This window comes from Stutzerimonas stutzeri, assembly GCF_000590475.1.
In the GTDB taxonomy this organism is placed as follows: domain Bacteria; phylum Pseudomonadota; class Gammaproteobacteria; order Pseudomonadales; family Pseudomonadaceae; genus Stutzerimonas; species Stutzerimonas stutzeri_D.
In genome coordinates this window covers 976,558-1,034,228 of sequence record NZ_CP007441.1, presented here as the reverse complement: position 1 = coordinate 1,034,228, position 57,671 = coordinate 976,558, and the positions used below count along the sequence as shown (strand labels likewise).

The following is a 57,671-nucleotide window of genomic DNA, read 5'->3' as shown; positions in this document are numbered from 1 at the left end:
TTTTTGGAAATAGGACATCTTCACGCCCGGCTTGGCCGCGAGATATTCCAGCATCTGCCGAGTCAGTTCACCGAAGTTGACGTCAGTGCCGTTCAGCGCGCGGGTCGCAGCAATCGGCTCGTCGACCGGACGGCCCGGCATCATCAACGGCATCCACTCTTCCATCGTGGCACGGTCTTCGGTGTAGACCATGTTTTCGAAGGCATGATGGGTTTTCAGCGCGTCGAAGCGGCGCTTAAGGAAGTCGATGTTCTTGGCACCGCGGACGAAGCTCAGATGCGGCACGACGTTGAGGAAGTCACGGGGGCTGCCGAAACCTTCACGACCCGTCAGGTAGGCCCAGAACTGCTTGGAAACCTCGAACTGGGTATTGATGGTGACGGCTTTCTTGATATCGATCGGGCCGTCTTTATTGTCCGGTGTGTAGTTCAACTCACACAGCCCAGCGTGGCCAGTGCCGGCGTTGTTCCAGGGATTCGAGCTCTCGACGGCCCCGGACTCCTGCAGTTCGACGATTTCCAGCTTGATGTCGGGATCGAGTTCCTTGAGCAGTACTGCCAGAGTCGCACTCATGATACCGGCTCCCACCAGTACCAAATCCACGGCTTCGCTATCGTGTTGCGTCATTAACGCGTTCTCCAGAATCACAGCATTAAACTGTCACGACCGCAGTACGCGATCGTGTAGAACCACCAGCCAGGCGGCTAGAAACGGAGTAAGTTTCATACCGCTGCTCGGGCTTGTGCCCGAAGACAGCCACCTCAGGGTAGCTGTCCGCTGTCGGGAGAACGGCTTTTGGCCTCCTCCCTCTCGCTCCGCTGCTTCCCGGAGCATGGCGACAGGCCTGGCTCTACGAGACGCATGCAGCGAGAAAATCGATTGCGGCTGTCGGTTGCTCAGCCAGTCCAACGGGCAGCGCGCCTCGGTAGACGCTCCGCCGGAGCGATGAATCAGCCGCGAGCGGCCTTGATCAGTTCGATATAGGGCTCGGCCTGACGCTGGTCAGCAACCAGCGCAACGAAATCGCTCCCGTTGGCATCTTTCGCGCTCAGGTCGTATCCGGCTTCGACAAAGAATCCCAGAAAACGCTCGAAATCATCGACTCGCAAACCTCGATAAGCCTTGATCAGCTTGTGCAGCGAGGGCGGTGTTTCGTCAGCCGGCTCCGGCTCGAGAAACAACCGGATCGATTCGTCGCTGATCTCTTCGCCGATCACCTGTTTCTTGTCTTTACGCATGGTTTCTCCGGTTCGACGAGCCTTACGGGGGCGGCAGTTTACTCCGCGCGACGGTCGCACTCAACGCGCCAGCGCGCGTTGCGACCAAGGTCGTACTCGAAAATCGCCGATTTATCGAGCCTGTCCCGCCCCCGCATACGCACCGTCGAGCGCTGTGCTTATACTCGCGCTTTGCGCAACAAGGAATGTCTGGCATGAACCTTCCGCCCCTCTTCGCTGCCTGGCGTCAGGCCCTGCGTGCGGGCTACGACGCCCACGCATTGCGCGGCGACGTCATCGCCGGGCTGACCGTGGGCATCATCGCCATCCCGCTGGCGATGGCACTGGCGATTGCGGTGGGCGTTGCGCCGCAACAGGGTCTGTATACGGTGCTGATTGCCGCGCCGCTGATCGCGCTAATGGGCGGCTCCCGGTTCAACGTGTCCGGGCCGACGGCCGCGTTCGTGGTCATTTTGCTGCCGATCACCCAGCAGTTCGGCATCGGCGGGTTATTGCTCTGCACCATGCTTGCAGGGCTGATCCTGATTGCGCTCGGGTTGCTGCGCGCGGGCAAGCTGATCGCTTTCGTGCCCTATCCGGTCACCCTGGGATTTACCGCGGGCATCGGCATCGTCATCGCGACCTTGCAACTCAAGGACATGCTCGGGCTGACTATTGCCGAGCAACCTCAACACTACGTGGAGCAGCTGATTCAACTGGTTCGCGCACTACCCAGCGTGCAGCCAGGTGACGCGCTTGTGGCCATGATCTGCCTGACAGTGTTGATCGTCTGGCCGCGTCTGGTGCCAAAGGTACCTGGTCATCTGGTGGCGCTAGTCGTAGGCGCGCTTGCTGGAATGGCGCTGGAATCGTCCAATCTGGCCGTGGCCACGCTGGGCGAACGCTTCAGCTACATGGTCGATGGCGTCTCCCAACCCGGCATACCGCCGTTTCTTCCCGATTTCGCTTGGCCCTGGCTATTGCCCGGCGCGGATGGGAAACCGCTGATGCTGAGCTTCGAGCTGTTCCGTCAGTTGTTGGCCCCTGCGTTTGCCATCGCCATGCTGGGCGCTATCGAGTCGTTGCTCTGCGCCGTGGTGACCGACGGCATGACCGGCAGCAGTCATGACCCGAACGCCGAGTTGCTGGGTCAGGGTATCGGCAATCTGATCGCGCCTCTGTTCGGCGGCATCACCGCCACCGCAGCCATTGCCCGCAGCGCCACCAATGTGCGCGCAGGCGCTTTCTCACCGCTGGCGGCGATTATTCATGCGGGCGTGGTACTGGTCGCCATCCTCTGGCTGGCGCCCTTGTTCAGCTATCTGCCGATGGCAGCCCTGGGGGCGCTGCTGCTGATGGTGGCCTGGAACATGAGCGAAGCACCGCACGTACTCAGGACGCTGCGTATCGCACCTCGTAGCGATGTGCTGGTGCTGCTGACGTGCCTGATCCTTACGGTGCTGTTCGACATGGTGCTGGCGGTCGGCGTCGGCCTGCTGCTGGCCGCGGGTTTATTTATCAAGCGCATGAGCGAATTGACCGATACCACCAGCCTGCGATCCGCCCAGAACCAGCTACTGCAGGATCTGCCCGAGCACGTTGCCGCCTATGCGATTCGCGGTCCGTTGTTCTTCGGTGCTGCGGAGAAGGCATTGAGCGTACTGCGGCGCTTCAACCCGGAAGTGAAGATCGTCATCGTCGATATCAGTGGCGTGCCGACGCTGGACATGACGGCCCTGGCGGCGCTGGAGAACGTCCTGCTGGACTATCGGAAACAGGATGTCGCACTGATTCTCTGCGGCAGTAACGCCCGGATAAGGCTCAAGCTGCGTCGCGCCGGCATCCACCTGCTCGAAGGACAGCTGTATTACGTACGCGATCTCGCCCAGGCTCGGGCGAAGGCCTTGCGTCTGCTGCCAGCAAGCGCGCCGACCTCCGCCGTGAGCTGATTCGTCCAGGCCGGACCAAAGCCGGGCGGCCGGGCGCGGGGTTGCACCTAAAACCCGGTCCGGCCCGGTGGCCTTAGCCGGCGTGCTTCTGCAGGTTGGCCATCATTTCCTTCAGCGCTTCCATATTGTCGGCTGGATGCGCGGCATTCTCGAAATCGCAGATCTGCTGCCAGTTGGCCGCGACGTCTTCGGCATCGAAGCCTGCCTTCGGGTCGAAGCCCGCGCCCAAGCTACGCTCCCAGCGAACCTTCCCCATCCAGCCGCCGCCCACTTCGAACAGGCCGGACGTTTCCTGACATTGTTCGCTGGCCAGATACACCACCAGCGGGCTGACCAGTTCGGGCTTGAGCTGTTCGAAGACCTGCGGCGGGATCAGCCCTTCAGTCATGCGCGTGCCGCCAGTAGGGGCGATGGCATTGACCAGAATGTTGTTCTTACGACCTTCCAGCGCCAGGGTGCGGGTCAGGCCATAGAGGCCCAGTTTGGCCATGCCGTAGTTGGACTGGCCGAAGTTGCCGTAGATCCCGGATGTCGACGCGGTGAAGATCACCCGACCATAACCCTGCTCACGCATGTGCGGCCACGCGGCGCGGGTCACCTTGTAGGCACCTTCGACGTGCACGCGGTAGACCAGATCCCAGTCGGCGTCTTCCATCTTATGAAAGGTCTTGTCGCGAAGGATGCCGGCGTTGTTGACCACGACGTCGATACGACCGAAGGCATCGAGCGCATGCTGTACCACCTTCTCGCCCTCGGTAACCGAGTCGTGGTTGGCAACCGCAGTGCCGCCGGCCTGGCGAATTTCCTCCACGACGCGATCGGCTGCGGAACTGTTGGCACCCTCGCCCTGAGCACTGCCGCCGAGATCGTTGACCACCACCTTGGCCCCGTGGCGGGCGAACAGCAGCGCATGGGCGCGACCAAGACCACCACCAGCGCCGGTCACAATTACCACTTTGTCTTCGAAGCGGATGGCTTCACTCATTCGGGGTTCCTCCAGCAGATGGTTATTGGATGACATTACAAAGGTGCAACGAGTGTCGACGAGGCCAACCCGGGTCACAATCAAACGGGCGCGAATGAATGCCCCGGCATAACGCTGCGGGATGATGAATCAGCTTGCGCGAGAAGGGCCGAAGAGGTCGCAAAGGTTGGTCATTTATCGTCCAGTCTGCCGCAGGTCAGACGCGACGGGCCTTTCCCATTCATTTCCCGACGTTATCCACAGAGCTTCCAACAAAGACAGTGAACAACTGTGCGGCTGTTTAGTGCTCGCATCGTATTGCCAAAAAAGCCATTAACTTCATTTTTTCAGTCACTTGCATGCAGCTATGTTGCGCTGATCAAAAACCAACCAATCCCCGCAACGCTGATTCTGGCGAGGGTTACAGCGAGGCATCAAGAACTTATCCACAGATCCTTTCACAGTGATCGGGGATAAGTCGGCCGAAGGCAGCGAAACTATCGAGGCCATATCTAGAAATAAGCGTGCCCATGACCCTGGCAGGGATAATCTTCCCCAATCACAGCAGCACAGGAGCGTCCGTCATGCCCAACTTCGACTTCTTTCAAATGCTATTCGCTGACTATGCGCTGGCTGCGAGCGGCACCAGTATGAACGCAGGCCACGAGTAATGAGCCATTCGGCTTGGCCGTCATTAGGCGACGGGTTAATCTGCCGGCCAAGTGACTGACGGAGTGGACGATGTCTCTGCAATCGATTTGCGTATTCTGCGGTGCCAGCACCGGTGGCAACCCTATCTATCGGGACGCGGCCATTGCGATGGGCCAGACGCTGGCGGCAAGCGGCATCAGGCTGATCTACGGCGGCGGTGCGGTTGGTCTGATGGGCGTGGTGGCAGATGCCGCCATGGCCGCTGGGGGCGAAGTGATCGGCATCATTCCGCAAAGTCTGAAGGACTCCGAGATCGGTCATACCGGGCTGACGCGGCTGGAAGTAGTCGACGGTATGCACGCGCGCAAGGCCCGCATGGCCGAATTATCCGATGCCTTCATTGCGCTGCCGGGCGGGCTCGGCACCCTGGAAGAACTGTTCGAAGTGTGGACCTGGGCACAACTGGGCTATCACAGCAAGCCACTCGGCCTGCTGGACATCAACCAGTTCTATAGCAAGCTCAGTCACTTCCTGGACCACCTCGTCGAGGAAGGTTTCGTGAAGCCGCGGTTCCGCGGCATGCTACAGCGAAGCGAATCCCCCCTGACCCTGTTGCAGTTGTTGAGCGATTGGCAGCCCAGCGCCGACAACCGTTGGCACAACGCTTCGGCGGTATGATTGCGAGCCTCGGCCGCCGGCACCGCTCTCGGCGGCTGTATGAAAAACGAACAGATTTTTCCAGCCCAACGGGCATGGCACCTCCGGGACTTTTACCCGCACTTATCCACAACAGTCTCCACAGTAAACGGGGATAACTGTAAGCGCCGCGCCCTCGTCTAAATAAAATCTTGAATATCAAAGTGTAAGAGCTTGTGCATGAGACGACACTGTGCCTCTCAGCAAGCTCTTCGACAATTGATCAAAGCATGATCAGGTACGGAAAGCGCTAGTGCCACATGGTCTCCGACGGTCAGCTCATAGGTTATCCACAGAACGCTGCACAGATAATCGGGATAAGTACAGCCTATGCCTGAAACGAACTCCCCTCGCTCTGCCCTCTCCAACGTGCAGACTCGATCTCTTTGAAACCTTGAGGAACAACCCGATGTGCGTCCGGCCCGTTCAGGCAGTCCAACTCACCCCTTTTTCGATGGCCGCAAGATGACCGCATTTCTCGGTCTGGTGCTGGTGGCTTTCGTCTGCTTCGCGCTGGTCTTCTATATCAAGCAGCGGCAGTTCAACCATCCCGCACTGCGGATGCCCTATCAACTGAAGCGCCCCTTCCTGCAACCGAGCGAAAAGCAATTGCTGGCACTGTTACAGCAAGCGGTAGGCGAGGATTACCTCATTCTGGTCAAGGTACGGCTCGCCGAGGTAGCTGAGGTGACAGCGATTCCCCGCCGGGCGCCCTGGTACCAGGCGGTCAACCGGATCTCGGCGGCGTGCTTCGATTTTCTCCTGTGTGACCGGGAAACGCTGGAGCCTCGCTGCGCCATCGAGATGGAACAAGCATCCGAAACCAATGCATTCCTCGGCGAGCTTTGCCAGACGATCAATTTGCCACTGGTGCGCCTGACGCCGGAAACGGCACGCTCCTATGGCGATGTACGCACCGCGATAGACCAAGCCACGACAGCCCCGTCATGACCGCATCGGAGCCCTCAGCGACACTGAGCGCGCTCCTTGACCCCATCGAAGGGAATCCGACGACGGATTATCTGTCACACGCCCGCATCACCTATCCCCGAGCCGTTTCATCAGCCGCTCGTCCCGCTCGGGTACGGATGGCCAACCGCCAGAAGACCGCCGCTGTCAGCTTTTCTGGTATCTCGGCGGCAACGACGGCGTGACCAGGCCAGACGCCGGAGACGACCCCCGACCGCACCCCGGAGACATTTCTTAACGTGAAATCGACATGCTGCTGAAATCCTGGCTTTCTTCCGTTTTCGATCTGGCCTCGCGCCTGATCCGCCGCTACCCCGGTACCGTTGCACTGTTCGGCTTCTGCTCGGGCGTCGCCAGCTTCGTGCTGGTCGAGCGCCAAGCCGGCCTGGCTAAAGTCATCGCCGCCGTGATGCTGGTCAGCTGGCTCTGGCTGATGCTGGAAAACAGCCTGCGCAGCGGCCTGGAACGCATGTTCGGCTGGAAGGTGCCGCGTCCGCTGTTGCGTTACGTCACGCAGATGGTGCATCAGGAAAGTCTGTTCTTCATCATTCCGTTCTTCTTCATAACGACCACCTGGAACAGCGGCCAGTCCGTCTTTACGGTGATCCTGGGGATCGCAGCGCTGGTTTCTCTGGTCGATCCGCTGTATTACAAATGGTTGGCGCCGCGCCGCTGGATCTATCTAGCGTTCCATGCTTTGACGCTGTTCGCGGTCCTGCTGACGGCGCTGCCCATCATCTTTCACCTGTCCACTGCGCAGAGCTATCTCTACTCGCTGAGCATCGCCGTGCTATTGGCCCTGCCCAGCCTGAGGGACCTGTTTCCCGAGTGGAACTGGAAGAGCCTGATCGCGGTGCCGCTACTGGCGGTCGCCGTCGCGTTTGGCGGATGGATGGGGCGCACCTGGGTACCGCCAGCGACCCTTTGGCTCACGGACGTTGCTGTCACCATGAGCATGGACGATGCCTCGCGCGAACCGGGCAGCCGCCTGCGTCAGCTGTCCAGCAGCGAGCTGCACGCAAATGGCCTGTACGCCTTTACCGCGATCAATGCGCCGCGCGGGCTAAAAGAGCGCATTTACCACGAATGGGAATATGACGGCCGGAAAGTTGACCGCATCCCGCTGGAGATAAGCGGAGGCCGTGACGCGGGCTATCGCGCCTGGACCCATAAGCGCAACTTTCCCGACAAGGCGACGGGCCGCTGGCGCGTGCGGGTCCTGACCGAAGCCGGGCAGATGATTGGCATGCTGCGCTTCGAGGTCACCGAATGAACCGTCCCGCCCGCCACGACTCGAATTTAAACAGTCGATATCGTGGAGCTAGCCGGGGGCGGTCATGAAATGGTGGGAGATAGTGAGCCGCACCGTTGCATCGGAATTCTCTGACATACCCGACCTGGAGCATGGGGTCAGGGTGTCGGTAAGGCTGCTATTGGCCGCGCTACTGGGTGGCGTGCTTGGCTATGAGCGGGAATACAAGGGCAAGGCCGCCGGCTTGCGAACCCATATGCTGGTGGCCCTGGGCGCGGCTCTGTTCGTGCTGGTACCGCTAGAGGGCGGCATGCCGCTCGAAGATCTGTCGCGCGTGATGCAGGGTATCGTTACCGGGATTGGCTTTCTCGGTGCTGGCACTATTCTCAAGGGCAGTTCCCAGCGGGACGTCAAAGGCCTGACCACCGCAGCCGGAATCTGGTTGACCGCCGCCATTGGTGTTGCCGCCGGACTGGGCCATGAAGCCACGGCCGTGCTTACGACATGCCTCGCCATGATGATCTTTTTGCTGATGCCGCGACTGGAACAGCGCACCGCCAAAAATGCTCAGCATGATGAGCAGAAGGGCCGCGACCGCGAGCAGAACCCCTGATCGGGCGCGACACATCATTGTCAGCTACTTGCAGGAGTCGCACATGCCACGCCGCACTGCCTATCTGTTCAGCACCACCCTGACGCTAAGCCTCGTCGGCTGCGGTGATACCGCGAGCGTGCCCGTGGAGCGGGGTTACGGGCCGGATCCCGCACTTCCGGAACCCAACAAGTCGCTACTACCAACCGTCAACATCGCCAAGGCAACCGGCTGGCCTGACGGGGCGAAGCCGCAAACAGCCGCCGGCCTGCGCGTCGAAGTCTTCGCGCAGGACCTCGATCATCCGCGCTGGCTCCACGTTCTGCCCAATGGCGACGTGCTGGTGGCTGAAAGTGACGCCCCGCCCAAACCGGAGGACGGCAACGGCATTCGTGGCTGGATCATGAAAAAGGTCATGGCGCGCGCCGGCTCCGGCGGCCAGAGCGCCAATCGCATCACCCTGCTGCGTGACAAGGACGGCGACGGCACACCGGAACAGCGCTCGGTCTTCCTCGAAGGACTGAATTCCCCGTTCGGTATGGCGTTGGTCGGCGACCAGCTGTACGTCGCCAATACCGATGCCCTGGTGCGCTTTCCTTACAAGGAGGGCGCGATCCGCATCGACAGTGCGAGCGAAAAAGTGGTCGACCTGCCCGCCGGACCGATCAACCATCACTGGACCAAGAACGTGATTGCCAGCCAGGACGGATCGCGCCTGTACGTGACCAGCGGCTCGAACAGCAATGTCGCCGAAAACGGCATGGAAGCCGAAGAAAACCGCGCGGCGATCCTTGAGGTCGACCCGAAGAATAAAACCCTGCGTCTGTTCGCTTCGGGCCTGCGCAATCCCAACGGACTGGACTGGCAACCGGTTAGCGGCAAGCTCTGGACCGCGGTCAACGAACGCGACGAGATCGGCAGCGATCTGGTTCCCGACTACATGACCTCGGTGCAGGACGGTGGATTCTATGGCTGGCCCTACAGCTACTATGGCCAGCACGTCGACGAACGCGTCAAACCGCAGCGGCCCGAGCTGGTGGCCGAAGCCCTGGTGCCGGACTATGCCCTCGGCGCCCATACCGCCTCGCTGGGCTTGGCCTTTTACAAAGGTTCGTTGCTGCCGGAGCGTTATCGCAACGGCGCCTTCATCGGCCAGCATGGTTCCTGGAACCGCAAGCCTCGCAGCGGCTACAAGGTCGTCTTCGTGCCGTTCAAGGGCGGCGAGCCGAACGGTGAAGCCGAGGATATTCTGACCGGCTTCGTCAACGACAAGGAAGAGGCCATGGGCCGCCCAGTGGGTGTGGCCGTCGACAAGACCGGCGCGGTGCTGGTTGCCGACGATGTCGGCGACCGCATCTGGCGAGTGACGCCCGGCGGCAACTGAGCAGCAGGTGCGGTCAGCTGATCTGGCTGACCGCATCGCTGAACGGCGAACCAGGTCCACGCGGTCAAAGCAGCACAGGCAACCTGCGCGCCAGCCGAATTTCCTCTGGAGACAGCTCGACCCCGTACGCCAGCAACTCGACACCTGCCGCCTTGGCATCACGCAACGCGTCCGCATATAGCGAATCGATTTCGCTGGCCGGTCGCACCGCCTCTACCTCGGACAGGTTCACGCAGTACAGCTGTACCGCTCGAACCCCGTTGCGAGCCAGCGCCGCCAGCTCGCGCAGATGGCGTGCGCCTCGCGTCGTCACCGCATCGGGAAAGGCCGCGACGGCCGTGCCGCCAAAGCCGAGGGTCACGCTTTTCACTTCGACGAATGCTGGGCCATCAGCAAAATCCAGCCGAAAGTCGACCCGGCTGTTCTCGGCGCCATAGGCCACCTCGCGCTTGAGCGCAGTGAAGCCAGACAGTTCGCTGATCACACCGGCCAACAACGCCTCCTCGACCAGGCGATTGGCGCGCGCGGTATTGACGCAAGCCAGGCGGCCTTGCGGCGTCTCAACCAGCTCCCAGGTTCCTGGCAATTTGCGTTTGGGATCGCTGTTGCGCTGAAACCAGACCCGCGCGCCCTCTTCCATGCAATTGAGCATCGAGCCGGTATTGGGGCAATGAATGCACAGGTGTTCGCCGGCATCAGTGACGATATCGGCGAGGAAGCGCTTGTAACGTCGCACCAGCCGGCCCTGCTCGAGAGGCGTCGAGAAGCGCATCAGCCAACCCAGCTCTGCAGGCCACGGGCGATGCGCTCAACCGCCTGCTCCAGTTGCGGCAGATCCTGGGTATAAGCGAACCGCACATGATGCCCGGCCTGATGGCGGCCAAAATCGAGCCCCGGGGTGATGGCCACGAACTCGGTTTCCAGCATGTGCTGACAGAAGGCATAGGCGTCGCCGCCGAACGCACGGATATCGGCGTAAAGATAGAAAGCGCCCTCGGGTTCCACCGCAATGCCGAATCCCAGCTCGCGCAGGGCGGGAAGCAGAAAGTCGCGGCGACGACCGAATTCAGCCCGGCGCGCCTCGAGTATGTCCAGCGTGGCCGGCTCGAAGCAGGCCAGCGCCGCATGCTGAGCCATAGTCGGTGCGCTGATGTAAAGGTTCTGTGCCAGCTTCTCCAGCTCTGGTACCGCCGCCGGCGGCGCCACCAGCCAACCGAGGCGCCAGCCGGTCATGCCGAAATACTTGGAGAAGCTGTTAAGCACGAAAGCCTCGTCATCCACCTCCAGCACACTGGCCGCGTCGGTTCCATAAGTGAGGCCATGGTAGATCTCGTCCACCACCAGATGCCCACCGCGTGCCCTCAGCGCGGCGGATAAGCCTGCCAGCTCGTCGCGGTCGAGCAGCGTACCGGTCGGGTTGGCCGGCGAGGCGACCAGCGCACCCACGCTATCCCTGTCCCAATAGCGCTCGACCAGATCGGGCGTCAGTTGGTAGCGAACGTCAGCGCCCACCGGCACCAACTGTGCAGCGCCTTCGATCAGGCGTAGGAAATGCCGGTTGCAGGGGTAGCCGGGGTCGGCCAGCAACCAGTGCTTACCGGGATCGACCAGCAGGCTGCTGGCGAGCAACAAAGCGCCCGAACCGCCGGGAGTAATCAGCACACGTTCGGGGTCAATAGACAGTTGATAGCGCTCGGCATAGAAACCGGCAATCGCCTCGCGCAGCCGCGGCAGCCCTCGGGCCGCTGTGTAGCGTGTATGGCCGGCCGCCAGGGCAGCCTGACCGGCCGCGACGATGGGGGCAGCGGTGGTGAAGTCCGGCTCGCCGATTTCCAGGTGAATGACATCACGGCCCAGCGCCTGCAGCTCGTTGGCTCGCGCCAGCAGCGCCATGACATGAAAGGGTTCGATTGCACGGCTACGCGCGCTATATGACGAGGTCATCTGACCTTCCTGATGAGTACAAAACGTGAATTCTACCGAAGGTCCCTCTGACACCGCAGCCACCGTGATATTCGGGAGTAGCGCACCCCGATACGATCTGGTAAGTTCGCCCGCTTGCAGCCGCAGGGCCGGCACGGGCCGGCAGAGGGATTTCACTATCCTGCGCAATGGACATAGCGAGAGGCGTTCATCCATGCCCATTACCAAAACGACACCCAGCAACCAACTGATTCGCGCCTTCGTGCCCTATAAGGAATCCAAGGGTGAGGAGTACATGAGCGACGACATGCGCGCTCACTTCACCGGCATCCTCAACAAGTGGAAGCAGGAGCTGATGGAGGAAGTCGATCGCACCGTGCATCACATGCAGGACGAAGCGGCCAACTTCCCGGACCCAGCCGACCGCGCCAGCCAGGAAGAAGAATTCAGCCTGGAACTGCGCGCCCGCGACCGCGAGCGCAAGCTGATCAAGAAGATCGACGAGACGCTGCAGCTGATCGAAGACAACGAATATGGCTGGTGCGACTCTTGCGGCGTCGAGATCGGCATCCGCCGACTGGAAGCCCGCCCCACCGCCACGCTGTGCATTGATTGCAAAACGCTGGCGGAGATCAAGGAAAAGCAGATCGGTTCCTGATCCCGAACGGGGCGCTTCGGCGCCCCGCTTCATTTTCAGGCCCATCGCGCCGCGCCGTACCCCCGCCTCGCGGCTATCTACCCGAGCCGGCCGCCATGCCCCCAGCCGTTACTACCCCCTCCCCCTATGTTGGCCGCTTCGCCCCCACGCCCAGCGGCTATCTGCATTTCGGCTCGCTGATCGCAGCGCTGGCCTCGTACCTCGATGCCCGCGCAGCGGGTGGTCGCTGGTTGTTGCGCATGGAAGACCTCGACCCACCGCGGGAAATGCCCGGTGCGCAGCAGGCCATCCTTCAAGCGCTGGAAGCCTACGGATTCGAGTGGGATGGGCAGATGGTGCGCCAGAGCGAGCGGCTGGATATTTACAACGCAATGATTGAGCGTCTGTGGCAGGACGGTCATGTCTACGCTTGCGACTGCTCGCGCAAACAGCTGCAGCCCTTCGCCGGGCTTTATCCTGGCTTCTGCCGCGATGCTGAACGAGGCGTGGAGAATGCCGCCATACGTGTACGCGTGCCCGATCGCGCATACGCCTTTACCGACCGCGTGCAGGGTGAATTTCGCCAGCATCTCGGGCGCGAGGTCGGCGATTTCGTCATTCGCCGTCGCGATGGGCTGATCGCCTACCAGTTGGCCGTGGTGCTCGACGACGCCTGGCAGGGCGTAACCGACATCGTCCGTGGTGCCGACCTGCTCGACTCCACTCCGCGCCAGCTGTATCTGCAAGCACTGCTCGGCCTGCCGCAGCCACGCTACCTGCACGTGCCGCTGATCATCCAACCGGACGGCCATAAACTGGGCAAACGTTACCGTTCACCACCGCTACAGCCTGCGGAAGCCACGCCGCTGTTGCTCCGCGCGCTACGCGCCCTCGGCCAGCCGACCCCGAACGAGTTGCATGACGCGCTGCCCGGCGAAATTTTGGCCTGGGCGATTCCACGCTGGGATGCCGAGCAGATCCCGCACTGCCGCACCCTTGCCGAGGCGCAGCTGCGCTGAAAGCCGGAAGCCGGAAGCCGGAAGCCGGAAGCCGGAAGCCGGAAGCCGGAAGCGAATCAGTGTGAGCACTGGCGCTTTTTAGCTTCAAGCTTCAAGCTTTTGGCGGCTTCCTTTACCATCTCTTCCACTTACGACACGAGTTCCAGCATGTACATCTACCGACTGGTGCTGCTCCTGGTGGTGGGGATCTATCTGTTTTCCCCCGCGATCATGGACTGGTGGATCGACCCCAACGGCGCCTGGTACCGGCCCTATCTGTTGTGGCTGATCCTCATCGTGGTGACTTTCATCCTTCAGAGTCAGCGCGATGCAGACGAGCTTTAGCCTCAGCCACCTGATCCTGATTAGCGTCGCCTATCTGCTGGTGCTGTTCGGCGTGGCCTGGGTCAGCGAACGCGGGCTGATCCCCCGCTGGGTGATCCGTCATCCCTTGACCTACACCCTGTCGCTGGGTGTGTATGCCAGCGCCTGGGCGTTCTATGGCACCGTTGGTCTGGCCTATCAGTACGGCTACGGCTTCCTGGCCACCTATCTCGGCGTCTGCGGTGCCTTCCTGCTGGCGCCGGTGTTGCTTTACCCGATCCTGCGCATCACCCGCACCTATCAGCTGGCCTCGCTGGCTGATCTGTTCGCTTTCCGTTTCCGCAGCACCTGGAGCGGCGCGCTGACCACTGTCGTCATGCTGATCGGCATGCTGCCGCTGCTGGCATTGCAGATCCAGGCGGTGGCCGACGCCATCGGCATTCTCACGCTAGAGCCGCTGCAGGAGCGGGTCGCGCTGGGCTATTGCGTGATGATCATGCTGTTTACAATCCTTTTCGGTGCCCGGCATATCGCCACGCGCGAGAAGCACGAAGGACTGGTCTTCGCCATCGCCTTCGAATCGGTGGTCAAGCTGCTGACCTTCGGCGCCATCGGCCTGTATGCGCTGTATGTCGTGTTCGGCGGCCCGCATCAGCTGGAGATCTGGCTGCTGCAGAACCAGTCGGCGCTGCAGGCCTTGCATACGCCATTGCAGGAAGGCCCCTGGCGCACCCTGCTGCTGGTGTTCTTCGCCTCGGCCATCGTCATGCCGCACATGTATCACATGACCTTCACCGAGAACCTCAACCCGCGTGCCCTGGTCAGTGCCAGTTGGGGCCTGCCGTTGTATCTGCTGCTGATGAGCCTGGCCGTGCCGCTGATTCTATGGGCCGGTCTCAAGCTCGGCGTCAGCACCAATCCTGAATATTTCACCCTTGGCCTAGGCATTACGGCGCAGAGCGAAGTCCTGACGCTGGTGGCGTTCGTCGGTGGGCTGTCAGCCTCCAGCGGGTTGATCATCGTCAGCACCCTGGCGCTGTCCGGCATGGCCCTCAATCACCTGGTGCTTCCGCTCTATCAGCCACCGACCGAAGGCAACATCTATCGATGGCTGAAATGGACCCGCCGCAGTTTGATTCTGGCCATCATCATGGCCGGATACGGTTTCTATCTGCTGTTGGGCGCGGAACAGGACCTGTCCAACCTGGGCATCGTAGCCTTCGTCGCCACGCTGCAGTTCCTGCCCGGCGTGCTCTCGGTGCTCTACTGGCCGACCGCCAACCGCCGTGGTTATATCGTCGGATTGCTGGCGGGTATCAGTGTCTGGGTGGTCACCATGCTGTTGCCGCTGGTTGGCAATCTCGACGGCTTCTATATCCCGCTGCTCAATGTCGTCTATGTACTTGATGACACCAGCTGGCACCTGGCGGCGATCGCCTCGCTGGCGGTGAACGTGCTGGCATTTTCGCTGCTCTCGTTGTTCACCGAGACCAGCGCCGAGGAGCAGGCGGCCGCCGAGGCCTGCGCGGTGGAAAACGTGCGCCGACCACAACGACGCGAACTCGCAGCCGCCTCGCCGCAGGAGTTCGCCACCCAATTGGCCAAGCCGCTGGGTGCCAAGACCGCCCAGCGCGAGGTGGAACAGGCGCTGCGAGATCTACAGCTGCCCTTCGATGAACATCGACCCTATGCACTACGCCGCCTGCGCGACCGTATCGAGGCGAACCTGTCTGGCCTGATGGGCCCAAGCGTCGCCCAGGATATCGTTGAAAACTTCCTGTCCTACAAGAATGGCGCGGAAGGTTATGTCACCGAAGACATCCATTTCATCGAGAGTCGCCTGGAGGACTATCACTTGCGCCTGACCGGCCTGGCCGCTGAGCTCGATGCGCTACGCCGTTACCACCGCCAGACGCTGCAGGAGTTGCCCATGGGCGTCTGCTCGCTGGCCAAGGACCAGGAAATCCTGATGTGGAATCGTGCGCTGGAGGAGCTCACCGAAATCCCGGCGCTGCAAGTGGTGGGCTCACGCCTGTCGACCATCGCCGAGCCCTGGCAGAGTCTGCTGACCGACTTCATTCAGCAGCGCGAGGAACATCTTCACAAACAGCGGCTGCAGCTGGACGGCCACAGCCGCTGCCTGAACCTGCACAAGGCGGCAATCGCTGAACCTTTGGCACCCGGCAACAGCGGCCTGGTACTGCTGATCGAAGACCTCACCGAGACCCAACAACTGGAGGACCGACTGGTTCACTCCGAACGCCTGGCCAGCATCGGCCGGCTGGCCGCCGGTGTCGCCCACGAAATCGGCAATCCGATCACCGGCATCGCCTGCCTGGCGCAAAACCTGCGCGAGGAGCGAGAAGCCGATAAGGAGATCAGTGAGATCAGCAATCAGATCGTCGAACAGACCAAACGCGTCTCGCGCATCGTCCAGTCGTTGATGAGCTTCGCTCACGCTGGCGGCAGGCAGCAGGACCTTTACCCCGTGAGTCTGGCCGACGTGGCGCAGGACGCAATCGCCCTGCTGTCACTCAACCGGAGAGGCACGGAGGTACGCTTCTTCAATCTCTGCGACCCGCTCCATCTGGCCGAAGGCGATCCGCAGCGCCTCGCTCAGGTGCTGATCAACCTGCTTTCCAACGCTCGCGATGCGTCGGAGCCTGGCGGTGCGATACGGGTGCGCAGCGAGCAATCCGAGCAGACCGTCTATCTCATTGTCGAAGACGAAGGCAGCGGTATTCCGCAGTCCATTCAGGATCGCCTGTTCGAACCATTCTTCACCACCAAGGATCCTGGTGAAGGCACAGGCCTGGGCCTCGCTCTGGTCTATTCGATCGTGGAAGAGCATTATGGGCAAATCAATATCGACAGCCCGGCAGACCCTGAAACCCAACGCGGCACTCGTTTCCGTATCACCCTGCCGCGGCATGTCGAGGCGACAGATGCCATTGATTGACGAGGCGTTGGGCGTCGTTCGTCCGATATCGGCCCATAGGCCACTCGGCGTACAGCCGGCTACCCAGAGGCTTACACCTGGAGCCGCAATCCTGAATGGGCATGGACAGACCCACACCGCATCACGACAGCTAGCGCAGGCCACGGGACGAGCGCTCCTAGGCGCCATTATCCACCCACCTGCAGCCGCCTTCAGACCGTCGAGAGAGTACTGATGTCACATATTCTGATCGTCGAAGACGAAACCATTATCCGCTCCGCTTTGCGCCGACTGCTCGAACGCAACCAGTACGCGGTCAGCGAAGCCGGTTCGGTGCAGGAAGCGCAGGAGCGCTTCAGCATTCCGGGTTTCGATCTCATCATCAGCGACCTTCGCCTACCCGGCGCACCCGGCACCGAGCTGATCAAGCTCGCCGAAGGGACCCCCGTGTTGATCATGACCAGCTACGCGAGCCTGCGCTCCGCAGTGGATTCAATGAAAATGGGAGCGGTGGATTACATCGCCAAACCCTTCGACCACGACGAAATGCTGCAGACCGTCGCGCGCATCCTGCATGATCGGCAGCAGGCAGCTAACGCGTCCCCAGCCAGCTCACGCGGCGCCTCTACCCCACCGAATGCGACGGCCGAGGGCGAATCGCGCAACAGCGGGATCGGCATCATCGGACGCTGTGGCCCGATGCAGGATCTGTTCGGCAAGATCCGCAAGGTCGCGCCGACTGATTCCAATGTGCTGATTCAAGGGGAGTCGGGCACTGGCAAAGAGCTTGTCGCCCGCGCCCTGCATAATCTTTCCCGCCGCGCCAAGGCACCGATGATTTCGGTCAACTGCGCCGCCATCCCTGAAACACTGATCGAATCCGAGCTCTTTGGTCACGAGAAAGGTGCGTTCACCGGTGCCAGTGCCGGCCGCGCCGGGCTGGTCGAGGCCGCCGATGGAGGGACCTTGTTCCTGGATGAAATCGGCGAGCTACCCTTGGAAGCGCAGGCGCGGTTGTTACGTGTGTTACAGGAGGGAGAGATCCGGCGTGTCGGCTCCACCCAATCGCAAAAAGTCGATGTACGTCTGATCGCCGCCACCCACCGTGACCTGAAGACGCTGGCCAAGAACGGGCAGTTTCGCGAAGACCTCTATTACCGACTGCATGTCATTGCCTTGAAGCTACCGCCTCTGCGCGAGCGCGGCACCGATGTGCTGGAAATCGCCAAGGCTTTCTTGGCACGGCAGAGCGAACGCATGGGTAGCGAGGAGTTGCACTTCTCCCGGGAGGCCGAGCAGGCCGTACGGCACTACGCCTGGCCGGGGAACGTCCGGGAACTGGAGAATGCCATCGAGCGGGCTGCGATCCTCAGTGAGAGCGAGGAGATCAGCGCAGAGCTGCTGGGAATCGATATCGAACTCGACAACCTTGATGACGACTTCGATGAGCCTTGCGCTCCGCTAGGTTCTTCCATCGCGACCAGCAACGAACCGACCGAGGACCTTTCACTGGAGGATTACTTCCAGCATTTCGTACTCGAACACCAGGACCACATGACCGAGACCGAGCTTGCCCGCAAGCTGGGAATCAGCCGTAAGTGCTTGTGGGAGCGTCGCCAGCGGCTGGGGATTCCCCGACGCAAGTCCAGTGTCACCGGTTAACAGGTTGTTACCCACCCCACCGACACGTAACAGAAACCGGGTTCATCGGTAACGGGAACCCGGTTTTTCATGAGCACGAATAATCACCTAAAAAGCTAACTTGTTGATTGTAAAGGTTTTTCAAAAACTGGCACGGCAAATGCTTTCTATCTGGCACAACAACAATAACAAGCAGACCCACAATAAGAACAAGACGTACCGGCTCTAGCAAAATAAATACAAGAAGGCAGAGGCGTAGCTAACTGATTCTTTTGGAGAGGAAATGCCAAATGGGGTTTTGCCCCACGACCAGGCCGAGAACAACAAAAACTGCCTAAGCAGTGCCTGAACTGGTTGGATCGATGATCGATGGCAAGTCAGCGACCAAAGAAATCCGTTTGCTCTTTGCTCCCAACGTAGGAGCGATTCCCGGACGCGAAAGCCGAAGGGAACGGGTGATCAAACAAAAACAACACGCCCGAAATACTAATAACAACAAAGCACGCGACATCATTTAAGGGGGGAGCTTCGGCTCCCCCTAGTGCTTTCTGGCTTCGGCCGTTGTTTTGACACCTCCCCGCGCTTCGTTCACCATCCCCTTTCCCGGTGCTAGAATCCACGCTCGTTTCGTGGCTATTTCCTTCGCCATCTTGTCATTTCGCCACACAGTGCCTCTCATGCTGAAAAAGCTGTTCCAGTCTTTTCGTTCTCCCCTGCGCCGCTTCCCGCATCCCCGTCGCACACCCGAAATACTGTCCAGCCGGCAGCATTCGCTGCATCGCAACGATCTCAGCCGGCACGCCGTCAGCGTCGTCGAGCGACTTCAGCATGCCGGGTACGAAGCCTACGTCGTGGGTGGTTGCGTCCGCGATCTGCTGCTGGAGCTGGATCCGAAGGACTACGATGTTGCCACCAGCGCCACGCCAGAACAGGTGCGCGCCGAGTTTCGTAATGCCCGAGTCATTGGGCGCCGCTTCAAGCTGGTCCATGTACATTTCGGCCGCGAAATCATCGAAGTCGCCACCTTCCGGGCCAACCATCCGGAAGCGGACGACGACGAAGACATTAATCTTGCGTCCCGCAACGAAAGTGGACGGATCCTGCGCGACAACGTCTATGGCACCCTCGAAGATGACGCCCAGCGCCGCGACTTCACCATCAATGCTCTGTACTACGATCCCTCGAGCGAGCGCATTCTCGACCATACCCATGGCGTTCGTGACATACGCAATCGATTGATCCGCCTCATCGGCGATCCAGAACAGCGCTACCAGGAAGATCCGGTGCGCATGCTTCGTGCGGTTCGCTTCGCTGCGAAACTGGATTTCGAGATCGAACAGCACAGCGCCGAGCCCATTGCTGATCTGGCTGACCTGCTCAACGATGTCCCCTCGGCCCGCCTGTTCGACGAGATCATCAAGCTGTTCCTCAGCGGCAAGGCCGAACGCACCTTCGAACTGCTGCTGGAACACGACCTCTTCGCCCCGCTGTTCCCAGCCAGCGCCGAAGCCTTGGAAGACAATCCCGAGTATGCCGGCACACTGATCCGCAACGCCCTGGCCAATACCGATCAACGCATTGCCCAAGGCAAGCCGGTCACCCCGGCATTCTTGTTTGCCGCGTTGCTCTGGCCGGCCTTACCGGCGCGCGTAGCCGAGGCGCAGGCCCGAGGCTTGCCGCCGATACCGGCGATGCAGGAAGCGGCACACGAGCTGATCTGGGAACAATGCCAACGCACAGCCATCCCGAAGCGGTTCACCATGCCGATGCGGGAAATCTGGGACATGCAGGAGCGTCTGCCGCGCCGCCAGGGACGTCGCGCCGACCAGTTGCTGGACAATCCGCGTTTCCGCGCGGGTTATGACTTTCTCTTGCTGCGCGAAAGCGCTGGGGAGCAGACCGACAACCTGGGCGAATGGTGGACCGACTACCAGGAAGCCAGCGAAAGCGAACGCCGCAACATGATTCGCGGACTCAGCAGTAAGGACGATGGCAGCGGCGCGCCCCGTAAACGACGCCGCAGCGGGCGACGCAAACGCGGCCCGAATGAAAGCGCACCGGCGTCCGTCGATTAAATGGAACGGGTATACATCGGCCTTGGCAGCAATCTGGCCGAGCCCCGCGAACAGTTGCGCGGTGCGATCCGGGCGCTGGCGGCTATCTCCTTAACCCGGCTCGTCGCCGTGTCCTCGCTTTACGTCAGCGACCCGCTCGGCCCACCGGACCAACCGCGCTACAACAATGCCGTCGCCGTACTCGACACCGCGCTGGCGCCGCTCGAATTGCTCGATGCGCTGCAAGCCATCGAACGAGCCCAGGGCCGGGAGCGCAAGGCGGAACGCTGGGGCCCGCGAACGCTGGATCTGGATATCCTGCTGTTCGGTGATCGCCAGCTCAATGAACCACGCCTGACGGTGCCGCATTACCACCTGCACGCCAGGGCCTTCGTACTGTATCCACTTGCTGAGGTGGCGCCTGAGGCGCTGCAATTGGCCGATGGACGCCGTCTCGCCGAGCTTATCGCAGCCTGCCCCTTCGAGGGCCTGGAACGCCTGGACGACGCCTTGTAACCAGTCGGTAACAGTTGTAACGGTGCGGGTAACACTCCTGATTGACTTAGCACGCTGCCATCGGGACTATAAGCGCCCGCTACCGGCACGCATCGAATTGAGGCGCTCAGCGCGCAATCGCTGACGCTCCGAGTGCAACGTGATCTCTCAGAGGCTCTAGGAGGACGGCATTCATGCCAGACGTAACCCTGACTACCCTGCAAGGCCTCAAGCAGAAAGGCGAAAAAATCGTCATGCTCACCTGCTATGACGCAACCTTCGCCAAGACCGCCTGCGAAGCCGGGGTCGAGATGCTGCTGATCGGCGACTCTCTGGGCATGGTCCTGCAAGGACACGACAGCACCCTGCCCGTGACCGTTGAAGAGATGGCTTACCACACCGCCTGCGTCAAACGCGGCAATCGTGGCGCGATGATTCTTGCCGACCTGCCTTTCATGGCCAACGCGACCGTCGAGCAAACGCTGGATAACTCGGCGACGCTGATGAAGGCCGGTGCGCACATGATCAAGGTCGAAGGTGCGGCATGGCTGGCCGAGTCCATTCGACTGCTGGCCGAACGCGGCATTCCGGTCTGTGCCCACATGGGCCTGACCCCTCAGGCCGTGAACATCTTTGGTGGCTATAAGGTCCAGGGCCGCCAGGATGCCCAGGCGCAGCAGATGATTGCCGACGCGCAGGCCCTCGAAGCCGCTGGCGCCGCCATGCTGCTGCTCGAGTGCATCCCCAGCGAACTGGCCGCCCGCATTACCCAGGCCGTCGCGGTGCCGGTGATCGGCATCGGCGCCGGCAACGCCACCGATGGCCAGGTGCTGGTGCTGCACGACATGCTGGGGCTTTCGCTCAGTGGACGCGCGCCCAGGTTTGTCAAAAACTTCATGCCGGAGCATGGCGACATCCCCTCCGCCATCGCCGCCTATGTACGGGCGGTAAAGGCCGTTGAATTTCCCGCAGCCGAACATGGATTTTCCGCATGAACGTGGTCAAGACTATCGCTGACCTGCGCGCCGCGGTGGCACGTGCGCGTGGCGAGGGCAAACGCATCGGCTTCGTGCCGACCATGGGCAACCTGCATGCTGGCCACATCGCGCTGGTGAAGAAGGCGGGTCAACGCGCCGACTTCGTGGTTGCCAGCATCTTCGTCAACCCGATGCAGTTCGGTCCCAACGAGGATCTCGCCAGCTATCCGCGTACGCTCACCGCCGACCAGGAAAAGCTCTTCGAGGCGGGCTGTCATCTTTTGTTCGCACCAAACGTCGAGGAAATGTATCCCCACGGCCAAGCCATGCAGACCATCGTCCGCGTACCGGGCGTGTCCGAAGGGCTATGCGGCGGTAGTCGGCCGGGGCATTTCGACGGCGTCTCTACGGTTGTCAGCAAATTATTCAACATGGTGCTGCCCGATCTCGCCGTGTTCGGCCAGAAGGATTTTCAGCAGTTGGCCGTGATTCGCACCATGGTTCGTGACCTGAACATGCCGGTGCAGATTATTGGCGAGCCGATCGTGCGCGCCGATGACGGCTTGGCGCTATCATCTCGCAACGGCTACCTCAGTGCCGATGAGCGTGCGACGGCTCCGGCGTTGTACCGCACGCTCAAGCAGCTGGCGGAGGCGATCCACAGCGGGGATCGGGACTATCCAGGCCTTTTGGCCAAGGGTCTGCAGGCGCTGAAGGCCGCCGGTCTGCGGCCTGACTACTTGGAGTTTCGTGATGCGTCGGACCTGAAACCCGCCGCCGCGGATACTCGCGAACTGGTTATTCTCGCAGCGGCCTTTCTCGGCAAGACGCGTCTGATCGACAACTTGCTGGTGGATACTGGCAAGCCCGCGCCATCGTAATCACGCCCACTATCGGTATGGTCCGATTGGCCCTTGGTATTGATCAGGTCCGAGGGTTCGGGCACACTCTGCGCCGCTTGCGCACCCGGAGGAACCCGCCATGCACGCCATCATGCTCAAGGCAAAACTGCACCGCGCCCAGGTGACCCATTCGGTGCTGGATTACGAAGGCTCCTGCGCCATCGACGGCGACTGGCTGGACTTGGCCGGCATCCGCGAATACGAACAGATCCAGATCTACAACGTCGATAACGGTGAACGCTTTACCACCTATGCCATCCGCGGCGAGGAAGGTTCGAAGATCATCTCCGTCAATGGCGCCGCAGCGCATAAGGCCGGCGTCGGTCATCGCTTGATCATCTGTGCCTACGCGCATTACAGCGAAGCCGAACTGGCGAGCTTCAAGCCACACGTGTTGTACATGGGCGCCGATGGCGATCTCAGTCATACCAGCAACGCCATTCCGGTTCAGGTCGCCTGATTCCGAGTGAGTTGCGCAAAAAGCCCGCACCGCCATCGCGCTGCGGGCTTTTTTGTGCTTCAAAGGTTTCCCCTGACCGACGAAATCCGCAACGGTTTCGGACTGTCAGGCTAGCATTAGCACCAAGCGCAGCAAGCGCTCGGAACGCCAGGCGTTTTTCCCAGTCAGACTGTCTCGACAGCGCAGGATGCGCCACCGCCGCGTCATCGAACCGGAGCGGTACGCGCCCGGCGCAGTCGGGATGAATGCCCGCGCGTCAGCATGATCGAATGACTGTCCGGCAGCTGCAGCGCCTCCATACCCACTGGGCCCTTCAGACATGCAGACAGTCCGCCAAGCAAAGGAAGCCGCACTACGATGAGCTATTACCAGCACCCTCTCGATGCCACCGGCCTGTCGTCCTGGAAGGCCTTGGAAGAACACCGCCTGGCCATGCAGAACTTCAGCATGCGCGAAGCTTTCAAAGCTGACCCGACACGCTTCGAGGACTTGTCGGTTTCGTGCTGTGGCCTGTTTCTCGACTATTCGAAAAACCTGGTCACCCCCGAAACCCGCACGCTACTGGTCAACCTGGCCCGTGAAGCGGGCGTCGAGCAAGCCGCGCACGCCATGTTCGAAGGGCAGCAGATCAACGCGTCAGAGAAACGCCCGGTGCTGCACACGGCGCTGCGACGCCCCATGGGCGACTCGGTCATGGTTGACGGCCACAACATCATGCGCGATGTGCATACCGCGCTGGCGCAGATGACCGATATCGTCACTCGCATCCACAACAACCTCTGGCGCGGCTTCAGCGACAAGACCATCACCGACGTGGTGAACATCGGTATCGGCGGGTCTTTCCTGGGGCCGCAGCTGGTGTCCGAAGCGCTGTTGCCGTTCACCCAGCATGGCGTGCGCACTCACTATCTGGCGAATATCGATGGCAGCGAATTCCGCGAAGTGACCGCCAAACTGAACGTCGAAACCACCCTGTTCATTATTTCCAGCAAGACATTCGGCACCCTCGAGACGCTGAAGAATGCCCAGGCGGCGCGCACCTGGTATCTCGGCAAGGGTGGTACCGAGGAGAAGCTCTATCGTCACTTCATCGCAGTGACCAGCAACAAGCAGGCCGCCGTCGATTTCGGTATTCGTGAAAAGAACATCTTCCCGATGTGGGATTGGGTCGGCGGGCGCTATTCGCTGTGGTCAGCGATCGGCCTGCCCATCGCCCTGGCGATCGGCATGTCCAACTTCAAGGACCTGCTGTCCGGTGCCTACAGCATGGATAGCCACTTCCTCAATGAGCCCTTCGAAAGCAACATGCCGGTGCTGCTGGCAATGCTCGGGATCTGGTATCACAACTTCTGGGGCGCGCAGAGCTACGCCTTTCTGCCGTACGACCACTACCTGCGCAACTTCGTCAAACATTTGCAACAGATGGACATGGAGTCCAACGGCAAGAGCGTCCGGCAGGATGGCTCGCCGGTTTCCTGCAGCACGGGCCCGGTTATCTGGGGTGGTGTTGGAGCCAACGGCCAGCACGCCTACCATCAACTGCTGCATCAAGGCACTCCGCTGATTCCTGCCGATTTCATCGTGCCGGTAGTCAGCCACAACCCGGTGGCCGACCACCATGAATGGCTTTACGCCAACTGCCTGTCGCAGAGCCAGGCATTGATGCTCGGCAAGACCCGGGAAGAAGCCGAAGCCGAACTGCGTGCCAAGGGCATGAGCGAAGCCGAGATTGAGCGCCTGGCACCGCATAAAGTCATTCCTGGTAACCGGCCGAGCAACACATTGGTGATGGAAACCATCAGCCCCGGCCGCCTGGGTGCGCTGATCGCGCTGTACGAGCACAAGGTATTCGTACAGGGCGTGATCTGGGGGATCAACTCCTTCGACCAGTGGGGTGTGGAATTGGGCAAGGATCTGGGCAAGGCGGTCTATGGCCAGATGACCAGCTTTGATGCACCACCTGCCGAGGATGCCTCGACCCAGGGCCTGATCAACTTCTTCCGCGGCCGTCATCGCGGCTGAACAGCTGTACAAACCGGACGGCGTCTCGCTGTCCGGCTCCCGCTTCCTACGTAGCACCCTTCGGACTCCCGCGTACTCTGGCCGACACTCATCGGCCGGGCCGGGTAACATGCGCGCATCGGGGTAACATCCGCTTTCCCCAGCCAAGCCAGACGTCACCATGGAGTTCATTCGCCGTCATATCGAATCGCAGGTGCTCAGCCTTACAGGCCTGGCCATCGGCGGCGTCGATTACGAAAACCCACCGGGCGACCTGGGGCTGTTCGGGCCGGACTCCGTCTGCTGGCGTGTGCATGGCGATTTTACCTCGATGATGGTTGGCGGCATTTCCGCCCTGCTGCTTCAGGCGCTGCATCCGCTGGCGCTGGCTGGCGTCTGGGATCACTCGAATTTCCGCGAAGACTTGCTTGGTCGCTTGCGTCGCACCGGGCAGTTCATCTCAGCGACCACTTTCGGCAGCCAGGCCGACGCGCAACGATTGATCGAGCGGGTTCGGGCGATTCACCTCAACGTTACCGGCCACGCCGCCGATGGCCGTCCTTATGCCGCTTATGACCCTGATCTACTGACCTGGGTACATGTGGCCGAGGTCAGCAGCTTTCTCAAGGCGCACTTGCGTTATCTCAACCCTGACCTGTCTGGCAGTGACCAAGATCGCTATTACGCAGAAGTCGCGCGGATCGCCGAGTCGTTGGGCGCTCGCGACGTGCCGCGCTCAAGGCAGCAGATCGACGACTATCTGGAGGAGGTACAGCCGCAACTGCGGTGCGATGAGCGCTCTCGGGAAATCCTTCGTGTGCTATTCAACGCCCCCGCTCCCAGCGTGCTGACCCGGCCGTTTGGCGCCCTCATGATGCAGGCTGGAGTGGAGCTGCTGCCAGATTGGGCGAGCGCCATGCTCGAGCTGCACCAGAGCCCACGCCAGCGCCAACTGATACAGCTCGGTGTCAGACGCACCGCACCCGTACTGCGCTGGGCGGTGCGCAGCGGCTCGGTGCACAGGGCCCGTCGACGCATGGGTCTGCCTAGCCGCTAGCGTTTTCCGATAAACTGCGTGCCCTTCTCGCAGAGCCGCCGCGCATGCCTCCTCTAGAACAGGCGCTGCGCGCCGCTTACCACAACCGCGAAGCGCTGCTGGATCAGTTGCATGCACAAGGCACCGACTGCTACCGACTGTTTCATGGTAGCCAGGAAGGCGCGCCAGGCCTGACGGCTGATCGTTATGGCCCACTGTTGCTCGTACAGAGCTTTCATCAACCACTCGAACGCGACGCTCTGCTGGCACTGCATGAGCAGCTTTGCACCAGCCTCGGCGAGCCCTTGTCGCTGGTTTACAACGACCGCTCCCAGGGCAACTCACGCATTGATCGCACTGACCCGGTGTATCGCGCCGACCCTGCAGGGCTGGACGATCAGGTTGGTCGGGAATGGGGCCTCAACTACCGCGTCCGCGCGCGCCACAGCGGGCAGGACCCACTGCTGTTTCTCGATCTGCGCAATGCTCGCGGCTGGGTCAAAGCCAACAGCGCCGGGAAGTCGGTGCTCAATCTCTTTGCCTATACCTGTGGCGTCGGGCTCTGCGCTGCAGCCGGTGGCGCGCGCGAGGTGTGGAACCTGGACTTCGCCGAAAGCAACCTCGCGGTCGGGCGAGAGAACGGAGCACTCAACCCCGAGCTGGCCCCGATGCAGTTCGTGCAGTCGGACTATTTCCCGGCGATCCGGCAGCTGGCGGGTTTACCTATCTCGCAGCGACGCGGACGCGCGCTCCCCGACTACCCGCGCCTGATGCCGAAGCAGTTCGATCTGATACTGCTCGACCCCCCGGCCTGGTCGAAAAGCGCGTTCGGCACAGTCGATCTACTGCGCGACTATCAGAGCCTGCTCAAGCCTGCACTGCTTGCCACGGCGGAAGGCGGGGTGCTGATCTGTTGTAACAACCTGGCGAAAATCAGCCTCGACGATTGGCGAGAGCAGGTTTTGCGTTGCGCGATGAAGACAGGACGACCGGTACGTGATTGCCAGGTGCTGTCGCCGGCACACGATTTTCCGTCCATCGATGGGCAACCTCCTCTGAAGGTCCTGACGCTGCAATTGTGAAACGCCGCAATACACCCGGACCTTAGAGGAACCCGCCTGTCGTGCCATACTCCAAGGCAGTTCACCGCCCGGAATGTAGGTTCGCATGCCCAACGGAATGAAGCGCGCGCTCATCGGCCTGATGACCGCACTGGTCTGCTATTGCCTCCTCGGCTTCCTGATATTGCCCGGGGTCGCCCAACGTATCGTCAATCAGCAGCTGATCCAGTACGCCACGGTGCCGGCACGCCTGGAGCGAATCGAGTTCAACCCTTTCAGTCTCGAACTCACGCTGTTCAATCTGCGCCTCGGCGAGGCCGAGCAGCCACAGCTCGGTTTCGAGCGCCTCTACCTCAATCTTCAATGGAGCAGTCTCTGGCGTCGCGCCTTGCAGATCGAGGATATCGAGCTGGTTCAGCTGCACACTGAAGTGGTCTTCGACAAGGATGGGGTACTCAACCTGACGCAGCTGTTCGACCTGCCCGTGGCCGAGGAGCAGCCGGACGAGGCGGAGCAAGAGCCTTTCGCGCTACGCATTGGACGGCTTCAATTGGTGGAGGGATCGGTCCACTTCGCCGATCAGCGGCCCGATGAACCCATCGATTTCCTGCTCGATTCGCTCGACTTCGAATTGATGAACTTCGCCACTCGTTCGGATGACGCGGCCGATGCGGTTCTGGTCGCAACCGGCCCCAGCGGGGCCCGTGTGGACTGGACCGGGCAAATCAACCTGTCGCCCATCAGCTCGTCCGGCCAGCTGAAAATAAGCGACCTACTACTGAAGGATTTCTGGGCCTACGCGCAAGACGCCGTACCACTGCGCCTGCAGGAAGGCAGGCTGAGTTTCTCCAGTGACTATCGCCTCGACCTTGCGCAGAGCACCGAGCTGCAGCTGAGCAACCTGAATGCGCAGCTGGCGCCTCTCAAGCTGGACACCCCGGACGGGCAGCCTCTGGTTCGCCTGGAGAGCCTTGAAATCAGCAATACCTCGCTGGATCTGGCCAAGCAACAAGTAGTGATCGGCGAGTTGCGCAGCCGCGCACTGGAGACCTGGGTGGCTCGGGAACCGGACGGCGAGCTGAACTGGCTGAAGCTACTGGCACCCTCGACTACCCTTGAGGCGAGCCAGAACCCCGACCGGACGCAAAGCGTAGAGCAAAGCCCAGAGCCAACCCCATCGCCGACAGCAGCCGACAGCAGCGCCACGGCCAAGAGCGCCTGGCAGGTTCTGCTGCGTGATGCGCAGTTGCGCGACTACCGTATTCACCTGAGCGATCGCGTCCCGGAAGGAAGCGTCGCCTTGGAGTTGGGCCCACTGAATCTCGATGTGTCCGACTTCGACAGCCTGGGCACCCGACCTTTCAAGCTTGATCTGAACACTCGCGTTGGCAATCAGGGTGTCCTGCAAGCCGCAGGACAATTGCAACTGCAACCGGCCGCGGGGCAGCTCAAGATCAGCACACAGGATATCGACCTGCGTATCGCACAGGCCTACCTGACGCCATTGATTCATCTCGAATTGCGCAGCGGGATGCTGGCCAGCCAGCTGGACCTCGAGCTGACCGGCACCGAGCCCCTGGCATTCAATCTAGGCGGGACAGCCGAAATCACCCAACTGCATACGCTGGATACCATCAAAAATCGCGACTTCGTCAAATGGCAGCGCCTGAAGCTCGATGGATTGAAATACCAGCATCCTCAGCAGCTGCAGGTCGAACATATTGAGCTGAGCCAGCCCTACGCGCGCTTCATCATCAACCCCGACCTCACCACCAACATCAATGACTTGCTGGTGGACAAATCGACACCGGACGATCGTGAGGCCACTTCCGCTGCAACGGAGCCGATGTCCATCCAAATCGGCGGCATTGCGATAGATAATGGCTCGGCTAACTTTTCCGATCTCAGTCTGCGCCCGCCCTTCATCACCGCAGTGCAAGAGCTCAATGGCCAGATCGGGACGATCGACAACCGAGCCCAACAACCGGCCACCGTCGACGTTGAAGGCAAGGTTGATCGCTACGCTCCGGTGAGCATCAAGGGGAACCTCACGCCCTTTGATCCGCTGCAGAGTCTCGATATCGTCACCCGCTTCAGGCAGGTCGAGCTCACCACACTCTCGCCCTACTCCGGTAAGTTTGCCGGATATCGCATCCGCAAGGGCCGCCTCGATCTCGATCTGCACTATCGCATTCAGCAAGGCCAGCTGAACGCCGAAAACAAGGTCGTACTGCAACAGTTGCAGCTCGGAGAGAAAGTGGACAGCCCCGAAGCAGTCGATCTTCCCGTCCGACTGGCCGTCGCGCTGTTAAAGGACAGTCACGGCACTATCTCGCTTGAGCTGCCGGTGCAGGGCAACCTTAACAGCCCGCAATTCGACGTCATGCCGATCGTCTGGCAGACGCTGCGCAACCTGGTGACGCGCGCGGTCCAGGCGCCGTTCAAGTTTCTTGCCGGTCTGGCGGGCGGCGAACAGAACGACCTCAGCCAAGTCCTGTTCGCGCCAGGCAATAGTGAGCTTGACGAACAAGCGCGCGGCAACCTGAGCACGCTGGCACGAGCACTCCAGGAGCGTCCAGTGCTGCGCCTGGAAGTCGAAGGGCAGAGCTCACCGCAAGCGGATGGGCCGCTAATAGCCGAGCAATGGCTGCAACGCGAATTTCAGGAAACTTGGTACAAGGTGCTACAGCGTCGAGGCGATAAAGTACCTGCCGACGCCGCGCAGCTGGAAATCGGCGAGGAGGAAAAGGACGCCATGCTCGAAGGCATCTACCGCAGTCGACTCGGGCAACAGCCACCCGCTCAATGGAGCGAACTCGACGAGCAGGAGCGTAGCAAGCGAATGCGCGACGCCGTGGTGGCCAGCCGAGCGGACAGCACCGCGCTATTGCGCAGCCTAAGCCGCGCTCGCGCCGCTTCGATCAAGGATTACCTGGTGGACCAGTCAGGGCTTGAGGACTCACGGGTTTATCTACTGGACACCGGCATCACGCAAACCGAAGAAGCCGGACGAATTCCAACTTCGCTGCATCTGGGAAGCGAGTGACATGCCCACCCACACTCATCGCGCATGGTTGCTCGTTTTTACGCTAGCAGCTCCGCTGTCGCAGGCAGAAACGTTACGCTGCGGCAGCCAACTGATCAGCACCGGCGACAGGATTTTCGAGGTCGAACGCAAGTGCGGCCAGCCAGTGCAGCGCGATTTGATCGGGCATACACTGGGCTCTTATGCCAGACACGAACTCGTCATCGAAGAATGGGTTTACGGACCTAATAATGGCATGTTCAGTATTCTGACTTTCGAAGGCAATCGCCTCATACGCATCGAGTCTCGCCGAGACCATTAATGGGAAAGGATTTCACTGTGCTCCCCACATCGCACCTGCTCGTGCTGAGTTTGCTCGTATTCGCTTGTAACGCCCAGGCGTCTTCTACCCATCGCTGCGGCAGCGCGCTGGTCAGCCTTGAGGCGTCCGCCGCCGAGGTTAAAAGCAAGTGTGGCGAACCTGCCAGCGCCTCGCTGGTGGGTTACAAAGAAGTCCTCGATGATTACGGCTTTCGTCATGAAGTGCAGGTGGAGGAATGGGTCTATGGCCCAGCCAGCGGGATGTACCATTTCCTGCGCTTCGAAGGAAATCGCCTACGCCAGATTGACAGCCAACGCGGTCGCTGAAAAACGAAACCCCGCACTAAGGCGGGGTTTCGTTTTTCAGCTGTAGTGGCGACAACTTGTTGTTAGTCGACGGATTTCAAGCCATCGGCCGACACTTCACGGACGCCTTTGATTCCCTTGGCCTTGCTGATAGCCATTTCGCGCTCGGCCTCGGTGGCCACAGTGCCAGACAGCGAAACAACGCCGTCCTTGGTTTCGACTTCGATATCCATACCTGGGGTAGCGCCTTCGACCAGCAGCGAGGATTTCACCTTGGTGGTGATCCAGGTATCGGAGGTGGCATCACCGGCCTCTTCCATGGTGTCGTTGGCAGCCAGCATGACGGTATTAGCCTTATCCAGCGCCGGAGTGGTATCGGCGAAAGCGGCGCCCGCCATGGGCAAGCTCAGAGCAACAGCGGCGGCGGCAGCAGTAAGAGAGTTCTGGATCATGTTCATAGTGGCACTCCTGTTTTTCTTCAAATGTCTGCGGCATCTATTCCGACCGCAGTTCAAAGGTAATATCGCAAAGGACATGCCATTTTTTGTTATAAAAATAATCCTTTAAGTTCAATAAGTTAAAAATCTGCGGTAGCTGAAGGCCACTAGCACACTGCATGTTTTGCCCTAGCGAAGCGTGCAAGTTGCAATCAAGTTACCGCTTGCTCAACGCCTTTCCCGTAACACATAGCGCTGAGTTACAACTGTCCGAAACGAAAAAGGACCCCGAAGGGCCCTTTCTGTACCGCTGCCGCGTTTAGGCTCCAGAGGCCTCGGCAGCCGCCACATCTTTGATGGACAGCTTGATACGGCCGCGGTTATCCACGTCTAGAACCAGTACCTTCACTTCCTGACCTTCCTTGAGGACATCGGTGACCTTCTCCACGCGCTGATCACTCAGCATGGAAATGTGCACCAGACCATCCTTGCCTGGCAGGATGTTGACGAATGCGCCGAAGTCGACGATACGCTCAACCTTGCCGACGTAGATCTTGCCGATCTCGGCTTCGGCAGTGATGCCAAGAACGCGCTGCTTGGCCGCTTCTGCCGCTTCCTTGGTTTCACCAAAGATCTTGATCGAGCCATCGTCTTCGATGTCGATCGAGGCTTTGGTTTCCTCGCAGATGCTACGGATAGTGGCGCCACCTTTGCCGATGACGTCGCGGATCTTGTCCTGATCGATCTTCATCGCAATCATGGTCGGTGCGTTGGCCGACAGTTCAGTGCGCGACTGACCGATCACCTGATTCATCTGACCAAGGATGTTGAGACGGGCTTCCAAAGCCTGGCCCAGCGCGATCTCCATAATCTCTTCAGTGATGCCTTGGATCTTGATGTCCATCTGCAGAGCGGTGACGCCCTTGGCAGTACCGGCCACCTTGAAGTCCATGTCGCCCAAGTGATCTTCGTCACCCAGGATGTCAGTCAGTACAGCGAACTTCTCGCCCTCCTTGACCAGACCCATGGCGATACCGGCAACCGGCGCCTTCATCGGCACACCGGCGTCCATCAGAGCCAGAGAAGCGCCACAGACCGAGGCCATGGAGCTGGAGCCGTTGGACTCGGTAATCTCCGACACCACGCGGATGGTGTACGGGAATTCGTCAGCGCTTGGCAGCATGGCCGAGACACTGCGACGAGCCAGACGGCCGTGCCCAATTTCGCGACGACCTGTTGCGCCCATACGTCCACACTCACCGACCGAGTACGGCGGGAAGTTGTAGTGCAGCATGAAGGGGTCTTTCTTCTCGCCTTCGAGGGTGTCGAGCAGCTGAGCGTCGCGGGCGGTACCCAGTGTGGCGACTACCAAAGCCTGGGTTTCACCACGGGTAAACAGCGCAGAGCCGTGGGTCTTGTCGAGTACACCGACTTCGATGTTCAGGCCACGCACGGTACGGGTGTCGCGGCCATCGATGCGCGGCTTTCCGTTGACGATATTCTCGCGCACGGTGCGGTATTCGATCTCGCCGAAAGCGTCTTTTACTTCACCAGTGGAAGGCTGGCCTTCTTCGCCGGAGAACTTGGCAACGACCTGCTCACGCAGCTCGCCCAGGCGCGCATAGCGATCCTGCTTGATGATGATGGTGTAGGCCTGGGAAATGGCTTCACCAAACTCGCTACGAATCGCATCGAGCAGCTGAGTATTTTCCGCCTTTGGCTGCCAGTCCCAGGTCGGCTTGGCGGCTTCGGCGGCCAACTCAGTAACGGCCTGGATAACGGCCTGGAATTCGTCATGCGCAAAAAGTACAGCACCCAACATCTGGTCTTCGGTCAGCTCTTTGGCTTCCGATTCAACCATCAGTACGGCGTCCTTGGTACCGGCTACGACCATGTCCAGGCTGGAAGCCTTGAGCTGCTCGTAGGTCGGGTTCAGCAGATAGCCGGTTTCCGGGTGGAACGCAACGCGCGCGGCACCGATCGGGCCGTTGAACGGAATACCGGAAATGGCCAGAGCAGCCGAGGTGCCGATCATTGCGGCGATGTCCGGATCGGTCTTCTTGCTGGTCGATACGACAGTACAGATGACCTGTACTTCGTTTTGGAAGCCTTCTGGGAACAGCGGGCGGATCGGGCGATCAATCAGGCGCGAGGTCAGGGTTTCTTTCTCGGATGGACGCGCTTCACGCTTGAAAAAGCCGCCAGGAATTTTGCCGGCTGCGTAGGTTTTTTCCTGGTAATGGACCGACAGCGGGAAAAAGCCTTTGCTCGGGTCTGCTGTCTTGGCACCAGTGACCGCTACCAGGACGGTCACGTCATCATCAACGGAGACCAGCACAGCGCCTGAAGCTTGACGGGCGATACGGCCAGTCTCGAGGGTTACGGTCGATTGACCGAATTGAAATTTCTTGATTACCGGGTTCACGGTGGTTCCTTCTCTATGTTGCCTTGGGGGAATCGTTCTCATGGCCCGCGGGCTTGGCCTCGCGCGGGGCATGTCATGCAAATTCGTGGGCAGTAGCGGGAGTCGAACCCTTTCCCTGTCCAAAACGCGCGCTTCTGAAAGGCAAAAGCTGGAAGCAGGGCGAACCCCACTTCCAGCTTTGGCATTCAGCTTCGCACAAGCATCGCTTAGCGACGCAGACCCAGACGACCGATCAGGGTGCTGTAACGAGTAGTGTCCTTGCCCTTCAGGTAATCCAGCAGCTTACGACGCTGGTTAACCATACGGATCAGACCACGACGGGAGTGGTGATCCTTACCGTTGGCCTTGAAGTGACCTTGCAGCTTGTTGATGTTGGCGGTCAGCAGGGCAACCTGCACTTCCGGAGAACCGGTATCGCCTTCAGCTTGCTTGTACTCGTTAACGATCTGGACTTTTTCTTCAACGCTAAGTGCCATGATGGGCTCCTTCTGTGAACAGGCCGGGACATGTCCCGTGTTAGTAAAAGGAGTGACCGTGCCTGCCGACAGCCACCCTCATCACGCCCGCCACCGAAGCGGCGTGCGCACCGGTCATTCCGACCGAATCAATCGACGTGGCGCGATACGCCCGTCTTCACTCACCTCACCGATCCCGATGAAGCGACCATTTTGATCTTGCACCCTTAGCATGCCGAACTTTGGCGCTTCCGGCGCACGTACTGGCTGGCCATGCAGCCAGTAGAACGCACTGTGTTCCGACAGCTGCAACAGCGGCCAATGCTCAAGGCCACTATCGACCGGCTTGAGAAAGGCATCTACCGCCTCTGCTCCGCCTTCTGCGTGAGCCTGCTCGAGCTCTTCAAGACTTACCGTCTGGCCGAGATCGAACGGTCCTGCCTGGGTCCGCCGCAGCTCCGCGACGTGCGCGCCACAGCCCAACTCGTGACCTATATCCTCGACCAGCGTTCGGATGTAGGTGCCTTTACTGCAACTCACCGCAAACCGCGCCTTATCGGTGTCGAGCGACAGCAATTCCAAGCGCGCAATATTAACAGATCGTGGCTCTCGCTCCACTACTTCACCGGCACGAGCCAGCTTATATAGCGGTTGGCCGTCGCGCTTGAGCGCCGAATACATTGGTGGCACTTGGAGCAGATTGCCGCGGAACTGGGGCAGCAGCGCTTCTAGCTGCGCCTGATTGACGGCGACAGACTTACGCTCCAGCACCTCGCCCTCGGCATCGGCTGTCGTAGTGGTGACCCCAAGCTGGGCAACAGTCTCGTAGCCTTTGTCGGCATCAAGCAGATACTGCGAAAACTTGGTCGCCTCACCGAAACACAATGGCAGCACACCGGTTGCCAATGGATCCAGGCTCCCGGTGTGCCCGGCCTTCTCGGCATTGAGCAGCCAGCGCACCTTCTGCAAGGCCGCGTTGGAAGTGAACCCACGGGGTTTGTCGAGGAGAATGATGCCGCTGACTGCGCGGCGAACGCGTTTTACCTGGGCCACGCTTTACTCTCCGAGATCGTCGCTGTGCTTGCGGTCTTCAGCCACCGCTCGCTCGATGAGCGTGGTCAACTCGACACCACGTCGCACACTGGCGTCGTAGTTGAAATGCAATTGGGGCACGGTGCGTAGCTTCATCGCCTTACCCAACTGCATTCGCAGGAAGCCACTTGCGTCGTTGAGAATCCTGAGATTGCCCTTGACCGCATCTTCATCGTCATCCTTGCCCATGACGGTGATGAACACCTTGGCATGGGAAAGATCACGGCTGACCTCGACGGCGGTAATGGTTATAAGACCCAGACGCGGGTCTTTCACTTCACGTTGAATCAACAGCGCCAACTCGCGCTGCATCTGGTCACCGATACGCTGGGTACGGCTGAATTCTTTGGCCATGAAAATCTGCCTCGCGCAGCAAGCTGCAAACCTATAAATCATCATGCTGCAAAGGCAAACGGCAAGCTTCCAGGGTCACCCCTGAAAGCTTGCCGCCTATTGCCTACAGCTTCGGTTAGAGCGAACGCGCCACTTCGACCTTCTCGAACACTTCGATCTTGTCGCCAGCCTTGACGTCGTTGTAACTCTTCACTGCGATACCGCATTCCATGCCTGCACGCACTTCAGCGACGTCATCCTTGAAGCGGCGCAGGGATTCCAGCTCGCCTTCGAAGATGACCACATCGTCACGCAATACACGGATCGGACGGTTGCGGTGCACCATACCCTCAGTGACCATGCAGCCGGCGACAGCACCGAACTTGGGCGAACGGAATACGTCGCGAACTTCGGCGATGCCGAGAATGTTCTCGCGAACATCGCTGCCAAGCATGCCAGTCAGGGCCTTCTTGACGTCTTCGATGATGTCGTAGATCACGTTGTAGTAACGCAGATCCAGCCCTTCCTGCTCGACAATTTTTCGCGCCCCGGCATCGGCACGGACATTGAAGCCGAACAATACGGCGTTGGACGCCAGCGCCAGGTTGGCGTCGCTTTCGGTGATACCACCGACACCGCCACCAATCACACGCACCTGCACTTCATCGTTGCCCAAACCACTGAGCGAACCCTGCAATGCCTCGAGGGAACCACGGACGTCGGACTTGAGGACGATATTGAGCGTCTTCTTCTCTTCCTGCCCCATGTTCTCGAAAATATTTTCCAGCTTGCCGGCGTGAGCACGGGCCAGCTTTACTTCGCGGAACTTGCCCTGACGGAACAAGGCCACTTCCCGCGCCTTCTTCTCGTCGGCGAGCACGCTGAGCTCGTCGCCCGCATCCGGCGTGCCGTCGAGGCCGAGAATTTCCACTGGAATCGACGGACCCGCTTCCTTGATCGGCTTGCCGTTCTCGTCGAGCATGGCGCGAATACGGCCATAGTTAGAGCCGACCAGCGCCATGTCACCCTGACGCAGAGTACCGTCCTGTACCAGCACGGTAGCAACCGGTCCACGTCCTTTATCCAGACGCGACTCGACCACAACACCACGTCCCGGAGCCGAGGGGGTTGCCGTCAGCTCGAGGATTTCCGCCTGCAGCAATACCGCTTCAAGCAGATCATCGACACCGGTACCCATCTTGGCGGATACCGATACGAACGGCGTGTCACCACCCCACTCTTCGGAGGTCACCTCATGAACGGACAGCTCACTGCGGATCCGATCGAGATCGGCGCCGGGCTTATCGATCTTGTTCACTGCCACGACCAGCGGCACACCAGCAGCCTTGGCATGCTGAATGGCTTCGATGGTCTGCGGCATGACGCCGTCATCCGCTGCTACAACGAGAATGACGATGTCGGTCGCTTGAGCACCACGAGCACGCATTGCCGTAAACGCCGCGTGGCCCGGGGTATCAAGGAAGGTGACCATGCCGCGGTCGGTTTCCACGTGGTAGGCACCGATGTGCTGAGTGATACCACCCGCCTCACCGGCCGCGACCTTGGCGCGACGAATGTAATCGAGCAGTGACGTCTTACCATGGTCGACGTGACCCATGACGGTCACGACCGGCGCACGCGTAATGGCTTCGCCTTCGAACTTCAACAGCTCGGCCAATTGCTCTTCCAAGGCGTTATCACTGACCAGCTTGACCTTGTGGCCCAGCTCTTCGGCGATCAGCTGGGCAGTTTCCTGATCCAACACCTGATTGATGGTCACCGGGCTGCCCATCTTGAACATGAACTTGATGACTTCAGCCGCCTTGACCGACATCTGCTGCGCCAAGTCGCCAACGGTAATGGTCTCGCCGATCGCTACTTCGCGAACGATCGGGCCGCTCGGGCTCTGGAAGCCATGCGCATTGCGCTTCTTCAGTTTCGACTTGCCACGGCCACCGCGACGGAATCCATCGGCGTCGTCTTCACCGCTGCGTACGGTACGCGACAGCGGAGCTTTTGCCTTTAGCGAAGGACGATGCTGCGCCTGCTTGCGATCACGACGCTCATCGTCGTCACTACGAGCTTTGTCAGGGCGACGAGGCTCGTCCTTCTTACGCTCCTCGACCGGAGCTGCGGGCGCGACCGGAGCAGGCTCAGCGGCAACCGCTGCGACCGGCTCCTGGGTTTCAGGCGCGTCGGTCTTGCTAGCTGCAGCCTCAGCCTGAAGGCGTGCCTCTTCTTCGGCACGCAAACGCGCTTCTTCGGCAGCTTTCTGCCGAGCCGCTTCTTCGGCCTCACGCTGCGCTTCCAGCTCGCGCTGCTTTTCAGCCTCGATCTCGTCAGGACTACGCTTGACGAAGGTTTTTTTCTTGCGAACTTCAACGCTGATGGTCTTGCTGCCACCAACTTTCAGTTTGGTGGTGGTTTTGCGCTGCAACGTAATTTTGCGCGGCTCATCCACCTTGGCACCGTGGCTGCTCTTAAGGTGCGCCAGCAGGGCCTGCTTTTCGTTATCGGTCACTACTTGCTCGGCGCTGGTGTGCGACAGTCCTGCCTCACGCATCTGCTGCAGCAGTCGCTCGACCGGTGTGTCGACCACCTGGGCCAGTTCTTTCACCGTGACTTGCGTCATGCATCTCTCTCCTCAGGCCGCTAATTACTTACTCGAACCAATGGGCTCGGGCGGCCATGATCAGCTTGCCGGCACGCTCTTGATCTATGCCGTCTATGTCGAGCAGGTCGTCAATCGACTGCTCGGCCAGGTCTTCGCGGGTGATGACACCCCGCATTGCCAACTCGACCGCCAGTTCCTTGTCCATGCCTTCCAGCTCGAGCAAATCCTCGGCCGGCTGGGCGTCTGCCAGTTTTTCTTCCGTTGCGATCGCTTTCGTCAGCAGGCGATCCTTGGCGCGGGTTCGCAGCTCGTTGACGATATCTTCGTCGAAGCCTTCGATGCCGAGCATTTCCTCCATTGGGACGTAGGCAATCTCTTCGAGCGAAGTGAAACCTTCCTCGACCAGTACTTGTGCCAGCTCTTCATCGACGTCTAGCTCTTCGATGAAATTACGCAGGATGTCGCCAGTTTCTTCCTGTTGCTTGGTCTGGATATCCGCCTCGGTCATTACATTCAGCGTCCAGCCGCTCAGCTGACTGGCAAGGCGTACGTTCTGACCGCCCCGACCGATGGCTTGAGCCAGATTGTCTTCGCCAACCGCAATATCCATCGCATGGGCATCTTCATCGACAATGATGGCGGCCACTTCGGCCGGCGCCATTGCATTGATAACAAACTGCGCTGGATTTTCGTCCCAAAGCACGATATCGACACGCTCACCGCCTATTTCGCCAGAAACGGCCTGAACGCGCGAACCGCGCATGCCGATACAGGCACCCTGCGGATCGATACGCTTGTCCTTTGAACGAACCGCGATTTTGGCGCGCGAACCTGGATCTCGCGAAGCGCCCATCACCTCGATCAGGCCCTCGGCAATTTCCGGTACTTCAATACGGAACAGCTCGATCAGCATCTGCGGCGCAGTGCGCGACAGAATCAGCTGCGGACCGCGGTTCTCGGTGCGGATTTCCTTGAGCAGCGCACGTACTCGGGCGCCGACGCGGAAGGTTTCGCGCGCGATGATGTCTTCGCGCGCCAACAGTGCCTCGGCATTATTACCCAGGTCAACGATGACGCTATCGCGGGTGACCTTCTTTACCGTCCCGGAAATGATCTCACCCAGGCGATCGCGATAAGCCTCGACCACCTGCGCACGCTCGGCTTCCCGAACCTTCTGCACGATAACCTGCTTGGCAGTCTGCGCAGCGATACGGCCGAACTCGATCGACTCGATCTTTTCCTCAAGAACGTCACCGAGCTTGGCGTCGGCTTCCTGAGCTTGCTTCATGTCGACGGTCAGTTGATGCGCTGGGTCGTCGAAATCTTCTTCCTCGACCACTGTCCAGCGGCGAAAGGTCTCGTAGCTACCATTCTGCCGATTGATTTCAACCCGCAGGTCCACCTCGTCCTCGAAGCGCTTCTTGGTAGCGGTGGCCAAAGCCAGCTCCAACGCCTCGAAGATCACACCGGCCGGCACGCCTTTTTCGTTGGATACCGACTCCACAACTAGCAGTACTTCTTTGCTCATCGTACGCCTCGCCTTTCGCAATCCATTGGGGTCCGCGGGATCCGCGATTCACTCAAAACGGGGAATTATGTTGGTCTTGTCGATCATGTCGATCGGCAATAGATATTCGTGATCATCGACTAGCACCACCACATCCTGCTCCTCGATCCCGCGCAAAAGACCCTGGAAATTGCGCCGACCCTCGAAGGGCGAGCGCAGCTTTATTTTTACCTGTTCGCCCACGTGCGCCGCGTACTGTTCAAGCGTGAACAGCGGCCGATCCATACCAGGCGAGGACACCTCAAGGGTGTAATCGGAGCTGATCGGGTCTTCGACGTCGAGCACACCGCTAAGCTGGCGGCTGACCTTTTCACAATCGTCGACAAGAATTCCGTTTGAATGATCGATATAGACCCTCAATAAGGAATGCCGACCCTGCGAAATGAATTCGATACCCCAGCATTGATAGCCGAGCGCCTCGACCACCGGGGCCAACAAGGCCTGCAACTGTTCTAGCTTGCTCGACATCGAAGTCCCTCGTGCATGCCGTACAAATGAAAAATGGGCGAAACGCCCATCCCTAATGATCGCCTGTAGATGCCGGCGACCTGGCTTGAAGCCTAATAAAAAGCCCCTCGATAGGGGCTTTTCATCACTGGTTGCGGGGGCTGGATTTGAACCAACGACCTTCGGGTTATGAGCCCGACGAGCTACCAGACTGCTCCACCCCGCGTCAAACTGGGCACGAATTATACGACCGCGCCTAAAATAGGTCAACCCAAACACTGAAAACAAGAAAGCCCGCGTTCGCGGGCCTGCTTGTTTGGTACCGAGGAGGGGACTCGAACCCCTACAGCCTATGGCCACTACCACCTCAAGGTAGCGTGTCTACCAATTCCACCACCTCGGCAAAAACCTTTTACTTCTGCTCCTGGACTTGAGGAACCTCGTCTGCACTAGGTGCGGATGGAGAAGCGTCCAGAACAGGTACATCTTCAACTGCCGGCTTGCTAGCCGGGACTTCCAGCACCGCTGGATCAGGCAAACCCGCCTGCGACATCTGATCGGCTTGCCGCGTTGCGAAGAATGCCAACCCTAAACTCGTCACAAAAAAAACGCCGGCAAGTATAGCAGTAAACCGACTAAGAAAGGTAGCGGAACCTTGGCTTCCGAAAACAGTTGCCGAAGCACCCGAACCAAAGGAAGCACCCGCATCTGCGCCTTTACCTTGCTGCAGCAACACCAGCGCAACCACACCAATGGCAACCAGCAGATGCACCACAATCACAACAGTCTGCAACATCTGATCAGTTCCCTGCGGCACGACAGATCGCGCCGAAATCATTCGCGTTCAGAGAAGCCCCACCGATGAGCCCCCCATCGATATCAGCCATCCCGAAAAGCTCGGCGGCATTATCCGCCTTTACGCTGCCGCCATAGAGAAGACGCACACCATCGGCAATACGTTGATCTTCACGCGCCAGCTGCTCTCGAATAGCCGCATGCACTTCCTGGGCCTGCTGCGGCGTTGCTGTAAGCCCGGTACCTATCGCCCAGACCGGCTCGTACGCTACAACAGCCCGCTCGAAAGCGGCAATCCCGGCGTCAGCAACTATGCGAGCCAGCTGACGGCCAACCACTTCTAAAGTCTGTTCAGACTGACGCTGCTCGAGCGTCTCACCCAAACACAACACCGGAGTCATTCCGCACTCCAATGCTGCCGAGAATTTCTTACTTACCACTTCGTCGCTTTCGCCCAGAATCATGCGCCGCTCGGAATGACCAACCAACACCCATCTACAGCCCGCATCAGCCAACTGAGAAGGAGACTCTTCGCCAGTCAACGCACCGAAGCCAGTTTCCGCCGCGCAATCCTGAGCACCCACAGCGATTGCCTCGCCCTCCAGGCCGCTCACCACTCGCTCCAGATGCAAACAGGATGGAAACACGACCATTTCTACCGCAGTAGGAATTTCCTGTTGACGGAGCGCCTCGATCAGCTCTGCGACGCTGGCGCGGGTACCGTTCATTTTCCAGTTACCAGCTACCAGTGGGCGACGCATGCTTTACCTCGTCGGTCAAAGTGGGCGCAGATGGTACTCAACGAAAACAGCCCTGGCAAGCGGCAATCACACGCAAACTTCTGTAACTGCATTCGCCAGCTCTTCGGCGTAACGCCGAACCTGTTTTTCATCGTCTCCTTCGACCATGACACGCACCAACGGCTCGGTTCCCGACTTGCGCAACAGCACACGACCACGACCCGCCATTCGCTCGGTGACGCTGTCACAGACCGCTTGAACCTGAGGGTGGGAAATCGGATCTCGGTCACCAGCGAAACGCACATTGATCAAGACCTGTGGACACTTATTCCAAGCCAGTCGCTCTTGAGCAAGAGTCTTCCCCCGGCGCCTAAGTGCCAGCACGACCTGTAGCGCCGCGATAATCGCATCTCCGGTCGTTACATGCTGCGCGCAGACAATATGCCCCGAGTTCTCCCCCCCGAGCACCCAGTCGCGATCGAGCATTTCCGCCATCACATAGCGATCACCTACCTTAGCCCGAACGAAGGGGATTTCGCGTGCCTTGAGGGCTAACTCGAGCCCAAGATTGCTCATTAGCGTGCCAACCACCCCCCCAGCCAGATGATCACGATCCTGCAGGTCGGTGGCGATGATATAGAGCAACTCGTCACCGTCCACCTGAGCACCAGTGTGGTCGACCATCATCACGCGGTCGCCATCCCCGTCGAAGGCAATACCAAGATCCGCACCATTCTCGATCACTGCCTTCTGCAGCTGCCCAACATGGGTCGACCCGACATCGGCGTTGATATTCAAGCCATCAGGCTGAGCGGCGATAACTACCACTTCCGCCCCAAGTTCGCGGAAGACACTAGGCGCTACTTTATAAGTGGCGCCATGCGCGCAATCGAGCACGATCTTCATACCGGAGAAATCGGTACTGGTCGGCACGCTACTCTTACAGAACTCAATATAGCGGCCAGCCGCATCGTTGATTCGCGACGCCTTGCCGAGTTGCGCCGACTCAACGACAGTCATCGGCGTATCGAGCAGCCCCTCTATCATCAGCTCGACTTCATCCGGCAATTTCGTCCCCCGCCCGGAGAAGAATTTGATGCCGTTGTCATGATGAGGATTGTGCGAGGCGCTGATCACAATACCTGCGTCCGCGTGAAAGGTACGGGTCAAATAAGCGACAGCAGGGGTTGGCATAGGTCCGAGCAGCAACACGTCGGCACCCGCGGCCGACAGCCCAGCCTGCAAGGCGGATTCGAACATATACCCCGAGATGCGGGTGTCCTTTCCAATCAGAATGCGGCACTTCCCATGCTTGCGGAACGCCATTCCGGCCGCCCATCCGAGCTTGAGCATGAACTCCGGGGTGATCGGAAACTGCCCGACATGACCACGAATGCCGTCGGTTCCAAAATATTTTCTAGCCATGAAATCCCTTATTCTGCCGTCTGCACTGCAGCAATCATTCGAACCACATCAACCGTTTCAGCCACGTCGTGCACACGTAAAATGCGTGCACCCTTGGCAACCGCCAGCGCCGCGAGCGCCAGGCTGCCATGCAAGCGTTGCTCTACATCGCGCCCAAGCGCCTGCCCAATCATGCTCTTTCGTGATACTCCGACCAGTAAGGGTCGCCCCAACGCATGTAGCTGTTCCAGGCGTTTGAACAAAACGAGGTTATGCGAAAGGGTCTTTGCGAATCCAAACCCTGGATCGAGTACGATCCGCTCGACAGGGATTCCCGCAGCAACACAAATCTCCATGCGTTCGCGAAGAAAGCCCAGCACTTCAGCAGCGACATCATCGTAGCGCGGATCGTTCTGCATATCAGCCGGCTCACCGCGCATATGCATCAGGCACACCGGAAGACCACTGTCGGCCACTGCGTCCAGCGCACCATCACGGGAAAGCGAACGTACGTCATTGATCAGCCCCGCGCCGAGACGCGCACTCTCGCGGATCACGGCCGGTGTCGAGGTGTCCACCGAGATGATCACATCAAGCTCGCGCGCAATCGCCTCAACGACCGGCGCCACACGCTCCAGCTCCTCTAGCGGCGAGACGACCCGCGCACCAGGACGCGTGGACTCGCCACCGATGTCGATCAGCGACGCGCCAGCAGCCGCCATCGCCGCGGCGTGACGCAGGGCTGCGTCAACACCGATGTGCTGACCACCATCGGAAAACGAATCGGGCGTGACGTTGAGAATGCCCATGACATGTGGGCGTGATAAATCGAGAACCCGGCTGCCACAAGGCAGCCGGGTTGGGTACAACGATTCAGTCATCGAAACAGCCTTAGCTTAGTGCTCGCCAGCAGGGCCACCAATTGGCGTCTGCGGACGGCCGCCTTCGGGCTGCACCGGCGTTCCGGTAGGCCCCGAACCGTCCTGCCAGTCACGCGGCTCGCGCGGTGTCCGGCCCGACATGATGTCGTCGATCTGATCGGAATCGATCGTTTCGTACTTCATCAGCGTTTCGGCCATCACGTCGAGCTTGTCACGGTTGTCGGCCAGAATCTGCTTGGCCGTACCGTAGCAATGATCAATGATGCTACGGACTTCTTGGTCGATCAGCTTCGCGGTATCACCGGAGACATTGGTGTGCTGGCTGCCGGCACTTCGCCCAAGAAATACCTCGCCCTCTTCTTCAGCGTACATCAGAGGACCGAGTTTTTCGGACAAGCCCCACTTAGTGACCATGTTACGAGCCAGCTGCGTGGCGCGCATAATGTCGTTCGACGCCCCGGTCGTAACCCCCTCGAAACCAAGGGTCATTTCCTCGGCGATACGACCACCGAACAGCGAGCAGATCTGACTGATCAAGGCACGCTTGGAGAGACTGTAGCGGTCCTCCTCGGGAAGGAACATGGTGACACCCAGCGCCCTACCACGCGGGATGATCGAAACCTTGTACACAGGATCGTGCTCCGGCACGACACGGCCGACAATCGCATGGCCCGCTTCGTGATAAGCCGTATTGAGGCGCTCCTTCTCGGACATGACCATCGATTTGCGCTCGGCGCCCATCATGATCTTGTCTTTCGCCAACTCGAACTCTTTCATTTCGACCACACGCTTACCGGCACGCGCGGCGAACAGAGAAGCTTCATTGACCAGGTTCGCCAGGTCGGCACCAGAGAAGCCGGGCGTGCCGCGAGCGATCAATGCCGGCTCGACGCTATCGCCAAGCGGAACCTTGCGCATATGGACTTTCAAAATCTGTTCGCGACCACGGATATCCGGCAGCCCGACCACTACCTGGCGGTCAAAGCGACCGGGACGCAGCAACGCGGGGTCAAGGACGTCCGGACGGTTGGTTGCGGCGATAACGATGATGCCATCGTTCATCTCGAAACCGTCCATCTCCACGAGCAACTGGTTGAGCGTCTGCTCGCGCTCGTCATGCCCACCACCGAGCCCGGCGCCGCGATGACGACCGACCGCATCGATCTCATCAATGAAGATGATGCAGGGTGCGTGCTTCTTAGCCTGTTCGAACATGTCTCGCACACGGCTGGCGCCAACACCAACGAACATCTCGACGAAGTCGGAGCCCGAGATGGTAAAGAAGGGGACCTTGGCTTCGCCAGCGACCGCCTTGGCCAGCAGCGTCTTACCGGTACCCGGGGAACCCACCATCAGCACACCGCGCGGAATCCGCCCACCGAGGCGCTGAAACTTCCCCGGATCGCGGAGAAATTCAACCAGTTCGGTAACTTCTTCCTTGGCCTCATCACAACCCGCCACATCTGCAAAGGTGGTTTTGACCTGATCTTCGGAGAGCAGGCGCGCCTTGCTCTTGCCGAAACTCATCGGCCCACCCTTGCCGCCTGCACCGCCCTGCATCTGGCGCATAAAGAACATGAAGACCGCGATGATGACCAATATCGGGAAACTGGCGACCAGTAGCTGCGTCCAGATGCTCTGCTGCTCTGGCTGCTTGCCCTCAATCACCACATCGTTATTAATCAGGTCGCCGATCAAGCCATTGTCCTGAATCGCCGGACGAATCGTCTTGAAGGGTTCACCGTCACTGCGCTTGCCAGTAATGACATAACCATCGACGGTCACGCGCTCCACACGGCCTTCTTTCACCTGCTCGATGAAATCCGAGTAGTTGAGCGTCTGCGGCTCGGTCGGGCTGGAAAAGTTGTTCATCACCGTCACTAGGACAGCGGCAATGATCAACCAAAGGATCAGGTTTTTCGCCATGTCGTTCAATTCACTACCCTCTAGAGCAGGCCTGTTGTCGGGAGCCTGCATGACGACCGATGCTCGCTCTCGGCCTAACTTACTACACAACGTCGCTGAACGGGCAGCTTGGTCTGTAACCCGATATGAAAGATGCTAGCCCGTAATTCCGGCAGTTGGCACCCGCGTGGATTTCCCTTCTTATAGCTAGGACCGCAGCGTGTGCATCTCGTTGCCATCGCCACGATAGCCGCGGGCCAACAGGTACTGCTCGCGCGACCGATCCCGTGAAGACAAGGGTTTACGCATCTGCACCTTGTCGAAATTCTGGCGTACATCCTTCAGGTAGGCATCGAAGCCTTCTCCCTGGAAAATCTTGATCAGAAAATCGCCACCCGGACGCAATACCCGCATGGCCAGATCCAATGCCAATTCGCAGAGAAACATCGCTCGCGCTTGGTCAGCCACCTTCACTCCACTCATATTGGGGGCCATATCGGAAATCACAAGGTCAACTTGGGTTTCTCCGATGGCTTGAAGGATTTCGGCAAAAACCTCGTCCTCGGTGAAATCGCCCAACACGAAGGTCACATCGGCGATGCTATCCATCGGCAGAATGTCGGACGCGATCAGCCGTCCACGATCGCCAATCACCCGGCTGGTGACCTGAGACCAGCCGCCCGGCGCGGCGCCAAGGTCGACCACAGTCATGCCTGGCCGGAGGATGCGATCCTTCTCCTGAATCTCGAGCAGCTTGTAGCTTGCCCGGGAGCGATAGCCGTCGCGCTGCGCCATCTTCACGTAGGGATCGTCGAAATGCTCTTTCAGCCAACGCGGGCTGGTCTTGGAACGTGCCAAGCTGATACCTCATCTGTGCGGCTCTGGGCGTGTCAGTTACACTAGCCGCCATTTTCAAGAGTTCTGACGCAAGGGTCGAATTATGCCGCTCACTAACGAGCAGAAGAAGCAGTACAAATCCATCGGCCACCATTTGAAGCCGGTTTTGATCGTGTCCGAAAACGGTCTGACCGAAGGTGTCCAGGGCGAATTGGATCGCGCCTTGAGCGATCATGAACTGATCAAAGTACAACTGCGAATCACCGAACGCGATGATCGGCGCGCCATGATGGAAGAGCTCTGCAAAATCGGTGGCTGCGAACTGGTGCAGTCCATCGGCAAGATGGCGCTGATTTATCGCAAAAATCCAAAAGTAAACAAACAGCTTTCGAATGTGCACCGATTTCAGGGCTGAGCCATTCACAACCCACTCTAATTTCCGCTATCGCTCCCGCCCGGGAGCGACCTGCAGCACTAGAATCAATCCGCACAACCCCATCACCAGGTAACTGAACACCAGCCAGTAGGGCGATTCGACGAATCCGACCCGCACCGCGAAATAGCTCGTTGCAAGCAACAGCACCGATGACAGCAGCTGCCCACGCAGGTCTTGCCATAAGCTGCGAAAGCCGTTGAGCTGGATCAGCACGACCGCTTGAAGCACTACACAGAACGCGGCAAAGCCCACCAGCAAGGGCCTCAAGCTGCCGGCGATCTCTTCGATCAGCAGCGGCGCCAAGCCAATTTTCGCCAGCGCTGGTAGCATCACGAACTGCAGCAGCCAGAGGCCGCCGACCCAGAATGTCTGGGCCAGCTGCCAACTGATCACCCCTGCGCGCATTGGCCGACGGTCAGATATGGCGAACCTCTACGATCTCGTATTCGACCACGCCGCTGGGCGTCTTGACCGTTACCACGTCGCCCTCTTCCTTGCCCACCAAAGCGCGAGCGATCGGAGAACTGACCGATAGCTTGCCACGCTTGATGTCCGACTCGTCGTCACCCACGATCTGGTAGGTCACGGTGTCATCCGTTTCGACGTTAACAATGTCCACGGTCGTGCCAAAAATCACCTTTCCAGTATGTGGAATGCTGGCCACATCGATGACTTGAGCGTTTTGCAAACGACCCTCGATGTCTCGAATACGCGCTTCCACCATACCCTGCTGCTCGCGAGCGGCATGGTATTCGGCATTTTCCTTGAGATCGCCCAGCTCGCGCGCTTCGGCGATAGCCTGGGTGATCTGTGGGCGCAGATCGGTTTTGAGATGCTTGAGCTCTTCTTCCAGGGCGCGCGCGCCCTGGACGGTCATTGGGTATTTAGTCATGCCTTGATTCCTGCATGGAGATCCTGCAAGCGACGCACGGTCTTCTCGGGACCGTACTTGAGCGCCTCACAGATCGCCTGGCCACCCGCCAGCGTGGTGGTGCAGCAGATCTTGTGTTGCAGGGCGTTACGACGAATCGAGTAGGAGTCAGCAATGGACTGACGCCCCTCGGTGGTGTTGATAATCAGAGTCACTTCGTCATTCTTGATCATGTCGACGACGTGAGGACGACCTTCGGTCACCTTGTTGACCCGGCGCACCGGCAACCCGGCCGCCTCGATGATCTTGGCCGTGCCGGCTGTGCCGACGACCTCGAAACCGAGCTCGATCAGGTCCCGCGCCACCTGCGCGACATGCGGCTTGTCATCGTCGCGCACGCTGATGAAGGCACAACCGCTGTTCGGCAGGATTTCGCTGGCACCGAGCTGCGCCTTGGCGAAGGCCTCGGCAAAGCTGTCACCCACCCCCATCACCTCGCCGGTCGACTTCATCTCCGGGCCGAGGATCGGGTCCACACCTGGGAACTTGGCGAAGGGGAATACCGCTTCCTTGACGCTGTAGAAGTTGGGGATGATTTCTTCGGTCAGCCCAACTTCGGCCAGCGTCTTGCCCGCCATAACGCGCGCGGCGATCATTGCCAGCGAAACGCCGATGCACTTGGAGACGAACGGAACGGTACGCGACGCACGAGGATTCACTTCGATGACGAAAATATCCTCGCCCTGTACGGCCATCTGCACGTTCATCAGGCCGACCACGCCGAGCTCGAGCGCCATCTTCTTGACCTGATCGCGGATCTCGTCCTGGATATGCGCCGGCAGCGAGTAAGGCGGCAGGGAGCACGCCGAATCACCGGAGTGCACGCCCGCCTGCTCAATATGCTGCATGATCGCGCCGATCACCACCTGCTCGCCGTCGCATACCGCGTCGATGTCAACTTCGATGGCGCAGTTGAGGAAGTGGTCGAGCAATACCGGGCTGTCGTTGGACACCTTGACCGCCTCGCGCATGTAACGGCGCAGCTCTTCTTCCTGATAGACGATTTCCATCGCGCGGCCGCCCAGCACGTAGGACGGGCGCACCACCAGCGGATAGCCGATGACCTTGGATGCGGCCAAGGCTTCCTCTTCGCTGCGCGCCGTCGCGTTCGGCGGCTGACGCAGGTTCAGGCGCTCGACCATCTGCTGGAAGCGCTCGCGGTCTTCGGCACGGTCGATAGCGTCGGGACTGGTCCCGATGATCGGCACGCCGGCCTCCTCCAGTGCACGCGCCAGTTTCAGCGGAGTCTGGCCACCGTACTGGACGATGACGCCCTTGGGCTGTTCGACACGAACGATTTCCAACACGTCTTCCAGAGTCACCGGCTCGAAGTACAGGCGATCCGAGGTGTCATAGTCGGTGGAGACGGTTTCCGGGTTGCAATTGACCATGATGGTCTCATAGCCGTCGTCACGCATCGCCAGCGCCGCGTGCACGCAGCAGTAGTCGAATTCGATGCCTTGGCCAATGCGGTTCGGGCCACCGCCGAGAATCATGATCTTGTCGCGGCTCGACGGGTTGGCCTCGCACTCTTCCTCGTAGGTCGAGTACATGTAGGCGGTGTCGGTGGCGAACTCGGCGGCGCAGGTATCGACGCGCTTGTAGACCGGCAGCACCTTCAGCTTGTGGCGATGATTGCGCAGATTCTTTTCGGTCACACCGAGCAGCTTGGCCAGGCGCGCATCGGAGAAGCCCTTGCGCTTGAGCTTGTACATGACGTCGCGATCGATATTGGACAGACCCATGGTCTTGATCCGCTCTTCATCCTTGATCAGATCTTCGATCTGCACCAGGAACCATTCGTCGATACGTGTCAGGTCAAAAACTTCGGCGACACTTTTGCCGGCGCGGAACGCATCGGCCAGATACCAGATGCGGTCCGCGCCCGGCACGGTGAGCTCACGCTTGAGCGTGCTTTCGCTCTCCGGGTCAGCCAAGTCCAGCTTCGGATCGAATCCGGACACGCCGACTTCCAGGCCGCGCAGCGCTTTCTGCACCGACTCCTGGAACGTACGGCCGATAGCCATGACTTCACCGACTGACTTCATCTGAGTAGTCAGGCGCGCGTCGGCCTTGGGGAATTTTTCGAAGGCGAAACGCGGGATCTTGGTGACCACGTAGTCGATCGCCGGCTCGAAGGACGCCGGGGTGCGGCCGCCAGTAATGTCGTTCTGCAGCTCGTCGAGGGTATAACCGACTGCCAGCTTGGCCGCGATCTTGGCGATCGGGAAACCGGTGGCCTTGGAGGCCAGCGCCGACGAACGTGATACACGCGGGTTCATCTCGATCACGACCATGCGGCCGGTGTTCGGGCAGATGCCGAACTGCACGTTGGAACCGCCGGTTTCCACACCGATCTCGCGCAGCACTGCCAGCGAGGCGTTACGCAGGATCTGGTATTCCTTGTCCGTCAGGGTCTGGGCCGGCGCCACGGTGATGGAGTCACCGGTGTGCACGCCCATCGGATCGAAGTTCTCGATGGCGCAGACGATGATGCAGTTGTCCTTCTTGTCGCGGACCACCTCCATCTCGTATTCCTTCCAGCCGATCAGCGACTCGTCGATCAGCAGCTCGCTGGTCGGCGACAGGTCAAGACCGCGGGCGCAGATTTCCTCGAACTCTTCCCGGTTGTAGGCGATACCGCCACCGGTGCCGCCCATAGTGAACGACGGACGGATAATGCAGGGAAAACCGACCTTTTCCAGCACGCCGTAGGCTTCGTCCATGTTGTGGGCAATGCCGGAAACCGGGCACGCAAGACCGATGTTCTTCATCGCCTTGTCAAAGCGCGAACGATCTTCGGCCTTATCGATGGTGTCTGCGTTGGCACCGATCATCTCGACGCCGAATTTCTCCAGCACGCCATGCTTTTCCAGATCCAGCGCGCAATTCAGCGCCGTCTGGCCACCCATGGTTGGCAGCAGCGCATCGGGACGCTCCTTCTCGATGATCTTGGCCACGGTGGCCCACTTGATCGGCTCGATGTAGGTCGCATCAGCCATGGCCGGGTCGGTCATGATGGTGGCCGGATTGGAGTTCACCAGGATGACGCGGAACCCTTCCTCGCGCAGCGCCTTGCAGGCCTGAGCGCCGGAATAGTCGAACTCGCAGGCCTGACCGATGACGATAGGCCCCGCGCCGAGGATCAGGATGCTTTTGATATCTGTACGTTTTGGCATGGTCTCTCTCGAATTCTGTGCTCGGCGGGCTTAACGGCGCTTGGCCATGGCATCGATGAAGCGATCGAACAGCGGCGCGACGTCATGCGGGCCGGGACTCGCCTCGGGATGACCCTGGAAGCTAAAGGCGACCTTGTCGGTCCGCTCGATGCCTTGCAGAGTGCCGTCGAACAGCGACTTGTGAGTCGCGCGTAGATTGCTCGGCAGGCTGGCCTCGTCTACGGCAAAACCGTGGTTCTGGCTGGTGATCATCACCACACCGGTGTCCAAGTCCTGCACCGGATGGTTCGCACCGTGATGGCCGTTCGGCATCTTCACGGTCTTGGCACCGGAGGCCAGCGCCAACAACTGATGGCCGAGGCAGATGCCGAACACCGGAATATCGGTTTCGAGCACGTCCTGGATCGCCTTGATCGCGTAGTCGCATGGCTCGGGGTCACCCGGGCCGTTGGCCAGGAAGATACCGTCCGGGATCAGCGCCAAGGCTTCGCTGGCAGGCGTCTGCGCAGGCAATACGGTAATGCGGCAGCCACGTGCGACCAGCATGCGCAGGATGTTGTACTTCACGCCATAATCGAAGGCGACCACGTGATACGGCAGTTCGCTGGCCGGCACTTCGGCGTGGCCGTCGTCGCTCAGGCACCAGACGCTTGAGCGCCACTCGTAGCGCTCCTTGACGCTGACCTCCTTAGCCAGATCCATACCCTTGAGGCCCGGGAAGCTGCGCGCCAGCTCCAGGGCCTTTTCTTCTGTCGCATCGACACCGGCCAGGATGCAGCCATTTTGAGCGCCCTTCTCGCGAAGGATGCGGGTCAGGCGACGGGTATCGATACCGGCAATGGCGACGGTATCGTTGGCCTTGAGGTAGTCGGGGAGCGGCTGCTTGTCGCGCCAGTTACTCGAAATTAGCGGCAGGTCACGAATAACAAGCCCCGCGGCCCAGACCTTCCATGATTCGGCGTCTTCAGGCGTCGTGCCGGTATTGCCGACGTGCGGGTAGGTCAGGGTGACGATCTGCTTGGCATAGGAAGGATCGGTGAGGATTTCCTGATAGCCGGTCATGGCGGTATTGAACACCACCTCACCGATAGTTTGGCCGTCGGCGCCGATGGATTCGCCGCGAAAGATACTGCCATCGGCAAGGGCCAAAATGGCTGGCGCAAGGGCTGGCTTAGTCAAGAGACCTCCCAAAGATCAAGGCTGAAGCAGGCGCAGATTGTAAAAAAGCGGGATGACGTGTGAAGGTCATCCCGCTTTTTATTTGAGTCATTTCTGCGCAACTTTTAGTGGACACACTAAAACGGGAAGCTTACAGAAAACGCCTTTTCAGGTCCAGCCGAAATCAGCCCGAACGCCAAGCGACAGCCTTTTCAACGCAGCCCAAGCACGTCTTGCATGTCGTACAGTCCTGCCGGCTGCTGCTCCAGCCACAATGCGGCGCGCACTGCTCCCCGGGCGAACGTCATGCGACTGGAAGCCTTATGCGTAATCTCGACGCGCTCACCCTCGGCGGCGAACAGCACCGTATGATCCCCGACCACATCGCCTGCGCGGACGGTAGCGAAGCCGATGGTGTCGCGCTCCCGTGCTCCGGTCTGACCCTCGCGGCCATAGACGGCCACCTTCTGCAGATCGCGACCGAGTGCATCGGCAACCACCTCACCCATGCGCAGCGCCGTACCGGAAGGCGCGTCAACCTTGTGCCGGTGATGCGCCTCGATGATCTCGATATCCACCTCATCGCCGAGCACCCGCGCCGCCGTGTCCAGCAGCTTGAGGCAGAGGTTGACCCCAACGCTGAAGTTGGCAGCGAATACGATCGGGATATCCTTCGCCGCCGCTGCCAGCTTCTCCTTCTCCTCGGCCGAAAAGCCGGTCGTGCCGATCACCATCGCCTTGCCCGCCCGACGGCACACTTCCAAATTCTTCAGTGTCACCGAAGGATGGGTGAAGTCGATCAACACATCGAACTCTTCCGCCACTTTTGCCGCGTCACCGATCAGCGGAACCCCCAGGCGACCAATGCCCGCCAGCTCCCCCGCATCCGCTCCGACTAGTGTGCTGTCGGGCCGATCGATCGCCGCGGTGAGCCCTGCCACGCCGCCCGTCTGCTGGACGGCCTCAACCAGGGTCTTACCCATGCGCCCGGCGGCGCCCATCACTGCTATACGTCGCATAGAAACCGCTCCACACTACAAGCCTCATGCTGCAGCGGCGGCAGATAAGCCCGCCAGCTGCAGCCTGCCACTGAGTTAAAGATCGCCGAAAAAGCGCTTCATACCTTCGAACCAGCCACTGGCCTTGGGCGAATGGGAACTGTCGCTCTGCAATGTCTTGCGGAACTCATCGAGAAGCTCGCGCTGGCGCTTGCCCAGGTTGACCGGCGTTTCCACCGCGACACGGCATAGCAGATCACCGGCGGCACCGCCACGAACTGGCGCAACACCCTTGCCACGCAGGCGGAACTGTTTGCCGGTCTGGGTCCCCTCGGGGATCTTCAGCTTGACCCGGCCGTCCAGCGTCGGAACTTCCAGTTCACCGCCGAGCGCTGCATCGGCGAAGCTGATCGGTACCTCGCAGTACAAATGCTTGCCGTCGCGCTGGAAGATTGGATGCTCGCGCACATTGACGACTACGTAGAGATCGCCTGCCGGACCACCCTGCGCGCCCGCCTCGCCTTCGCCGGTTAGGCGGATGCGATCACCGGTGTCGACACCTGGCGGCACCTTGACCGACAGCGTCTTCTGCTCTTCGACCCGCCCCTGACCATGGCAGCTGCCGCAGGGATCGGAAATCATCTTGCCGCTACCATGACAGCGCGGGCAGGTCTGCTGCACCGAGAAGAAGCCCTGCTGCATGCGCACCTGACCGATACCACCGCAGGTCGTACAGGTGACCGGACTGGTACCCTTCTTGGCACCCGAGCCATCACAGGTTTTGCACTCGACCAGCGTCGGCACGCGAATGGTCACCGTGGTGCCGCGCACAGCCTCTTCCAGATCCAGCTCCAGCGTGTAACGCAGGTCGCTGCCGCGCTGGGCACCGCCGCGCGAACTGCCGCGCGCGCCAGTGAAGAAATCACTGAAGACATCGCCGAAAATGTCGGAGAAGTTGGCACCGCCATAAGCGCCACCCGCGCCAGCGCCCATCTGCGGATCGACGCCGGCATGACCGTATTGGTCATAGGCCTGACGCTTGCTCGCATCAGACAGCACTTCGTAAGCCTCATTGGCTTCCTTGAACGCGTCTTCGGCGGCTTTGTCTCCGGGATTACGGTCCGGATGATGCTTCATCGCGAGGCGGCGATAAGCCTTTTTCAGCTCTGCCTCGCTGGCGCCACGCTCGACACCCAGCACTTCGTAATAGTCACGTTTGGCCATAAATTTCCTGAACCTTCAATTCGTACCCTCCAGACACGCCGACGCGGGAGCAAGCCCCCGCGCGGCGATCACCCCCGTCGCGGCATCACCGCATCGGGTTGGAGCGAAAGGCAGCGGCCACGGTCGCGGTCGCTGCTTTGCCCCGGGTCATGGAGGTCATAAGCCGCAGCTTACTTGTTGTCCTTGACCTCTTCGAACTCAGCGTCAACCACGTCGTCACCGGATTGCGCGTTGTCGGCAGCCTGCTCGCCTTCGCCGCCCTGAGGCTGCTCGGCGTACATCTTCTGCGCCAGCGGCGTGGAGGCTTGGGAAACCGCTGCGATCTTGGCTTCGATCTCGGCCTTGTCGTCGCCTTTGATGGCTACTTCCAATTCGCCAATCGCCTTCTCGATACCGGCCTTGTCTTCCTCGGTAGCTTTGTCGCCGGCTTCGGTCAGCATCTTGCGGGTCGCATGGACCAGCTGATCGCCCTGATTGCGCGCCGTAACCAGCTCCTCGAACTTACGGTCTTCCTCGGCGTTGGCCTCGGCGTCTCGCACCATTTGCTCGATTTCTTCCTCGGACAGACCCGAGTTAGCCTTGATCACGATGGACTGATGCTTGCCAGTGGCCTTGTCCTTCGCCGACACATGCAGGATGCCGTTGGCGTCGATGTCGAAGGTGACTTCGATCTGCGGCACGCCACGCGGAGCCGGCGGGATCTCGGCCAGGTCGAAGCGGCCCAGCGACTTGTTCTGCGCCGCCTGCTTGCGCTCGCCCTGCAGCACATGGATGGTCACGGCACTCTGGTTGTCATCGGCGGTCGAGAACACCTGCGACTTCTTGGTCGGGATGGTGGTGTTCTTTTCGATCAGGGCGGTCATCACGCCGCCCATGGTTTCGATACCCAGGGTCAACGGCGACACGTCGAGCAGCAGCACGTCCTTGACGTCACCCGCCAGAACGGCGCCCTGAATGGCGGCACCCATGGCAACTGCTTCGTCTGGGTTGACGTCCTTGCGCGCTTCCTTGCCAAAAAACTCGGCAACTTTCTGCTGCACCAGCGGCATGCGGGTCTGACCACCGACGAGGATCACGTCGTCGATCTTGGAGACGTCGATGCCGGCGTCTTTCATCGCCATGCGGCACGGCTCGATGGTGCGCTGCACCAGATCCTCGACCAGCGCTTCGAGCTTGGCACGGGAAATCTTCACGTTCAGGTGCTTCGGACCGGTCGAGTCTGCAGTGATATACGGCAGGTTGACGTCGGTCTGCTGGCTGGAGGACAGCTCGATCTTGGCCTTCTCCGCGGCTTCCTTCAGGCGCTGCATGGCCAGCGGATCACCCTTGAGGTTCATGCCGGTTTCTTTCTTGAATTCATCGACGAGGTAGTCGATCAGGCGAATGTCGAAGTCCTCACCGCCGAGGAAGGTGTCGCCGTTGGTGGCCAACACTTCGAACTGGTGCTCACCGTCAACTTCGGCAATTTCGATGACCGACACGTCGAAGGTACCGCCACCCAGGTCATAGACGATCACGGTATGGTCGCCCTTGGCCTTGTCCATGCCATAGGCGAGCGCAGCCGCGGTCGGCTCGTTGATGATGCGCTTGACATCCAGACCGGCAATACGGCCGGCGTCCTTTGTAGCCTGGCGCTGGCTGTCGTTGAAGTAGGCCGGAACGGTGATCACCGCTTCGGTCACGGGCTCGCCAAGATAGTCTTCGGCGGTCTTCTTCATCTTTTTCAGGATTTCAGCAGAGATCTGCGGCGGTGCCATTTTCTGGCCGCTGACTTCTACCCAGGCGTCATTGTTGTCCGCCTTGACGATCTTGTAAGGGACCATCTGAATGTCTTTCTGCACGACGTCTTCGTCGAAACGACGGCCGATCAGTCGCTTCACTGCGTACAGGGTGTTATGAGGGTTGGTCACAGCCTGGCGCTTGGCCGACTGGCCGACCAGAATTTCGCCATCATTCGCGTAAGCGATGATCGACGGGGTGGTGCGGCCGCCTTCGGCGTTCTCGATCACCTTGGCCTTGCCGTTTTCCAGGATGGAGACGCAGGAGTTGGTCGTTCCCAGGTCGATACCGATAATCTTGCCCATATGCTTCTCTCCGAACTTTGATTGATCCGCGCCTGTTTACCGGCTGCGGTAACACAAAAACGCTTGGCTACCAGATGGGGGCCGGTCGCCGAAATTCAAGCCTTCTCGTCGATCGAAGGCGGTGTTTCTGCCGGCGCCTTGCTGACAACGACCATTGCCGGACGGAGCAGACGACCGTTCAGCAGGTAGCCCTTCTGGAATACCTTGAGCACGCTGCCCGGCTCGGCATGGGTGCTTTCTTCCATGGCCATAGCCTGGTGATGCTCAGGATTGAATGGCTCACCTTGGGGATCCATCTGCACCAATTGATGCCTCGCCAGGGTATCGAGCAGCAGTTTGAAGGTCAGCTCGACGCCTTCGCGCATTGGCTTGACGGCTTCGTCATCCGGGCTCGACAGTTCGAGCCCGCGCTCCAGACTGTCAGCCACCGCCAGCAGATCGCCGGCAAATTTTTCCAGTGCGAATTTGTGCGCTTTTTCCACGTCCTGCTCGGCGCGGCGGCGAATGTTCTGCAACTCTGCGGCCACACGTAGAGACTGGTCCTGCGCCGCCGCGAGCTGCTCCTCAAGGGACTGCACCCGGGCAGCGAGGTCTTCGGTGACTTCGGCTTGCGCGCTTTCATTCTCTTCGGGGGTCTGGTTTTCCAAGTTCTGCTCGTCGGCCATGCGGTCCTCCTCATCAATACTTCAGCGAGCGGTCGGCCCGCGCTTGTGCGGCTATATGGGGGCGGCAATGCAGGCTTCAAGGGCGACAATGAGATCAGCACCGCCAAAGGCATGCTATCGATCTAGCAGCACGCTTTCTTTACATACCGCCCGCATCGAGCCGCTTGTGATACCAGCCAGAATAACTGTATAAATACCCAGTCATCGAGTGGGAGCCCCGCCATGCTGGTTCATCTGTCCGTTCAAAACTACGCCATCGTCGAGCACCTCGACCTCGAGCTGAAGCGAGGC

At 60.0% G+C, this 57,671-nt stretch carries 51 protein-coding genes and 2 tRNA genes (2 of these 53 only partly in view); 24 read left to right on the top strand and 29 right to left on the bottom strand.

All coding sequences use genetic code 11. The features are described 5' to 3' along the window. Positions 1-627, bottom strand: the start of a protein-coding gene (mqo, locus tag CH92_RS04735; protein WP_025240628.1) for a malate dehydrogenase (quinone). The gene continues 864 nt to the left of window position 1, outside the view; only the first 627 of its 1,491 coding nucleotides appear in the window; it begins with the start codon at positions 625-627; its stop codon lies off the left edge, out of view. Positions 628-950: 323 nt separating this feature from the next. Continuing rightward, positions 951-1,238: a PA4642 family protein gene (locus CH92_RS04730; protein WP_025240627.1), complete on the bottom strand. Its 288-nt coding sequence runs from the start codon at positions 1,236-1,238 to the stop codon at positions 951-953. Positions 1,239-1,432: 194 nt separating this feature from the next. On the opposite strand from CH92_RS04730, the gene dauA reads away from it, so the two are divergent. Beyond that, positions 1,433-3,166, top strand: a complete 1,734-nt coding sequence (gene dauA / locus CH92_RS04725) for a C4-dicarboxylic acid transporter DauA (RefSeq protein ID WP_025240626.1) — start codon at positions 1,433-1,435, stop codon at positions 3,164-3,166. 73 nt (positions 3,167-3,239) lie between these two features. On the opposite strand, the gene CH92_RS04720 is transcribed toward dauA, so the two are convergent. Further along, complete coding sequence (locus CH92_RS04720) at positions 3,240-4,151, bottom strand: SDR family oxidoreductase (RefSeq protein WP_025240625.1); 912 nt, start codon at positions 4,149-4,151, stop codon at positions 3,240-3,242. A 720-nt stretch (positions 4,152-4,871) separates the two neighbouring features. On the opposite strand from CH92_RS04720, the gene CH92_RS04715 reads away from it, so the two are divergent. The 5 genes from CH92_RS04715 (at position 4,872) to CH92_RS04695 (ending at position 9,674) form a co-directional block, all read left to right on the top strand. Continuing rightward, positions 4,872-5,459, top strand: a complete 588-nt coding sequence (locus CH92_RS04715) for a TIGR00730 family Rossman fold protein (RefSeq protein ID WP_025240624.1) — start codon at positions 4,872-4,874, stop codon at positions 5,457-5,459. Positions 5,460-5,942: 483 nt separating this feature from the next. Next, positions 5,943-6,428, top strand: a complete 486-nt coding sequence (locus tag CH92_RS04710; RefSeq protein ID WP_025240623.1) for a DUF2726 domain-containing protein — start codon at positions 5,943-5,945, stop codon at positions 6,426-6,428. Positions 6,429-6,696: 268 nt separating this feature from the next. Further along, complete coding sequence (locus CH92_RS04705; protein ID WP_025240622.1) at positions 6,697-7,719, top strand: DUF5924 family protein; 1,023 nt, start codon at positions 6,697-6,699, stop codon at positions 7,717-7,719. Between the two features lie 64 nt (positions 7,720-7,783). Next, positions 7,784-8,311, top strand: a complete 528-nt coding sequence (locus CH92_RS04700; RefSeq protein ID WP_025240621.1) for an MgtC/SapB family protein — start codon at positions 7,784-7,786, stop codon at positions 8,309-8,311. Between the two features lie 43 nt (positions 8,312-8,354). Beyond that, positions 8,355-9,674: a PQQ-dependent sugar dehydrogenase gene (locus CH92_RS04695; RefSeq protein ID WP_025240620.1), complete on the top strand. Its 1,320-nt coding sequence runs from the start codon at positions 8,355-8,357 to the stop codon at positions 9,672-9,674. A gap of 64 nt (positions 9,675-9,738) precedes the next feature. Here the strand turns inward: CH92_RS04695 and sfsA are convergent, their stop codons facing one another. Both sfsA and CH92_RS04685 read right to left on the bottom strand, forming a co-directional pair. Beyond that, the gene (gene sfsA, locus CH92_RS04690) at positions 9,739-10,446 is read right to left on the bottom strand and encodes a DNA/RNA nuclease SfsA (RefSeq protein WP_025240619.1); all 708 of its coding nucleotides are present in this window, start codon (positions 10,444-10,446) and stop codon (positions 9,739-9,741) included. Next, a complete protein-coding gene (locus tag CH92_RS04685) occupies positions 10,446-11,618 on the bottom strand; it encodes a pyridoxal phosphate-dependent aminotransferase (RefSeq protein ID WP_025240618.1) in 1,173 nt (390 codons plus the stop codon). The genes sfsA and CH92_RS04685 overlap by 1 nt, the downstream gene beginning before the upstream one ends. Before the next feature lie 193 nt (positions 11,619-11,811). Between CH92_RS04685 and dksA the strand changes: the two genes are divergently transcribed. The 16 genes from dksA to CH92_RS04605 all read left to right on the top strand — a co-directional run bounded on the left by dksA (position 11,812) and on the right by CH92_RS04605 (position 30,794). After that, entirely contained in the window at positions 11,812-12,255 is a 444-nt protein-coding gene (gene dksA / locus CH92_RS04680; RefSeq protein WP_025240617.1) for an RNA polymerase-binding protein DksA, read from the top strand. Between the two features lie 95 nt (positions 12,256-12,350). After that, positions 12,351-13,253: a tRNA glutamyl-Q(34) synthetase GluQRS gene (gluQRS, locus tag CH92_RS04675; RefSeq protein ID WP_025240616.1), complete on the top strand. Its 903-nt coding sequence runs from the start codon at positions 12,351-12,353 to the stop codon at positions 13,251-13,253. Between the two features lie 147 nt (positions 13,254-13,400). Next, complete coding sequence (locus CH92_RS21825) at positions 13,401-13,577, top strand: hypothetical protein (protein WP_003095129.1); 177 nt, start codon at positions 13,401-13,403, stop codon at positions 13,575-13,577. Then, positions 13,561-16,515, top strand: coding sequence for a sensor histidine kinase (locus CH92_RS04665; protein ID WP_025240615.1), 2,955 nt, complete (start codon positions 13,561-13,563; stop codon positions 16,513-16,515). Before CH92_RS21825 ends, CH92_RS04665 begins: the two co-directional genes overlap by 17 nt. 213 nt (positions 16,516-16,728) lie before the next feature. Next, positions 16,729-18,156: a sigma-54-dependent transcriptional regulator gene (locus CH92_RS04660; protein ID WP_025240614.1), complete on the top strand. Its 1,428-nt coding sequence runs from the start codon at positions 16,729-16,731 to the stop codon at positions 18,154-18,156. Between the two features lie 656 nt (positions 18,157-18,812). Beyond that, a complete protein-coding gene (locus CH92_RS04655; RefSeq protein WP_025240613.1) occupies positions 18,813-20,210 on the top strand; it encodes a polynucleotide adenylyltransferase PcnB in 1,398 nt (465 codons plus the stop codon). Continuing rightward, positions 20,211-20,705 carry a 2-amino-4-hydroxy-6-hydroxymethyldihydropteridine diphosphokinase gene (folK, locus tag CH92_RS04650; RefSeq protein ID WP_025240612.1) on the top strand — a complete coding sequence of 165 codons (495 nt, stop codon included), beginning with the start codon at positions 20,211-20,213 and terminating at the stop codon, positions 20,703-20,705. A gap of 173 nt (positions 20,706-20,878) precedes the next feature. Beyond that, positions 20,879-21,679, top strand: a complete 801-nt coding sequence (gene panB, locus CH92_RS04645; protein WP_025240611.1) for a 3-methyl-2-oxobutanoate hydroxymethyltransferase — start codon at positions 20,879-20,881, stop codon at positions 21,677-21,679. Beyond that, positions 21,676-22,542: a pantoate--beta-alanine ligase gene (gene panC, locus CH92_RS04640; RefSeq protein WP_025240610.1), complete on the top strand. Its 867-nt coding sequence runs from the start codon at positions 21,676-21,678 to the stop codon at positions 22,540-22,542. Before panB ends, panC begins: the two co-directional genes overlap by 4 nt. 100 nt (positions 22,543-22,642) lie before the next feature. Beyond that, on the top strand, positions 22,643-23,023 hold the full coding sequence (gene panD, locus CH92_RS04635; protein ID WP_025240609.1) for an aspartate 1-decarboxylase: 381 nt from the start codon (positions 22,643-22,645) through the stop codon (positions 23,021-23,023). Between the two features lie 357 nt (positions 23,024-23,380). Beyond that, positions 23,381-25,045: a glucose-6-phosphate isomerase gene (pgi, locus tag CH92_RS04630; RefSeq protein WP_025240608.1), complete on the top strand. Its 1,665-nt coding sequence runs from the start codon at positions 23,381-23,383 to the stop codon at positions 25,043-25,045. A gap of 160 nt (positions 25,046-25,205) precedes the next feature. Further along, positions 25,206-26,081 (top strand): oxygenase MpaB family protein, encoded by an 876-nt coding sequence (locus tag CH92_RS04625; RefSeq protein ID WP_025240607.1) that lies wholly within the window; start codon positions 25,206-25,208, stop codon positions 26,079-26,081. 44 nt (positions 26,082-26,125) lie between these two features. Then, on the top strand, positions 26,126-27,142 hold the full coding sequence (locus CH92_RS04620) for a class I SAM-dependent rRNA methyltransferase (protein ID WP_025240606.1): 1,017 nt from the start codon (positions 26,126-26,128) through the stop codon (positions 27,140-27,142). Between the two features lie 85 nt (positions 27,143-27,227). After that, positions 27,228-30,167 carry a DUF748 domain-containing protein gene (locus CH92_RS04615; RefSeq protein WP_025240605.1) on the top strand — a complete coding sequence of 980 codons (2,940 nt, stop codon included), beginning with the start codon at positions 27,228-27,230 and terminating at the stop codon, positions 30,165-30,167. Between the two features lies 1 nt (position 30,168). Then, on the top strand, positions 30,169-30,468 hold the full coding sequence (locus tag CH92_RS04610; RefSeq protein ID WP_025240604.1) for a DUF2845 domain-containing protein: 300 nt from the start codon (positions 30,169-30,171) through the stop codon (positions 30,466-30,468). A 17-nt stretch (positions 30,469-30,485) separates the two neighbouring features. Further along, a complete protein-coding gene (locus tag CH92_RS04605) occupies positions 30,486-30,794 on the top strand; it encodes a DUF2845 domain-containing protein (protein ID WP_038623299.1) in 309 nt (102 codons plus the stop codon). A gap of 62 nt (positions 30,795-30,856) precedes the next feature. Here CH92_RS04605 and CH92_RS04600 read toward each other — a convergent pair whose 3' ends face one another. From CH92_RS04600 to rlmE, 16 genes are all read right to left on the bottom strand, one after another. After that, positions 30,857-31,231 (bottom strand): BON domain-containing protein, encoded by a 375-nt coding sequence (locus CH92_RS04600; protein ID WP_025240602.1) that lies wholly within the window; start codon positions 31,229-31,231, stop codon positions 30,857-30,859. Between the two features lie 298 nt (positions 31,232-31,529). Further along, on the bottom strand, positions 31,530-33,635 hold the full coding sequence (pnp, locus tag CH92_RS04595; RefSeq protein WP_025240601.1) for a polyribonucleotide nucleotidyltransferase: 2,106 nt from the start codon (positions 33,633-33,635) through the stop codon (positions 31,530-31,532). Positions 33,636-33,841: 206 nt separating this feature from the next. Further along, the gene (gene rpsO, locus CH92_RS04590; protein WP_025240600.1) at positions 33,842-34,111 is read right to left on the bottom strand and encodes a 30S ribosomal protein S15; all 270 of its coding nucleotides are present in this window, start codon (positions 34,109-34,111) and stop codon (positions 33,842-33,844) included. Positions 34,112-34,225: 114 nt separating this feature from the next. Beyond that, positions 34,226-35,143, bottom strand: coding sequence for a tRNA pseudouridine(55) synthase TruB (truB, locus tag CH92_RS04585; protein ID WP_025240599.1), 918 nt, complete (start codon positions 35,141-35,143; stop codon positions 34,226-34,228). 3 nt (positions 35,144-35,146) lie between these two features. Beyond that, positions 35,147-35,536, bottom strand: coding sequence for a 30S ribosome-binding factor RbfA (gene rbfA / locus CH92_RS04580; RefSeq protein ID WP_025240598.1), 390 nt, complete (start codon positions 35,534-35,536; stop codon positions 35,147-35,149). A 115-nt stretch (positions 35,537-35,651) separates the two neighbouring features. Further along, positions 35,652-38,147: a translation initiation factor IF-2 gene (gene infB / locus CH92_RS04575; protein WP_025240597.1), complete on the bottom strand. Its 2,496-nt coding sequence runs from the start codon at positions 38,145-38,147 to the stop codon at positions 35,652-35,654. A 28-nt stretch (positions 38,148-38,175) separates the two neighbouring features. Further along, positions 38,176-39,657: a transcription termination factor NusA gene (gene nusA / locus CH92_RS04570; protein ID WP_025240596.1), complete on the bottom strand. Its 1,482-nt coding sequence runs from the start codon at positions 39,655-39,657 to the stop codon at positions 38,176-38,178. A 48-nt stretch (positions 39,658-39,705) separates the two neighbouring features. Then, positions 39,706-40,164: a ribosome maturation factor RimP gene (rimP, locus tag CH92_RS04565; RefSeq protein WP_025240595.1), complete on the bottom strand. Its 459-nt coding sequence runs from the start codon at positions 40,162-40,164 to the stop codon at positions 39,706-39,708. 128 nt (positions 40,165-40,292) lie between these two features. Further along, positions 40,293-40,369, bottom strand: a tRNA-Met gene (locus CH92_RS04560). A gap of 91 nt (positions 40,370-40,460) precedes the next feature. Next, positions 40,461-40,546 (bottom strand) — tRNA-Leu (locus tag CH92_RS04555). A gap of 9 nt (positions 40,547-40,555) precedes the next feature. Continuing rightward, complete coding sequence (gene secG, locus CH92_RS04550) at positions 40,556-40,939, bottom strand: preprotein translocase subunit SecG (RefSeq protein ID WP_025240594.1); 384 nt, start codon at positions 40,937-40,939, stop codon at positions 40,556-40,558. 4 nt (positions 40,940-40,943) lie between these two features. Beyond that, positions 40,944-41,699, bottom strand: coding sequence for a triose-phosphate isomerase (gene tpiA / locus CH92_RS04545; protein WP_025240593.1), 756 nt, complete (start codon positions 41,697-41,699; stop codon positions 40,944-40,946). 66 nt (positions 41,700-41,765) lie between these two features. After that, positions 41,766-43,103 carry a phosphoglucosamine mutase gene (glmM, locus tag CH92_RS04540; protein ID WP_025240592.1) on the bottom strand — a complete coding sequence of 446 codons (1,338 nt, stop codon included), beginning with the start codon at positions 43,101-43,103 and terminating at the stop codon, positions 41,766-41,768. An 8-nt stretch (positions 43,104-43,111) separates the two neighbouring features. After that, positions 43,112-43,963 carry a dihydropteroate synthase gene (gene folP, locus CH92_RS04535; protein WP_025240591.1) on the bottom strand — a complete coding sequence of 284 codons (852 nt, stop codon included), beginning with the start codon at positions 43,961-43,963 and terminating at the stop codon, positions 43,112-43,114. Between the two features lie 15 nt (positions 43,964-43,978). Next, on the bottom strand, positions 43,979-45,889 hold the full coding sequence (gene ftsH / locus CH92_RS04530; RefSeq protein WP_038622820.1) for an ATP-dependent zinc metalloprotease FtsH: 1,911 nt from the start codon (positions 45,887-45,889) through the stop codon (positions 43,979-43,981). Positions 45,890-46,075: 186 nt separating this feature from the next. Further along, positions 46,076-46,726, bottom strand: coding sequence for a 23S rRNA (uridine(2552)-2'-O)-methyltransferase RlmE (gene rlmE / locus CH92_RS04525; RefSeq protein WP_025240589.1), 651 nt, complete (start codon positions 46,724-46,726; stop codon positions 46,076-46,078). A gap of 82 nt (positions 46,727-46,808) precedes the next feature. Here rlmE and CH92_RS04520 point away from each other — a divergent pair, with 82 nt between their 5' ends. Beyond that, complete coding sequence (locus tag CH92_RS04520; RefSeq protein WP_025240588.1) at positions 46,809-47,120, top strand: YhbY family RNA-binding protein; 312 nt, start codon at positions 46,809-46,811, stop codon at positions 47,118-47,120. Between the two features lie 27 nt (positions 47,121-47,147). Here CH92_RS04520 and CH92_RS04515 read toward each other — a convergent pair whose 3' ends face one another. From CH92_RS04515 to grpE, 8 genes are all read right to left on the bottom strand, one after another. Next, the gene (locus CH92_RS04515) at positions 47,148-47,546 is read right to left on the bottom strand and encodes a hypothetical protein (RefSeq protein ID WP_025240587.1); all 399 of its coding nucleotides are present in this window, start codon (positions 47,544-47,546) and stop codon (positions 47,148-47,150) included. A 10-nt stretch (positions 47,547-47,556) separates the two neighbouring features. Then, positions 47,557-48,033 carry a transcription elongation factor GreA gene (greA, locus tag CH92_RS04510; protein WP_025240586.1) on the bottom strand — a complete coding sequence of 159 codons (477 nt, stop codon included), beginning with the start codon at positions 48,031-48,033 and terminating at the stop codon, positions 47,557-47,559. Next, a complete protein-coding gene (gene carB, locus CH92_RS04505) occupies positions 48,030-51,251 on the bottom strand; it encodes a carbamoyl-phosphate synthase large subunit (protein WP_025240585.1) in 3,222 nt (1,073 codons plus the stop codon). The genes greA and carB overlap by 4 nt, the downstream gene beginning before the upstream one ends. A gap of 30 nt (positions 51,252-51,281) precedes the next feature. Beyond that, positions 51,282-52,430 carry a glutamine-hydrolyzing carbamoyl-phosphate synthase small subunit gene (gene carA, locus CH92_RS04500; protein WP_025240584.1) on the bottom strand — a complete coding sequence of 383 codons (1,149 nt, stop codon included), beginning with the start codon at positions 52,428-52,430 and terminating at the stop codon, positions 51,282-51,284. Positions 52,431-52,621: 191 nt separating this feature from the next. After that, on the bottom strand, positions 52,622-53,428 hold the full coding sequence (dapB, locus tag CH92_RS04495) for a 4-hydroxy-tetrahydrodipicolinate reductase (protein WP_025240583.1): 807 nt from the start codon (positions 53,426-53,428) through the stop codon (positions 52,622-52,624). A 75-nt stretch (positions 53,429-53,503) separates the two neighbouring features. Beyond that, on the bottom strand, positions 53,504-54,631 hold the full coding sequence (gene dnaJ, locus CH92_RS04490; protein ID WP_025240582.1) for a molecular chaperone DnaJ: 1,128 nt from the start codon (positions 54,629-54,631) through the stop codon (positions 53,504-53,506). A 170-nt stretch (positions 54,632-54,801) separates the two neighbouring features. Beyond that, positions 54,802-56,715, bottom strand: coding sequence for a molecular chaperone DnaK (gene dnaK, locus CH92_RS04485; protein ID WP_025240581.1), 1,914 nt, complete (start codon positions 56,713-56,715; stop codon positions 54,802-54,804). A 95-nt stretch (positions 56,716-56,810) separates the two neighbouring features. Beyond that, positions 56,811-57,380, bottom strand: a complete 570-nt coding sequence (gene grpE, locus CH92_RS04480; protein WP_025240580.1) for a nucleotide exchange factor GrpE — start codon at positions 57,378-57,380, stop codon at positions 56,811-56,813. A 222-nt stretch (positions 57,381-57,602) separates the two neighbouring features. Here grpE and recN point away from each other — a divergent pair, with 222 nt between their 5' ends. After that, a protein-coding gene (recN, locus tag CH92_RS04475; protein WP_025240579.1) for a DNA repair protein RecN crosses the window boundary here: on the top strand, positions 57,603-57,671 show its start. Its footprint extends 1,608 nt past the window's final position; the window shows 69 of its 1,677 coding nt (coding positions 1-69); the start codon lies at positions 57,603-57,605; its stop codon lies beyond the right edge, outside the window.

What these genes read in the sequence shown, in the direction of transcription:
- folK (WP_025240612.1), top strand. Translation starts at nt 20,211, where the DNA reads ATGGAACGGGTATACATCGGCCTTGGCAGCAATCTGGCCGAGCCCCGC.
- sfsA (WP_025240619.1), bottom strand. Translation starts at nt 10,446, where the DNA reads ATGCGCTTCTCGACGCCTCTCGAGCAGGGCCGGCTGGTGCGACGTTAC.
- rpsO (WP_025240600.1), bottom strand. Translation starts at nt 34,111, where the DNA reads ATGGCACTTAGCGTTGAAGAAAAAGTCCAGATCGTTAACGAGTACAAG.
- dksA (WP_025240617.1), top strand. Translation starts at nt 11,812, where the DNA reads ATGCCCATTACCAAAACGACACCCAGCAACCAACTGATTCGCGCCTTC.
- CH92_RS04710 (WP_025240623.1), top strand. Translation starts at nt 5,943, where the DNA reads ATGACCGCATTTCTCGGTCTGGTGCTGGTGGCTTTCGTCTGCTTCGCG.
- grpE (WP_025240580.1), bottom strand. Translation starts at nt 57,380, where the DNA reads ATGGCCGACGAGCAGAACTTGGAAAACCAGACCCCCGAAGAGAATGAA.
- panC (WP_025240610.1), top strand. Translation starts at nt 21,676, where the DNA reads ATGAACGTGGTCAAGACTATCGCTGACCTGCGCGCCGCGGTGGCACGT.
- infB (WP_025240597.1), bottom strand. Translation starts at nt 38,147, where the DNA reads ATGACGCAAGTCACGGTGAAAGAACTGGCCCAGGTGGTCGACACACCG.
- CH92_RS04610 (WP_025240604.1), top strand. Translation starts at nt 30,169, where the DNA reads ATGCCCACCCACACTCATCGCGCATGGTTGCTCGTTTTTACGCTAGCA.
- CH92_RS04600 (WP_025240602.1), bottom strand. Translation starts at nt 31,231, where the DNA reads ATGAACATGATCCAGAACTCTCTTACTGCTGCCGCCGCCGCTGTTGCT.
- dauA (WP_025240626.1), top strand. Translation starts at nt 1,433, where the DNA reads ATGAACCTTCCGCCCCTCTTCGCTGCCTGGCGTCAGGCCCTGCGTGCG.
- CH92_RS04700 (WP_025240621.1), top strand. Translation starts at nt 7,784, where the DNA reads ATGAAATGGTGGGAGATAGTGAGCCGCACCGTTGCATCGGAATTCTCT.
- nusA (WP_025240596.1), bottom strand. Translation starts at nt 39,657, where the DNA reads ATGAGCAAAGAAGTACTGCTAGTTGTGGAGTCGGTATCCAACGAAAAA.
- CH92_RS04720 (WP_025240625.1), bottom strand. Translation starts at nt 4,151, where the DNA reads ATGAGTGAAGCCATCCGCTTCGAAGACAAAGTGGTAATTGTGACCGGC.
- CH92_RS04665 (WP_025240615.1), top strand. Translation starts at nt 13,561, where the DNA reads ATGCAGACGAGCTTTAGCCTCAGCCACCTGATCCTGATTAGCGTCGCC.
- CH92_RS04695 (WP_025240620.1), top strand. Translation starts at nt 8,355, where the DNA reads ATGCCACGCCGCACTGCCTATCTGTTCAGCACCACCCTGACGCTAAGC.
- CH92_RS04625 (WP_025240607.1), top strand. Translation starts at nt 25,206, where the DNA reads ATGGAGTTCATTCGCCGTCATATCGAATCGCAGGTGCTCAGCCTTACA.
- glmM (WP_025240592.1), bottom strand. Translation starts at nt 43,103, where the DNA reads ATGGCTAGAAAATATTTTGGAACCGACGGCATTCGTGGTCATGTCGGG.
- CH92_RS04715 (WP_025240624.1), top strand. Translation starts at nt 4,872, where the DNA reads ATGTCTCTGCAATCGATTTGCGTATTCTGCGGTGCCAGCACCGGTGGC.
- CH92_RS04620 (WP_025240606.1), top strand. Translation starts at nt 26,126, where the DNA reads ATGCCTCCTCTAGAACAGGCGCTGCGCGCCGCTTACCACAACCGCGAA.
- carB (WP_025240585.1), bottom strand. Translation starts at nt 51,251, where the DNA reads ATGCCAAAACGTACAGATATCAAAAGCATCCTGATCCTCGGCGCGGGG.
- dnaK (WP_025240581.1), bottom strand. Translation starts at nt 56,715, where the DNA reads ATGGGCAAGATTATCGGTATCGACCTGGGAACGACCAACTCCTGCGTC.
- CH92_RS04730 (WP_025240627.1), bottom strand. Translation starts at nt 1,238, where the DNA reads ATGCGTAAAGACAAGAAACAGGTGATCGGCGAAGAGATCAGCGACGAA.
- CH92_RS04520 (WP_025240588.1), top strand. Translation starts at nt 46,809, where the DNA reads ATGCCGCTCACTAACGAGCAGAAGAAGCAGTACAAATCCATCGGCCAC.
- CH92_RS04615 (WP_025240605.1), top strand. Translation starts at nt 27,228, where the DNA reads ATGCCCAACGGAATGAAGCGCGCGCTCATCGGCCTGATGACCGCACTG.
- folP (WP_025240591.1), bottom strand. Translation starts at nt 43,963, where the DNA reads ATGACTGAATCGTTGTACCCAACCCGGCTGCCTTGTGGCAGCCGGGTT.
- CH92_RS04655 (WP_025240613.1), top strand. Translation starts at nt 18,813, where the DNA reads ATGCTGAAAAAGCTGTTCCAGTCTTTTCGTTCTCCCCTGCGCCGCTTC.
- ftsH (WP_038622820.1), bottom strand. Translation starts at nt 45,889, where the DNA reads ATGGCGAAAAACCTGATCCTTTGGTTGATCATTGCCGCTGTCCTAGTG.
- CH92_RS04685 (WP_025240618.1), bottom strand. Translation starts at nt 11,618, where the DNA reads ATGACCTCGTCATATAGCGCGCGTAGCCGTGCAATCGAACCCTTTCAT.
- dapB (WP_025240583.1), bottom strand. Translation starts at nt 53,428, where the DNA reads ATGCGACGTATAGCAGTGATGGGCGCCGCCGGGCGCATGGGTAAGACC.
- CH92_RS04660 (WP_025240614.1), top strand. Translation starts at nt 16,729, where the DNA reads ATGTCACATATTCTGATCGTCGAAGACGAAACCATTATCCGCTCCGCT.
- secG (WP_025240594.1), bottom strand. Translation starts at nt 40,939, where the DNA reads ATGTTGCAGACTGTTGTGATTGTGGTGCATCTGCTGGTTGCCATTGGT.
- tpiA (WP_025240593.1), bottom strand. Translation starts at nt 41,699, where the DNA reads ATGCGTCGCCCACTGGTAGCTGGTAACTGGAAAATGAACGGTACCCGC.
- panD (WP_025240609.1), top strand. Translation starts at nt 22,643, where the DNA reads ATGCACGCCATCATGCTCAAGGCAAAACTGCACCGCGCCCAGGTGACC.
- CH92_RS21825 (WP_003095129.1), top strand. Translation starts at nt 13,401, where the DNA reads ATGTACATCTACCGACTGGTGCTGCTCCTGGTGGTGGGGATCTATCTG.
- rbfA (WP_025240598.1), bottom strand. Translation starts at nt 35,536, where the DNA reads ATGGCCAAAGAATTCAGCCGTACCCAGCGTATCGGTGACCAGATGCAG.
- dnaJ (WP_025240582.1), bottom strand. Translation starts at nt 54,631, where the DNA reads ATGGCCAAACGTGACTATTACGAAGTGCTGGGTGTCGAGCGTGGCGCC.
- rimP (WP_025240595.1), bottom strand. Translation starts at nt 40,164, where the DNA reads ATGTCGAGCAAGCTAGAACAGTTGCAGGCCTTGTTGGCCCCGGTGGTC.
- greA (WP_025240586.1), bottom strand. Translation starts at nt 48,033, where the DNA reads ATGACTAAATACCCAATGACCGTCCAGGGCGCGCGCGCCCTGGAAGAA.
- panB (WP_025240611.1), top strand. Translation starts at nt 20,879, where the DNA reads ATGCCAGACGTAACCCTGACTACCCTGCAAGGCCTCAAGCAGAAAGGC.
- CH92_RS04705 (WP_025240622.1), top strand. Translation starts at nt 6,697, where the DNA reads ATGCTGCTGAAATCCTGGCTTTCTTCCGTTTTCGATCTGGCCTCGCGC.
- gluQRS (WP_025240616.1), top strand. Translation starts at nt 12,351, where the DNA reads ATGCCCCCAGCCGTTACTACCCCCTCCCCCTATGTTGGCCGCTTCGCC.
- CH92_RS04515 (WP_025240587.1), bottom strand. Translation starts at nt 47,546, where the DNA reads ATGCGCGCAGGGGTGATCAGTTGGCAGCTGGCCCAGACATTCTGGGTC.
- pgi (WP_025240608.1), top strand. Translation starts at nt 23,381, where the DNA reads ATGAGCTATTACCAGCACCCTCTCGATGCCACCGGCCTGTCGTCCTGG.